The sequence below is a fragment of the Peribacillus sp. 05N428 genome (assembly GCF_056397085.1).
The window spans coordinates 1-57,671 of sequence record NZ_JBFTMS010000023.1 but is presented as its reverse complement, the minus strand read 5'-3'; the positions used below and the strand labels follow the sequence as shown (position 1 = coordinate 57,671).

Annotated in this window: 57 protein-coding genes and 2 riboswitches (1 of these 59 running past the window's edge); of the genes, 22 read left to right on the top strand and 35 right to left on the bottom strand. The window is 40.8% G+C overall.

Going from position 1 to position 57,671, the window contains the following annotated elements; genetic code table 11:
* The 3 genes from AC1DIV_RS19425 to AC1DIV_RS19415 all read right to left on the bottom strand — a co-directional run.
* Positions 1-966, bottom strand: partial view of an acyl-CoA dehydrogenase family protein gene (locus tag AC1DIV_RS19425; protein ID WP_063596382.1) — the 5' portion only. Its footprint begins 264 nt before the window's first position; the window shows 966 of its 1,230 coding nt (coding positions 1-966); its start codon is at positions 964-966; the stop codon falls past the left edge of the window.
* 105 nt (positions 967-1,071) lie between these two features.
* Entirely contained in the window at positions 1,072-2,394 is a 1,323-nt protein-coding gene (locus AC1DIV_RS19420; RefSeq protein WP_340875489.1) for an ATP-binding protein, read from the bottom strand.
* A gap of 190 nt (positions 2,395-2,584) precedes the next feature.
* Positions 2,585-3,994 carry a TrkH family potassium uptake protein gene (locus tag AC1DIV_RS19415; protein WP_286676049.1) on the bottom strand — a complete coding sequence of 470 codons (1,410 nt, stop codon included), beginning with the start codon at positions 3,992-3,994 and terminating at the stop codon, positions 2,585-2,587.
* A 175-nt stretch (positions 3,995-4,169) separates the two neighbouring features.
* Here AC1DIV_RS19415 and AC1DIV_RS19410 point away from each other — a divergent pair, with 175 nt between their 5' ends.
* A complete protein-coding gene (locus tag AC1DIV_RS19410; RefSeq protein ID WP_034314196.1) occupies positions 4,170-4,361 on the top strand; it encodes an alpha/beta-type small acid-soluble spore protein in 192 nt (63 codons plus the stop codon).
* 51 nt (positions 4,362-4,412) lie between these two features.
* Here the strand turns inward: AC1DIV_RS19410 and AC1DIV_RS19405 are convergent, their stop codons facing one another.
* The 4 genes from AC1DIV_RS19405 to AC1DIV_RS19390 form a co-directional block, all read right to left on the bottom strand.
* Complete coding sequence (locus AC1DIV_RS19405; RefSeq protein WP_340875488.1) at positions 4,413-5,711, bottom strand: anti-sigma-I factor RsgI family protein; 1,299 nt, start codon at positions 5,709-5,711, stop codon at positions 4,413-4,415.
* The gene (gene sigI, locus AC1DIV_RS19400) at positions 5,708-6,451 is read right to left on the bottom strand and encodes an RNA polymerase sigma factor SigI (RefSeq protein WP_323599411.1); all 744 of its coding nucleotides are present in this window, start codon (positions 6,449-6,451) and stop codon (positions 5,708-5,710) included. Before sigI ends, AC1DIV_RS19405 begins: the two co-directional genes overlap by 4 nt.
* 354 nt (positions 6,452-6,805) lie before the next feature.
* Entirely contained in the window at positions 6,806-7,588 is a 783-nt protein-coding gene (locus AC1DIV_RS19395; protein ID WP_053534247.1) for a TerC family protein, read from the bottom strand.
* A 259-nt stretch (positions 7,589-7,847) separates the two neighbouring features.
* Positions 7,848-9,407, bottom strand: a complete 1,560-nt coding sequence (locus AC1DIV_RS19390) for an aldehyde dehydrogenase family protein (RefSeq protein ID WP_340875483.1) — start codon at positions 9,405-9,407, stop codon at positions 7,848-7,850.
* Positions 9,408-10,183: 776 nt separating this feature from the next.
* On the opposite strand from AC1DIV_RS19390, the gene AC1DIV_RS19385 reads away from it, so the two are divergent.
* A complete protein-coding gene (locus tag AC1DIV_RS19385; protein WP_340875481.1) occupies positions 10,184-11,377 on the top strand; it encodes an FtsW/RodA/SpoVE family cell cycle protein in 1,194 nt (397 codons plus the stop codon).
* A 109-nt stretch (positions 11,378-11,486) separates the two neighbouring features.
* On the opposite strand, the gene nhaC is transcribed toward AC1DIV_RS19385, so the two are convergent.
* Positions 11,487-12,866, bottom strand: a complete 1,380-nt coding sequence (gene nhaC / locus AC1DIV_RS19380; protein WP_063596389.1) for a Na+/H+ antiporter NhaC — start codon at positions 12,864-12,866, stop codon at positions 11,487-11,489.
* A gap of 583 nt (positions 12,867-13,449) precedes the next feature.
* A complete protein-coding gene (locus tag AC1DIV_RS19375; protein ID WP_034314233.1) occupies positions 13,450-15,024 on the bottom strand; it encodes a peptide chain release factor 3 in 1,575 nt (524 codons plus the stop codon).
* Positions 15,025-15,921: 897 nt separating this feature from the next.
* Between AC1DIV_RS19375 and cspD the strand changes: the two genes are divergently transcribed.
* A complete protein-coding gene (gene cspD, locus AC1DIV_RS19370; RefSeq protein ID WP_034314240.1) occupies positions 15,922-16,125 on the top strand; it encodes a cold-shock protein CspD in 204 nt (67 codons plus the stop codon).
* 98 nt (positions 16,126-16,223) lie between these two features.
* On the opposite strand, the gene AC1DIV_RS19365 is transcribed toward cspD, so the two are convergent.
* The 3 genes from AC1DIV_RS19365 to AC1DIV_RS19355 are packed head-to-tail and all read right to left on the bottom strand — an operon-like array spanning position 16,224 to position 19,445.
* A complete protein-coding gene (locus AC1DIV_RS19365) occupies positions 16,224-18,191 on the bottom strand; it encodes a DUF6449 domain-containing protein (protein WP_477577193.1) in 1,968 nt (655 codons plus the stop codon).
* Entirely contained in the window at positions 18,166-19,065 is a 900-nt protein-coding gene (locus AC1DIV_RS19360) for an ABC transporter ATP-binding protein (RefSeq protein ID WP_251538795.1), read from the bottom strand. The genes AC1DIV_RS19365 and AC1DIV_RS19360 overlap by 26 nt, the downstream gene beginning before the upstream one ends.
* On the bottom strand, positions 19,062-19,445 hold the full coding sequence (locus tag AC1DIV_RS19355; protein WP_340875472.1) for a GntR family transcriptional regulator: 384 nt from the start codon (positions 19,443-19,445) through the stop codon (positions 19,062-19,064). The genes AC1DIV_RS19360 and AC1DIV_RS19355 overlap by 4 nt, the downstream gene beginning before the upstream one ends.
* A 179-nt stretch (positions 19,446-19,624) precedes the next feature.
* Between AC1DIV_RS19355 and AC1DIV_RS19350 the strand changes: the two genes are divergently transcribed.
* Positions 19,625-20,041, top strand: coding sequence for an organic hydroperoxide resistance protein (locus AC1DIV_RS19350; RefSeq protein WP_034314249.1), 417 nt, complete (start codon positions 19,625-19,627; stop codon positions 20,039-20,041).
* A 53-nt stretch (positions 20,042-20,094) separates the two neighbouring features.
* On the opposite strand, the gene AC1DIV_RS19345 is transcribed toward AC1DIV_RS19350, so the two are convergent.
* A complete protein-coding gene (locus AC1DIV_RS19345; RefSeq protein WP_340875467.1) occupies positions 20,095-21,411 on the bottom strand; it encodes an MFS transporter in 1,317 nt (438 codons plus the stop codon).
* A gap of 177 nt (positions 21,412-21,588) precedes the next feature.
* On the opposite strand from AC1DIV_RS19345, the gene AC1DIV_RS19340 reads away from it, so the two are divergent.
* Positions 21,589-22,410, top strand: a complete 822-nt coding sequence (locus AC1DIV_RS19340) for a glycerophosphodiester phosphodiesterase (protein WP_340875464.1) — start codon at positions 21,589-21,591, stop codon at positions 22,408-22,410.
* A 304-nt stretch (positions 22,411-22,714) separates the two neighbouring features.
* Here AC1DIV_RS19340 and AC1DIV_RS19335 read toward each other — a convergent pair whose 3' ends face one another.
* A complete protein-coding gene (locus tag AC1DIV_RS19335; protein ID WP_340875462.1) occupies positions 22,715-23,191 on the bottom strand; it encodes a hypothetical protein in 477 nt (158 codons plus the stop codon).
* 296 nt (positions 23,192-23,487) lie between these two features.
* Between AC1DIV_RS19335 and AC1DIV_RS19330 the strand changes: the two genes are divergently transcribed.
* Entirely contained in the window at positions 23,488-23,775 is a 288-nt protein-coding gene (locus AC1DIV_RS19330) for a hypothetical protein (protein WP_048687259.1), read from the top strand.
* Positions 23,776-23,803: 28 nt separating this feature from the next.
* A complete protein-coding gene (yidC, locus tag AC1DIV_RS19325; protein ID WP_340875459.1) occupies positions 23,804-24,589 on the top strand; it encodes a membrane protein insertase YidC in 786 nt (261 codons plus the stop codon).
* An 85-nt stretch (positions 24,590-24,674) separates the two neighbouring features.
* Here the strand turns inward: yidC and cphA are convergent, their stop codons facing one another.
* Both cphA and AC1DIV_RS19315 read right to left on the bottom strand, forming a co-directional pair.
* Positions 24,675-27,296: a cyanophycin synthetase gene (cphA, locus tag AC1DIV_RS19320; protein WP_340875457.1), complete on the bottom strand. Its 2,622-nt coding sequence runs from the start codon at positions 27,294-27,296 to the stop codon at positions 24,675-24,677.
* Entirely contained in the window at positions 27,293-28,105 is an 813-nt protein-coding gene (locus tag AC1DIV_RS19315; RefSeq protein ID WP_048687263.1) for a cyanophycinase, read from the bottom strand. The genes cphA and AC1DIV_RS19315 overlap by 4 nt, the downstream gene beginning before the upstream one ends.
* Before the next feature lie 184 nt (positions 28,106-28,289).
* Between AC1DIV_RS19315 and AC1DIV_RS19310 the strand changes: the two genes are divergently transcribed.
* Positions 28,290-28,712 (top strand): pyridoxamine 5'-phosphate oxidase family protein, encoded by a 423-nt coding sequence (locus AC1DIV_RS19310; RefSeq protein ID WP_063596399.1) that lies wholly within the window; start codon positions 28,290-28,292, stop codon positions 28,710-28,712.
* 145 nt (positions 28,713-28,857) lie between these two features.
* On the opposite strand, the gene AC1DIV_RS19305 is transcribed toward AC1DIV_RS19310, so the two are convergent.
* The 8 genes from AC1DIV_RS19305 to AC1DIV_RS19270 all read right to left on the bottom strand — a co-directional run bounded on the left by AC1DIV_RS19305 (position 28,858) and on the right by AC1DIV_RS19270 (position 36,083).
* The gene (locus AC1DIV_RS19305) at positions 28,858-29,910 is read right to left on the bottom strand and encodes a M42 family metallopeptidase (RefSeq protein ID WP_340875454.1); all 1,053 of its coding nucleotides are present in this window, start codon (positions 29,908-29,910) and stop codon (positions 28,858-28,860) included.
* A 92-nt stretch (positions 29,911-30,002) separates the two neighbouring features.
* Positions 30,003-30,140, bottom strand: a complete 138-nt coding sequence (locus AC1DIV_RS19300; protein ID WP_156319562.1) for a hypothetical protein — start codon at positions 30,138-30,140, stop codon at positions 30,003-30,005.
* Between the two features lie 31 nt (positions 30,141-30,171).
* Complete coding sequence (locus AC1DIV_RS19295) at positions 30,172-30,360, bottom strand: hypothetical protein (protein ID WP_054397060.1); 189 nt, start codon at positions 30,358-30,360, stop codon at positions 30,172-30,174.
* 107 nt (positions 30,361-30,467) lie between these two features.
* On the bottom strand, positions 30,468-32,231 hold the full coding sequence (opp4A, locus tag AC1DIV_RS19290) for an oligopeptide ABC transporter substrate-binding protein (RefSeq protein WP_340875452.1): 1,764 nt from the start codon (positions 32,229-32,231) through the stop codon (positions 30,468-30,470).
* Between the two features lie 19 nt (positions 32,232-32,250).
* Entirely contained in the window at positions 32,251-33,150 is a 900-nt protein-coding gene (locus AC1DIV_RS19285) for an ABC transporter permease (RefSeq protein ID WP_034315454.1), read from the bottom strand.
* A gap of 22 nt (positions 33,151-33,172) precedes the next feature.
* Positions 33,173-34,138: an oligopeptide ABC transporter permease gene (opp4B, locus tag AC1DIV_RS19280; RefSeq protein ID WP_340875449.1), complete on the bottom strand. Its 966-nt coding sequence runs from the start codon at positions 34,136-34,138 to the stop codon at positions 33,173-33,175.
* A gap of 15 nt (positions 34,139-34,153) precedes the next feature.
* Positions 34,154-35,080, bottom strand: coding sequence for an ABC transporter ATP-binding protein (locus AC1DIV_RS19275; RefSeq protein ID WP_053534228.1), 927 nt, complete (start codon positions 35,078-35,080; stop codon positions 34,154-34,156).
* A complete protein-coding gene (locus tag AC1DIV_RS19270) occupies positions 35,058-36,083 on the bottom strand; it encodes an ABC transporter ATP-binding protein (RefSeq protein WP_251538781.1) in 1,026 nt (341 codons plus the stop codon). The genes AC1DIV_RS19275 and AC1DIV_RS19270 overlap by 23 nt, the downstream gene beginning before the upstream one ends.
* A 494-nt stretch (positions 36,084-36,577) precedes the next feature.
* Here AC1DIV_RS19270 and AC1DIV_RS19265 point away from each other — a divergent pair, with 494 nt between their 5' ends.
* Positions 36,578-37,213, top strand: a complete 636-nt coding sequence (locus AC1DIV_RS19265; protein WP_034314277.1) for a Bax inhibitor-1/YccA family protein — start codon at positions 36,578-36,580, stop codon at positions 37,211-37,213.
* A 102-nt stretch (positions 37,214-37,315) separates the two neighbouring features.
* On the opposite strand, the gene AC1DIV_RS19260 is transcribed toward AC1DIV_RS19265, so the two are convergent.
* The 3 genes from AC1DIV_RS19260 to AC1DIV_RS19250 form a co-directional block, all read right to left on the bottom strand.
* Positions 37,316-37,858, bottom strand: coding sequence for an acyl-CoA thioesterase (locus AC1DIV_RS19260; protein ID WP_034314279.1), 543 nt, complete (start codon positions 37,856-37,858; stop codon positions 37,316-37,318).
* Positions 37,859-37,989: 131 nt separating this feature from the next.
* Positions 37,990-38,454 carry a M15 family metallopeptidase gene (locus AC1DIV_RS19255; protein WP_340878478.1) on the bottom strand — a complete coding sequence of 155 codons (465 nt, stop codon included), beginning with the start codon at positions 38,452-38,454 and terminating at the stop codon, positions 37,990-37,992.
* Between the two features lie 152 nt (positions 38,455-38,606).
* The gene (locus AC1DIV_RS19250) at positions 38,607-39,089 is read right to left on the bottom strand and encodes a DinB family protein (RefSeq protein ID WP_340875445.1); all 483 of its coding nucleotides are present in this window, start codon (positions 39,087-39,089) and stop codon (positions 38,607-38,609) included.
* A gap of 183 nt (positions 39,090-39,272) precedes the next feature.
* Here AC1DIV_RS19250 and AC1DIV_RS19245 point away from each other — a divergent pair, with 183 nt between their 5' ends.
* A complete protein-coding gene (locus AC1DIV_RS19245) occupies positions 39,273-40,505 on the top strand; it encodes an ABC transporter ATP-binding protein (protein WP_340875443.1) in 1,233 nt (410 codons plus the stop codon).
* A 22-nt stretch (positions 40,506-40,527) separates the two neighbouring features.
* Positions 40,528-41,097: an ABC transporter ATP-binding protein gene (locus tag AC1DIV_RS19240; RefSeq protein ID WP_340875441.1), complete on the top strand. Its 570-nt coding sequence runs from the start codon at positions 40,528-40,530 to the stop codon at positions 41,095-41,097.
* 42 nt (positions 41,098-41,139) lie between these two features.
* Here the strand turns inward: AC1DIV_RS19240 and AC1DIV_RS19235 are convergent, their stop codons facing one another.
* Positions 41,140-41,841 (bottom strand): DUF459 domain-containing protein, encoded by a 702-nt coding sequence (locus tag AC1DIV_RS19235; RefSeq protein WP_048687285.1) that lies wholly within the window; start codon positions 41,839-41,841, stop codon positions 41,140-41,142.
* 188 nt (positions 41,842-42,029) lie between these two features.
* On the opposite strand from AC1DIV_RS19235, the gene AC1DIV_RS19230 reads away from it, so the two are divergent.
* Complete coding sequence (locus AC1DIV_RS19230) at positions 42,030-42,536, top strand: GNAT family N-acetyltransferase (protein WP_034314287.1); 507 nt, start codon at positions 42,030-42,032, stop codon at positions 42,534-42,536.
* A gap of 69 nt (positions 42,537-42,605) precedes the next feature.
* On the opposite strand, the gene AC1DIV_RS19225 is transcribed toward AC1DIV_RS19230, so the two are convergent.
* Together AC1DIV_RS19225 and AC1DIV_RS19220 are read right to left on the bottom strand one after the other, a co-directional pair.
* On the bottom strand, positions 42,606-42,803 hold the full coding sequence (locus AC1DIV_RS19225; protein WP_340875436.1) for an aspartyl-phosphate phosphatase Spo0E family protein: 198 nt from the start codon (positions 42,801-42,803) through the stop codon (positions 42,606-42,608).
* A gap of 249 nt (positions 42,804-43,052) precedes the next feature.
* Positions 43,053-43,241: a Fur-regulated basic protein FbpA gene (locus AC1DIV_RS19220; protein WP_034314291.1), complete on the bottom strand. Its 189-nt coding sequence runs from the start codon at positions 43,239-43,241 to the stop codon at positions 43,053-43,055.
* A gap of 175 nt (positions 43,242-43,416) precedes the next feature.
* Positions 43,417-43,521, bottom strand: a riboswitch (SAM riboswitch).
* Between the two features lie 157 nt (positions 43,522-43,678).
* Positions 43,679-43,783: riboswitch (TPP riboswitch) on the top strand.
* Between the two features lie 91 nt (positions 43,784-43,874).
* Between AC1DIV_RS19220 and tenA the strand changes: the two genes are divergently transcribed.
* The 5 genes from tenA to thiE are packed head-to-tail and all read left to right on the top strand — an operon-like array spanning position 43,875 to position 47,301.
* Positions 43,875-44,564 carry a thiaminase II gene (gene tenA, locus AC1DIV_RS19215; RefSeq protein ID WP_340875433.1) on the top strand — a complete coding sequence of 230 codons (690 nt, stop codon included), beginning with the start codon at positions 43,875-43,877 and terminating at the stop codon, positions 44,562-44,564.
* 15 nt (positions 44,565-44,579) lie between these two features.
* On the top strand, positions 44,580-45,101 hold the full coding sequence (thiW, locus tag AC1DIV_RS19210) for an energy coupling factor transporter S component ThiW (protein ID WP_340878476.1): 522 nt from the start codon (positions 44,580-44,582) through the stop codon (positions 45,099-45,101).
* Positions 45,070-45,876: a bifunctional hydroxymethylpyrimidine kinase/phosphomethylpyrimidine kinase gene (thiD, locus tag AC1DIV_RS19205; protein ID WP_340875430.1), complete on the top strand. Its 807-nt coding sequence runs from the start codon at positions 45,070-45,072 to the stop codon at positions 45,874-45,876. Before thiW ends, thiD begins: the two co-directional genes overlap by 32 nt.
* A complete protein-coding gene (gene thiM, locus AC1DIV_RS19200; RefSeq protein WP_340875427.1) occupies positions 45,873-46,688 on the top strand; it encodes a hydroxyethylthiazole kinase in 816 nt (271 codons plus the stop codon). Before thiD ends, thiM begins: the two co-directional genes overlap by 4 nt.
* Positions 46,669-47,301 carry a thiamine phosphate synthase gene (gene thiE / locus AC1DIV_RS19195; RefSeq protein ID WP_063596409.1) on the top strand — a complete coding sequence of 211 codons (633 nt, stop codon included), beginning with the start codon at positions 46,669-46,671 and terminating at the stop codon, positions 47,299-47,301. The genes thiM and thiE overlap by 20 nt, the downstream gene beginning before the upstream one ends.
* 38 nt (positions 47,302-47,339) lie before the next feature.
* On the opposite strand, the gene AC1DIV_RS19190 is transcribed toward thiE, so the two are convergent.
* Positions 47,340-48,545, bottom strand: a complete 1,206-nt coding sequence (locus AC1DIV_RS19190) for an MFS transporter (RefSeq protein WP_323599117.1) — start codon at positions 48,543-48,545, stop codon at positions 47,340-47,342.
* Positions 48,546-48,815: 270 nt separating this feature from the next.
* Here AC1DIV_RS19190 and AC1DIV_RS19185 point away from each other — a divergent pair, with 270 nt between their 5' ends.
* The 3 genes from AC1DIV_RS19185 (at position 48,816) to AC1DIV_RS19175 (ending at position 52,365) form a co-directional block, all read left to right on the top strand.
* Positions 48,816-50,303 (top strand): aldehyde dehydrogenase family protein, encoded by a 1,488-nt coding sequence (locus AC1DIV_RS19185; protein WP_340875421.1) that lies wholly within the window; start codon positions 48,816-48,818, stop codon positions 50,301-50,303.
* A gap of 292 nt (positions 50,304-50,595) precedes the next feature.
* Positions 50,596-51,828 carry an aminopeptidase gene (locus AC1DIV_RS19180; protein ID WP_340875419.1) on the top strand — a complete coding sequence of 411 codons (1,233 nt, stop codon included), beginning with the start codon at positions 50,596-50,598 and terminating at the stop codon, positions 51,826-51,828.
* Positions 51,829-52,197: 369 nt separating this feature from the next.
* Positions 52,198-52,365 (top strand): hypothetical protein, encoded by a 168-nt coding sequence (locus tag AC1DIV_RS19175; protein WP_164855016.1) that lies wholly within the window; start codon positions 52,198-52,200, stop codon positions 52,363-52,365.
* A 125-nt stretch (positions 52,366-52,490) separates the two neighbouring features.
* Here AC1DIV_RS19175 and cspC read toward each other — a convergent pair whose 3' ends face one another.
* On the bottom strand, positions 52,491-52,691 hold the full coding sequence (cspC, locus tag AC1DIV_RS19170; protein WP_034314312.1) for a cold shock protein CspC: 201 nt from the start codon (positions 52,689-52,691) through the stop codon (positions 52,491-52,493).
* Positions 52,692-52,980: 289 nt separating this feature from the next.
* Here cspC and AC1DIV_RS19165 point away from each other — a divergent pair, with 289 nt between their 5' ends.
* On the top strand, positions 52,981-53,241 hold the full coding sequence (locus AC1DIV_RS19165; RefSeq protein ID WP_048687304.1) for a hypothetical protein: 261 nt from the start codon (positions 52,981-52,983) through the stop codon (positions 53,239-53,241).
* A gap of 32 nt (positions 53,242-53,273) precedes the next feature.
* Here AC1DIV_RS19165 and AC1DIV_RS19160 read toward each other — a convergent pair whose 3' ends face one another.
* From AC1DIV_RS19160 to AC1DIV_RS19150, 3 genes are all read right to left on the bottom strand, one after another.
* Positions 53,274-53,873 (bottom strand): YdcF family protein, encoded by a 600-nt coding sequence (locus tag AC1DIV_RS19160; protein WP_340878475.1) that lies wholly within the window; start codon positions 53,871-53,873, stop codon positions 53,274-53,276.
* 88 nt (positions 53,874-53,961) lie between these two features.
* Complete coding sequence (locus AC1DIV_RS19155) at positions 53,962-54,747, bottom strand: serine hydrolase (protein WP_340875414.1); 786 nt, start codon at positions 54,745-54,747, stop codon at positions 53,962-53,964.
* Between the two features lie 660 nt (positions 54,748-55,407).
* On the bottom strand, positions 55,408-55,575 hold the full coding sequence (locus AC1DIV_RS19150) for a YezD family protein (protein ID WP_251538764.1): 168 nt from the start codon (positions 55,573-55,575) through the stop codon (positions 55,408-55,410).
* A 523-nt stretch (positions 55,576-56,098) separates the two neighbouring features.
* Between AC1DIV_RS19150 and AC1DIV_RS19145 the strand changes: the two genes are divergently transcribed.
* A complete protein-coding gene (locus tag AC1DIV_RS19145; RefSeq protein ID WP_323599119.1) occupies positions 56,099-57,487 on the top strand; it encodes an amino acid permease in 1,389 nt (462 codons plus the stop codon).
* Positions 57,488-57,671: the final 184 nt, after the last annotated feature.

Below are 57,671 nucleotides of genomic sequence, written 5' to 3'. Positions count from 1 at the left end.
ATAGGCAGCTTTTAAGGTCAGAAGTCTTGCTTGTTCGATTTCAATCCGTGAATCAGCAACCCACTCCATGATTACACCTTGTCTCGCCAATGTTTTACCAAAAGCGACACGTTCTTGAATGCGCTTACATAACTCTTCAAGTGCTCTTTCAGCAGCGCCGATCAGCCTCATGCAATGATGTATCCTTCCCGGTCCAAGCCTTCCTTGGGCAATCGCAAATCCTTTTCCTTCACCCCATAGAATATTCGTAGCCGGGACCCTCACATTTTCAAACGTGATTTCGGCATGGCCATGCGGGGCATGATCATAACCAAACACAGGGAGCATTCTCTCGATTTTGACACCCGGTGTATCGAGCGGGACAAGAATCATTGACTGTTGTTCATGCTTGGCCGCCTCAGGATCTGTCTTACCCATGACGATGGCAATCTTGCATCGGGGATCGCCTGCTCCTGAAGACCACCATTTTCGGCCGTTGATGACATACTCATTACCCGTCCTTTCAATCCTGCATTCGATATTGGTCGCATCGGAAGACGCCACTTCCGGTTCCGTCATCGAGAAGCATGAACGGATTTCCCCAGCAAGCAAGGGCTTCAGCCAGCGTTCTTTATGTTCATCCGATCCATATCTCACCAACACTTCCATATTACCAGTGTCCGGCGCATTACAGTTGAAGATTTCAGGTCCTATCGTCGACCTACCCATGATCTCGCAAAGCGGGGCATATTCTAGATTTGTTAAACCCGCGCCATAACCGCTATCAGGTAAAAATAAATTCCATAATCCTTCTTCTTTTGCTTTTGCCGTCAATTCAGATAAAATCGGGGGAATTTCACTCCAGCGGCTTTCCTGTGCTTCGAGCTGCTTTTTGTATATTGATTCATTTGGGTAAACGTGCTTCTCCATGAATTCCGTTAACTTCTTTTCCAGATTTTTCACCTTTTCAGTATGTTCAAAGTTCAAATTGAATTCCTCCTTTTAAACTTACTAACCGGTTAGTATGTTATTACTTTTAAATTATATACACAAGATTCTGATTTTTTCAACAATTAAACCTTTGTTTTCTTGTCATTCAAGATCCCGTATCTTGACCTTTTCGTTCTCACTATATTGCTTTTGTTGGACGGTTGGAAATATACAAACGATTTTCGTACCTTTTTTCAGTTCACTTGTGATGAAAACTTTTCCTCCATGCTTTTCGATGATTCTAAAACAAACGGAAAGACCCAAACCCGTTCCTGATGTTTTTGTAGTGAAAAATGGTTCTCCTACTTTTTGAAGGGAGTTTTCCGGAATACCATCCCCTTCATCCAAAATGCTCAAAAAAACTTCCTCATTTTTTTCATTTATGCTCACAAAAATATTTCCGCCATTCGGCATCGATTCTATGGAATTTTTTATCATGTTTATTAGCACTTGCTTGATTTGGTTTTCATCAAAATACATAAAAATTGGTTCTGAATCATAATTTTTATGTATTTGAATATTGTTCAGTACGGCATTTGTCTCCAACAGCGTTACGGCATGGTTACAGCTTTCCTTTATATCCTTCTCAAGGAATACCGCTCCAGTGGGTTTCGATAGCAGCAAGAGTTCATTCAGCACTTTCTCGATTCGATTTATTTCCGAAAAAATAATATCGTAGTATTCCTGCTTTTCGGCACCGCCATCTTTAATCAGCTTCACGAATCCCATTATCGCCGTCATCGGATTCCTGACCTCATGTGCAATCCCAGCCGCAAGTTGGGCAGCCGTTGATAACTTGCTTGATGTGATTGCCAAATGTTCGTTTAGGCTCACAAGCTTTTCCTCTGCATGTTTACGTTCATTAATTTCGGATAATATGCCCGCTGTCCCGATGAATTTCCCAGTGTCATCGTAAATAAGTTTAACGAATGCCTCAACCCAGCTTGTTCCCTTTTTCGCATTTAGTTTAATGTCCGCACGAAAATATTTATCCCCTCGATGAAAGGAGTCCGCAAAGGCCTTTAATACGTCTTGATAAGAATTGTTATCCATATGTTTAGAAAAGTGAAGCCCCAGGGATTCATTTACGGATGCACCACTCATCGATTTCCATGCCGGGTTTAAGTACAACCATTTTCCTTTATCATCCGTTTGGAAAATAACCTCATTGAAGCTATTGACCAATTCTTTAGAGTAATTGGAGAAAATGCGATAACGCCCTTCGCTATCCTGCAATAAAGCTATCGTTTTCCGTTTATGATCATAGATGGCACCCAAACACCAGGCTATGGTTAAAATTACGATTAAATATATTCCTGCAAAGGCGGAAAACCTGCGTTCTTCATGACCAAGCCACCCTATATAGGGTAATATCAATACAAAAAAAAGAGCAGGGACAATGATCCTTCCAGTATATTTCTTCACATTCTCCACCTCCTTACCTAAATGGTTTATACTACATCCGATCGAATTCCAAGTAAGGGATCAATTTATGCATATTTGAAATGGTAGGACACTCACTTATAGGTAAATTTCAACATTTTATCCATGATTCCTGCAAACAACACAAAAAACCTTTCCACGAGTGGAAAGGTCACTGTTCAACTTAAATCATTTACCCAATGATGACGCGTTCTTTTGGATAATGGAAATTTTCCGTAACTTCTTTATGGCCTATGATATACAGGAGGGAGGTTATCCCAACACGGCCAATGAACATAATGATCATAATGACAATTTTACCGGTATTGCTGAGGTCAGGCGTGATTCCCATCGAAAGGCCGACTGAACCGAAAGCCGAACATACTTCAAAAATGATTTGCATCAAAGTGAAATTTTCGGTAATGGATAATATGAAGACCGCCATTATGCAAAGAAGCGATCCCATGATCATAACCGCTGTCGCTTTTCGGATATCATCGGGATGAATCTCCCGTTTGAAAACTTTTATGGAACGCCTTCCTCTCATGAAATTCCATAAAAATAGAATCATGATGGCCAGTGTAGTTGTCCGGATTCCTCCCCCGACTGAACTTGGGGAAGCTCCAATGAACATCAATATGCTCAACAATAAAAGGGTCGGTTCCGAAAAGTCACTCACATTCATGGTTGCCAACCCGCCGCTCCGCGTATTGGAGGACATAAACAATGAGTAAAAGAACGATTCATGCCAGTTCTTACCTTTAAAGAACCCATTAATTTCCAGAAGGTAAATCAGGATCGTTCCCCCAACGATAAGGGAAAAGAAAGTGACTGAGGTCAGCTTCGTGAACAAAGAAAAATGAAACTTATAAGTACGGGCCTTATTGGACAAAAACTCCTTCAGCTCAATCAAGACAGGAAACCCAATGGCTCCAAGGGTAAGCAGGATAATCGTAATGAACTGTACAAAATAATCGTCTTTAAATGGAATCATCGAAATACCGGTAATATCAAAACCAGCATTCGTGGTGGCACTTACGGCTAAAAATAAGCCATTTAAAAAGGCTTCTTTCCCGTCTGGAAAATAATTCAGAAAGTAAATGCCTAAAACGAGAGCCCCAATCATTTCAATTACGACAAATATCTGAATGATTTGGATCAATAATTTAACAAGACCGGAAAGATTCGATTGGTTTTGATCCGTCATGATCAATTGTCTTTCCTTCAAGCCGATTTTCTTGCCCACTATAAGCCAGAAAAAGGTTCCGAGTGTCATGATGCCAATACCGCCAAATTGGAGAACGAACATGAGAATGAAATAGCCTACCTCATTGTACACTTCGGGCAAACTTACAACTGTTAGACCTGTTACACTAACTGCACTTACGGCTGTGAATAAAGCATCCATGAATCCAAATTCCACGCCTGGCTTAAGAGCGACCGGCAGACTCAACAGTACGGTCGAGATGCTGACTGCCAAAACATAATAACCGACGATAAGCTGAGCTGGTGTTAACTTTGATAATATTTTTTTGATAGCAAACATAAAGAGTTTCCTTTCTTGCTCCTTTATAGTTATGCAAATCACATAACCATTAAAAATCTAGTTTACCCTTTTTTCATTCTTTTTTCCATTCTCTTTTAAAACTGACTTACTTACAACAAAAAGGCAGGTTTACCAATAAGTTTGATGCTGCTCGTATAAGTAAAACTCCACATTCTACTTATACTATCATTACAGCGGCAAAAGCCGTTGAAAAAGTAAAGGGGAGATTCAAATGGCTAACAGCAGTAACAATCTTCTTGTTCCAGGAATCGAACAAGCATTAGAACAAATCAAATATGAAATTGCATCTGAATTCGGTGTACAATTAGGTTCCGATACTTCAGCACGTGCCAATGGTTCAGTTGGCGGAGAAATCACGAAACGTCTTGTACAACAAGCACAATCTCAACTTAAAGGTCAATAATTCACAATTAAATATCCATGGCTAAGAGTCCAGCTGCATGCTGGACTCTTTTTAATGATTATGTCCATTTCCGTTTCCATTATTGCCTTTACCCCTTTTCGACTTATCCCAATCTTTCTTATCTTGTTTATATTGCTTATCTTGTTTATATTGCTTATCCTGTTTATCTTGTTTAACTTGTATTTTCTGCCTATCCTGTGTAACCTGTTTATCTTGTCTATCCTGTTTATTTTGCTTATTTTTATTGTCATGCTTTATAGAATCATCACTATTCTTTTTTTTGAGTGATGATTCTGTTTTTACATCGAACTTTTTCTCATTCTGTTCATTTTCCTGCTTGTCCTTTGATTGGTTGCTGTGATGGCTATCCGATTTTCCTTTTGACTCGTTGCTTCTTTCCTTATATCCATTTATCGCATTCCGTTTTCCACTTGTATCTTCCCGTTCGGTTTGTTCCTTAATTTTGGTAACTTCAATACCCGCGTTTTTCCGTTCAGTCGGTTTGGCTTCATTGGCCGGCTTTTGTTTTATTTCAATTTCATTATTCTCTTTTTTCTTTTCTCCATCCGATTTGTTTTCCGTATTTAGCATTACGCCCTTTTCTTTCGGAATAACAACGTTTTCCTCGACTTTTTTAACTGACGCCGGGGCAGGCTCCCTCTTATTGACCTTTATCTTATCTTTATCTTCATTCAACTTCTTTTCGAGATACTTACCCGTGGATATACCTTGTTCCCTAGCTTGCTTCCGATCGCTTTTTGTTGCCTGGATCACTTTCATCTTTGTTTTGGAAACATTATCCTGCTCAGATATTTCTTTTATCTCCTCTTTTAAATTCTTATTCAGTTCTTTATTTTTTTTCATTAACGTTGTGGAAACGACTATTTGTTTATTTCCTTTCAAATAACCAAGTCGCTTCGTCGTGTCAACGATTCGGTTTGTAACAACTTTTATATCCTTGCCTTTCCAGTCCTTCAGCTGACCGATCACAAGCTTTCCGTCTTCATTTAATCCGGTAAGCTTGAGAACTTCTAAATCATCATCAAGCTCCAATTCAATGCTTGGATTCACATCTATCGTCATATATGCCGACACAGGACCAGAGAAATAAGAAGGAAGAATTGAAAAGAGAATCAGGAAGGTGGAGGCAATGCTTAGCACGGCCGTTTTTTTGAAAGATGAATGAATATTGGAAAAGGCTAAAGTGAATTTTTGTTTTGCAGGTGAAAAAGTTATTTCCTCACCCACTTCATATTCCCTTTCCTGCCTTTTGGTTTTCAGAAATTCACCCTCGGGGGTCAATAGGGTTACAAATCGTTTATTAACTGAAAGAATAACTCCTTTTTTCATTCATCGATAGCCCCTTTTATATAATCATTCAAATACAAAAAATCTCCGTTTATTATGATTGCCACGGCAATGATGTATTTTCTGTTCCGTTCAATCGTTTTTCTGCTTACTTCCACTTTTCCCTCAAGCTGTTTTACGGGCAGCCGCTTTTTTGCAAACAGGACTTCCTTCAGTTCGTCATCTTCCATTAACAATTTAGCGATCATAATAGCTCCCTTCCTGGCATCTGCATGTTTGGGAGAGTTTTCAACTAAATCCTCAAATGACAGACCAAAATCCTCTAGATGGCTTATATAAAGCTGAATTTCTTCTTTTCTTCTTTCCGATTCCTTCTGCATTTCGTATTCATTGATGGAATTTTCATTATCGATATATATTTGGCTTTGATCATTATCATCATTCAGTGTTAAATCCAAAAGGATTTCTTTTTGTTTGGACTGGCTTCTTAAATAATCTATAACCCTTCGTTTAACGAGGGTTTCGGCAAATGCCAATAAAGAACGGCCTTTTTCCGGGGAGTATTTTTCAATTGCCTCGTTAAAAGCAATCATTCCAATACTGAATTCATCATCTGATTCGTATATGTACCGTTTGCAAACCGATGAGACTGTTTTTGCAATAAAAGGTTTGAATGACTCTATAGTATCATTACGAAGGCTATTATCGCCTTGTTGAATTTTCAATACGGTTTCTTCTAAAGAACGCTTTTTTTTGAATGCTGTAAACAACAAACCAAGCATTTGCTCACCTCGCTCCTGTTGAACATAAAATACGCATCAACATACTTATCTTAAGCGGAGGGAGTCTAAAAGACAGTACCAAAAGAACTATTTTTGCGATAAAAATGAAATCACACAATATATCAACATGATAAAATACTTAGTTTTTTCTCGTTTGTTACAGTGCAATTACAGTAAAATATCTTTTTCCTTTTTTTTGCCCAATACAATGGGACAATTGTCATTTTTATAACCGGAATTTAATATTCACATCTTTTAACATATCATTCGTAAACGTACCTGCGCTTTTGAGGGTCATCTCCATAAATACTTTAAGAAGCAAAAAAAATAGGCGTGACCGGCACGCCTGTTTTTTTATGCTTCCTGTATTTTTTTCTCTTCTTTCTCTTTTTTTTCTTTTTTGCTTGAAATGACCCATGCACCTGCTGCAATTCCAATCAATACAGTCCAGAAAATCGATTTCCAAAGCGTTGATTCAGGGAAATGATGATCAATGAAAGCAAGTGAAGGGTGTGCAAGTGTGTGTACCGCCAATTTCACGCCAACCCAACCCACAATCAAAAATGCTGCCGTTTCAAGTGAAGGACGCCGATGAAGCAGCTTAACGAATGCATTTGCTGCAAATCGCATAATGATCAACCCGATCATACCGCCGAGGAACATGACAGCGAATTGCCCTCCGTCAATACCGCCGACTTTCATCCAGCCTGTTGCAGGAAGTGTAACAGCCAGCGCGACGGCAGCCAACATGGAATCGATTGCGAAAGCGATATCAGCCGCTTCAACCTTTACCACGGTCATCCAGAAGCCTGATTGCTTTTTAGGCTTCGTGATTTCCTTCTCACCTTTACCAGCGTATTTTTTGTAAATGTGCTGAAAAGCGATGAAAAGTAGATAAATCGCACCGATTGCTTGAACTTGCCACACCTCGACAAGAAAGGAAATAAGGAATAGACTGGCAAAACGGAAAACAAAAGCTCCCATCAGACCATAAAACAAGGCTTTCCGCTGTTGTTCTTTTGGCAAATGCTTAACCATGACAGCCATGACGACTGCATTATCTGCAGCCAGTATCCCTTCTAATCCAACCAAGATAAGAAGGACCCAGCCATATTCCAATAACATTGATGCTTCCATCCATTCAACCTCCAATAGTAGTATTTCCTTCCTATTGGCATCGGCAAAATAAAAAGACCTCTGCCGTATAGGCAAAGGTCTTGCTGAACATGAAATCATGTCAACAAAGCCGATGAATGTTTAACATTCACGTAATGACGACTTTGTTTTAGGGCGAACCCTAACGCTACTCCCCTTTGAAAAGGAAAATCAGTTATTAAGTATATTAATAGTATACGCGCTCGTTATGAAAATAACAATCTTTTTTTATAAAGGGATCTCATTTTCTGTTCCTTTTGGATAATTTTATCAACGATAAATACTCTTTGCCGAAACGAATCCAGTTCGGTTTGGCAGAAAAATAGTTCTGAAACAGCGATAAAAAACTCGTGTATTTCCCTTCATATGGATACCATTGTATTTCTGTATCGTTTTTACCTTTATCGATCATGATCGCTTTTTCATGGCAGAAAATCTTCAATCCATGCTCGCCATGATAGCGGCCAACCCCACTTTGTTTGGCACCGCCAAATGGTAAATGATGATTAGCAACCGTAATCAGCACATCATTGATCGTCACCGCACCGGTTACTAACCGTGACGCAATCCGACTTGCTTTTTCCCTATCCATCGTCCAAACGCTGGAATTGAGTCCATATTCACTTTCATTTGCCAGGGCGATCACTTCTTCCTCCGTATCGAAAGGCACAACAGGCAACACGGGTCCGAACGTTTCTTCTTTCATGATTTTCATGGAATGATCGACATTGGAAAGAATCGTCGGCGGAATGAAATGGGTCTGCCCCGTTTTCCACTCTTTCGGAGGTGTTCCGGTTTCAAGTACGGCCCCTTTATTCAGTGCATCCTCCAGTTGGTCAGCCACAATATCGACTTGTTTAGGAAAAGTCATTGAACCGATATCATCCTGCGATTGCACCCCCTGTCTCATGGACTTCGTTTTTTCTTTAAGAAGCATTAGGAATTCCTTATAAACAGGACGTTCCACATAAACCCTTTCAACACTCATGCACACCTGCCCACTATTTGTGAAAGCCCCCCAAAGGGCTCCGTTCACAGCCCGTTCCAGGTTAGCATCACGAAGAACGATCATCGGATCCTTACCGCCAAGCTCCAAAGTCGTTGGGATCAGGTCTCTTGCTGCAACCTCACCAATCATTTTTCCGGTCCTTACAGACCCAGTAAAAAATATATAATCTGGTTTTTGCTCAGTTAATGCCGCACCCAATTCTTTCCCTCCATGGGCAAACTGTATAGTTCCTTCTGGGAAACCAGCCTCAAGAAACAGATTTTCGATGCACTCCCCAACTAAAGGAGTTACCTCTGATGGTTTGGCGATGACAGAATTTCCAGCCGCTAGGGCATTAAGAATGGGAACCATGGAAAGCTGCAGCGGATAATTCCATGGTGAAATGACGAGAATCGTTCCACGTGGCATATAATGGACATAAGATTTTTTACCAATTAACATGAGTGGAGTGGTGACCTTCCGTCCGGAAAGAGTTTTCACTGCATGTTTCTCGATATGCTTGATTGCATCGATCGTTGGCATGATGTCAGCAACCAGCGCTTCAATTTTCACTTTTCCCGCATCTTTTGAAATGACTTCTGCTATTTCATCCATCCTTTCAACCATCAATAAGCGGAGCCGTTTTAAATAGTTCAGCCGTTCCTTGATGGGAAGATTCGACCATGATTGGAACGCATGTCTTGATTTCATATATATATGAGGAATCGACTTCAATGGTGTTGGGACGATTTCCGCAATCTTCTCACCTGTTGCCGGAGAAAACACTTCCAACTTGTCATGTATTTCTTCCATAATTACTCCCCTTGCTTTATCTTATTTTATCGTTACTCCATATCATTTTTATGCTTTAATAAAGATCGACCGAGGGGGAACCCCTCCTCTGAAATGCAGCAAAACTTCTCGGCTGCACTGCTGTCAAAACCCCTTTTTAAGTGAAATTAGGTTGCCAGGAAGAATTGATAAGAGCGCCTGAGCACTTTTCTTGAACAGTTATATGTTCATATACTTCACTAAACGTACGAAAATTCTTCCCCTGAACCCTCTTTATATAATGCCAGAGACGCAGCAGCCTGTATAATATAATCGCTTGGAACCAACTTCACAACCGGTTCCCTCTCTTCATAAGGTTCCTGACCGATTCCCTGCCACTTAATCGGTGTATTCCCCTTAAGTTGAATTACACTAACTAATTCGTTTGCAGTTTACAGTATCCACTGCATCACATCACGTTTTACAACTCAATTGGTGAAGGTCCATGAAATCCATCCCCATCGCAAATACCCTTAACAAGTAATCTTCCAGTCATGATAGCACTTTAAAATGGAATATATAGTAAAAACTTTTTCGTTATTAAAAGGAATATTCACGTTTGTTATCGAAGGTAATGTATATAAGAATCGAAATTCTGATAATCCGGCAGACATGTTTATCGGTTTTAGTGTTTAATACTGGGTAATGGAGGATAAATTCATACTATCGAATAAAAATTATTATCTATATAACCGATTTTCCGTTACTATATAAGAAGGCGATTTTTTCGCGCATACATATTTGAGGTGAGCGCACAAGTGAAAAGAATAATTAAAGCATACGACTTCCCTATTTTCATCGCTGTCGTATTACTCTGTTTGTTTGGTTTAGTCATGATTTACAGTTCGAGCATGATCACTGCTGTCGCTCGATTCGGCTGGCCCATGGATTACTTCTTTGAGAAACAAAAAACGGCCTTTCTCATTTCATTCGCGGCAATGATCGTCACGATGATTCTTCCTTATAAGATGTACAAAAACAAAATGTTCTTGATGTCTATGATGTTTGGAATGGCCGGTATCCTTTTGCTGCTCTTTATCTTCGGCCATACAGCAGGAAATGCCACAAGCTGGTTCAAGTTAGGGACAGCATCAATACAACCTGCGGAATTTTCCAAGTTAGCCATAATCATTTATCTGGCAGCCATTTACGGAAAAAGGCAGGATCGAATCAATAGTATTGATAAAGCCGTCATCCCGCCGATTTTCTTTCTGGTATTCATCTGCTTTTTAATCGGAATACAACCTGACTATGGAACGGCAGCGGTCATTTTCCTGATTTCAAGTACCATGATCATTTCATCCGGTATGTCTTTTAAGAGTATATTCAAACTCTCTTTGATCACTGCGATATTCGTTGCCATATTTGCATTGGGGGTACTCGTGACAGGAAATTTCTCAGCCGTTCTTACTGAAAATAAGCTGTCTCGTTTTACCGGGTTTGCAGACCCTTTCGGAAAGGCAGGAGAAAGCGGGTATCAACTCGTGAATTCCTTATTCGCCATAGGTTCCGGCGGCCTTACTGGAGTGGGACTTGGTGACAGTGTACAAAAATACGGGTATCTGCCTGAATCACATACTGATTTCATCATGGCCGTCATTGCAGAAGAGCTCGGGATATTCGGAGTGGGATTCGTTTTATTGACACTAGGTTTTATCGTCCTGAGGGGATTTGTACTTTCAGCCAAATGCAAGGATCCATTTGGAAGTCTTTTATTGATCGGCATCTCATCCATGATTGGCATTCAAGTCGCTATCAACGTCGGCGGAGTGACCGGACTTATCCCAATTACAGGGATCACCCTTCCATTCATCAGTTATGGAGGATCTTCCTTACTGCTGCTCATGCTTTCAATGGGCATATTCCAAAATGTCGTCATGCGAATGAATTTACTTGAACAGAAAGAAAAAGTCGTATCCATCCCACAAGATGAGATTGCGTCTTCAAAATAAACGATCAAATACCCCTGGCATTTCTGTTCATGTCAGGGGTTCCCCTTCTCTGTAAGGTTATGGAAGTTCTCATGAAAAAACAGGCAGTCGAATCCGACCGCCTGTTTTTTCATTTATAATGGATACCGATTTTAGTAAAGCCAGAAATCAGGCTAAGCAAAGGACAAAGTAGGCAGAAAAATGCAAATGGAGCATATTCCAGGGTTGAAACACCCAATACCTGTGTCAGGAATACACCGCAGACACCCCATGGAACCAGAGGATTCACAACTGTTCCCGCATCTTCAAGCACCCTCGCAAGCGTTTTGGGCTGCAGGCCTAAATCTTCATATTTCTGCTGAAAGGCTTTCCCAGGCAGTATAACTGACAAATACTGTTCACCCACTAGGAAATTCACGCTGATTCCTGCAAATACAGTAGCGGAAATCACTTTCGCTACACTCGTCAATGAATCCTGGATTGCATTTAAAATAGAAGGAATGACTCCCAATTCAAACAATAGTCCGCCCATCGCCAATGCCAACAACACCATCGAAACGGAGAACATCATACTTTCAATTCCGCCCCGCGATAGGATTGAGTCAAGTTGTTCCATTCCACTCTTCAGTACAAAACCGCCGTATAAGATATCCGCTAGTTTTGCAACCGTCAAACTTGGGGTTTGTATGAAAGCAATGACAGCCGCCGAAATGATTCCTGCTGACAATGTCGGAATCGCTGACACCTTTTTCAAAGCCATGATTAGAACAATGACAAACGGAATCAAACTCCATATGCTTATATTCGTTTCCATTTCCAGGGCTTTGGTCATGGCTTCGATTTCCTCAACGCGAGCAACTTTGACATTCGGTGAAAGGAAGAAAAAGATGATAAGCGATATGAAAAAACCTGGAATCGTAGTCCAAAGCATATTATTAATATGTTCAAATAATGGTGCTCCAACCGTTCCCGATGCAAGATTGGTAGAGTCGGATAATGGAGACATTTTATCTCCAAGAAATGCACCGGAAATGATTGCACCGGCTGTAATCGCCAACGATAAATCCATCGCCGCCGCCATCCCTATCAAAGCAACGCCGATTGTGGCTGATGTTGTAAGTGAACTCCCGATACAGAGCCCAATTAGCGAACACACCAGAAATGTGATTGCATAGAAATATTCACCAGAAATCCAGTCAAACCCATAGAACATGATGGTAGGGATAGTCCCGCTTGCCATCCAGATCGAAATTAACATTCCAATGAAAAAGAATATATAGATGGCTCCCATACCAGTGCCTGCGCCTTTGACGATAGCCGCCTCCATAATCGAAAATGGCAGCTTCTTGAACTTTCCATAAACAAATAGAAAAAGGAGAGCCGCTATAATTGGAATATGGGGGGCAAGTCCATAATGAATGATACCAGTTGCAATAATTAAGAAAAGAATGGCCAAAACCCCAATTGCTTCAGGTAAGGAGAGTTTTAGCTTTGCATCTTCAAGACGCATGATGTATTTCCCCGCTTTCAATGTTGTATATTCTCTGAGGTAAGGATCGGACCTTTTCACTCCTCACAATTACTGAAACGCTTTTAAGCACTAAAGTACTAGCTAAATATAAAGGAGTTTCAGGAGATTGTCAAAGGAATAATTTTTTCCGCGGGGCGGGCGGTGAGCCTCCTCGGCGTAAACGCCTGTGGGGTCTCACCTGTCCCGCTGCTCCCGCAGGAGTCTCGCACTTCCGCTCCAATCAACCTTAAATAGTTTCGTTTTAAAAACAACAATCTTTACGAAAAGAGCCTTCGGAAAAAACGCAGGGACTCTTCTTTGACTGAAGAAATTACCCACATTCCCACGAGAAAAGTTCACTCATGCAGACGATACTTACTTTCGCTGCCATGAATTTAAAAAAGATGGCCAAATATACTTGGAGAAGGGCAGAAATGGCTAAATGATGACCTTAAAGCTGTACAACCATTCTCAATAACTGCATCAAATCCAATAAAATCAAAAGGGTTTCGGAATGTAACCATTCCGAAACCCTTTTTGACTATAAACTAAAAGCCCGTGTATATAACACGGGCTTTCTTCATTATTTTAAATCCATTGGATTATATAATTCCACGTCAGGATTTTTATCTTGGAACCAGCGAAGTGCAAACTCATTTTCAAATAAGAATGCATATTTATCAAACCGGTCCTTAACAAGGATGCTTCTTGAGCTATGAAGATTTTCATCAAGCTTTTCATCCTCAGCCCAGCGTGTAATCTTGCTGCCCATTCGCTCCATCACGACTTCAACATTGTACTCGTTCCTCATTCGATGCTCGAATACTTCAAATTGAAGCTGCCCAACCGCACCAAGCAGATATTCTTCCATCCTAACCGTTTTGAAGAGCTGAATTGCCCCTTCTTGTACAAGTTGGTTAATACCTTTATGGAAATGTTTCTGTTTCATGACGTTTTTAGCTGTTACCCTCATGAATAGTTCCGGCGTAAACTGAGGCAGCCTTTCAAACTGAAACATGTCTTTGCTTGTGGTAATCGTATCGCCAATTTGGTAATTACCAGTATCATATAAACCGATGATATCTCCGCTTACCGCTTCATTTACGGTGTTTCGATCATCAGCCATGAATTGAGTAGAGGAAGAAAGGTTGATCGGTTTCCCTGTCCTGCTCAAGTTGACGCTCATTCCACGCTCGAATTTACCGGAGCAAATGCGAAGGAAAGCGATTCGGTCACGGTGTTTTGGGTTCATGTTCGCCTGGATCTTGAAAATGAAACCGGAAAAATCATTGCTGACAGGATCCATTTCACCTGACGTTGTCATCCGTGCTTGTGGAGCTGGTGCAAACTTCAGATAAGCATCCAAAAACGTCTGAACACCGAATGTCGTTAAAGCACTTCCGAAAAATACAGGACTAAGTTTACCATTCGCGATATTTTCTTCAGAGAATTGGTTACCCGCTTCCGTCAACAGCATGATTTCTTCCAAAGTTTGCTCATATAACTGGGAATCCTTAAGTTTATGATCCACTTCGAGTTCACCATCTTCATTCAACGGAAGGAAACGCTCTTCCCCTTCAGTTTTGAACTGTTCAATCCGATTGTTGAACCTGTCGTAAATGCCCACGAAGTCTTTTCCCATCCCGATCGGCCAGTTCATTGGATATGTTTCTATTCCTAATACCTCTTCAAGTTCGGCAAGCAATTCTAGCGGTGTTTTACCTTGTCGGTCCATTTTATTGATAAAAGTGAAAATCGGTATACCCCTCATCCGGCATACTTTGAATAATTTAACCGTTTGATCCTCGATACCTTTTGCCGAGTCGATGATCATCACGGCGCTATCAACAGCCATCAGTGTACGATATGTGTCTTCACTGAAATCTTGGTGGCCCGGTGTATCGAGAATATTGACACGGAAGTCATCATAATCGAATTGCATGACTGAAGATGTAACGGAAATTCCCCGTTGCTTTTCAATTTCCATCCAGTCACTGGTTGCATACTTCCCTGTTTTTCTAGCTTTAACTGTTCCGGCATCGCGGATCGCGCCGCCAAACAGCAATAATTTTTCTGTCAAAGTCGTTTTCCCGGCATCCGGGTGAGAGATGATTGCGAAGGTCCGTCGGGATTGAACCTCGTCTTTTAAATTAGTCATAATATGTTCCTTTCATTATTGGAGTCATCAATAAAAAATATTTATAGGAGGTTTATTGTATTTTTTACATTGGAATGGCAACCTTTCTTTGTATGCAAAAATCCTGATCATACACAATATATGTAAGAAAAAATATATCATAAGGCTTAAGCATTGGCTACTCAGCATTCATTTCAATCAACCTTTCTATTTTAACACGATATGAAGGAAAGATGTAGAGGTGAATGAAACACCCATTAGGGGATTTGTTCAGATGGCAAAACAAAAGACGCTTAATCAGCGCCCCTTATCTTGATCCATATGATAACCGTTCATTTATTCATGGTTTATTTATTTACCTTGCAGTTTTAAACGATTTTTGATTCCGCTTGTTCTTCCAGCGTTTTTTTACTTCCTTGAATATGATTGGAGCAGCAAAAATGAGAGCCCTTTTTAATAATTTCTTCATTTTTCATCAGTCCTTTCTTTCTTATCCTATACCCGATTATTTTCGCAGAAAACTTTAATGCCAAATTGTTTTCCTGATTTCAACCATAAAGGCATTTCATATTGGACATGGAATCCCCCGTCAAATTTCAATCAAGGAAAGTCCCGTGCGACAATACCGTTATATTTCCCCGTCTAAAACCTGTCTAATATTATTTTCCCCAAATGGGAATGTATAAATTACTTCCATTTGTTTTATCCTTTATAAAGGTGGGTATATACTAAAAAACTGGAAATTGCTCCAGAGGTTATTGTGGTAATTTTTCCTGTAGGCTTTCACATATTATCAAGCATCGTCGTATGATAATTTTAACTTGAATGAGGGTGCTGGATAATGTGTGAAATTGATTTTTCCCTCTAGGTAAAATCATCACCATTAATATTTTTTAACTTTTTAGGAGGATTCATCGAATGACAGTAACAGGTAAAGTGAAATGGTTCAATAGTGACAAAGGATTTGGTTTCATCGAAGTACCAAACGGAGATGATGTTTTCGTACATTTTTCCGCCATTCAAGGAGAAGGTTTCAAAAGCCTTGATGAAGGTCAAGAGGTTGAATTTGAGATCGAAGAAGGAAACCGCGGACCTCAAGCTAAAAACGTCGTAAAACTCTAAAGCATAGATACACAAACATAATTGATAGGCAATGCAAAAGGATGCCGCCCATATCGGGCGGCATCCTTTCCTTTATGTGTACATGCAAAATATTCACGTTATTTTTCATTAAAATGATCCAAAATGAAATCGGGAACATGTTCGCCAGAAAAACTCTTGATGTCCACATCTCTGCTTTCTTTATAATAAAAGGCAGCTGAATACTCCCCGCTCCAATCAATTTGGGCATTATCAATCGCTGTCTCGATTTCAGAAGCGGTCTTAATTTTCAAGCGATTTGGCTGTTGTTCAATCTGCTGTGCAAGTTCACTTTCAGAATTCGTGTGATAAATTTTCGAATCGGACTTCGCAACCAGGATATAAGAAATATCATCAGCCATTAACCGCGCTTGTTCCGATTGTCCGGTACTTACCATCCATTCTGAAAACTGAGGATATGAAGAGTCCCAATTCATATAAATGGTTTTGTTATTATTCAAAAGAATCTCTATGGAGGCGTAATCACCAAAAGAAGAAGTCATTTGTGCGAACGATTGATTATTCAGGTCCTCCGACAATGCCTTCACTGCAGCTTCCAGCTGTTGACGGTCCGTGATCGTTATGGATTTGTCAACTTGGCCGCTCGCCGTTATCTTGATTTTAGAAACGTCTTGAGCGGAAACATTCAATACCTGATTAACCATTTTTTTATATTCATTAGACTCATATATTTTCGCCAATAATGGCATGTATGAGTCGTAATTCTGCAAATGATACTCTCTTGCTAACCGTTTCCCATTCTTGAGTTCATACATCAGAAATACGGATTGACTATCATTCCATTCACCAATGGAAACCTTTTTACCCTTATCGATGATTTCCTGATGCAATAACCTTATCACTTCAATATTTTCCTTCTCTTTAAGATAATTGGAAGCATTATTCGACGTGTCATCGCCTTCAAAAAATATAGGAGAATCACCAATATAAATTTGGCTAATCATCTTTTCATCAGGAATCTTGGTCTTATACTGAAGGGGATCTATTTTTATAATGAGTGCCAGCACAATGACAGCCGCTATAAACGCTACATAACCTTTCAGGTTGATCCGTATTCGCCAAGTCTTTTGCAGGACGATTTCCCCTAAATAATATCCAAGCAAAGAACCAACGGTATATCCGAAAAAAATCCACCCAGGTTCGCCTGTCGTTTCGCTAAAATAAAGCCCTGTAAACAGCATCATGCATAATGTCAGGCCGAATTTAAACACTGGCTTAATCTTCGGGTAAACAAATGCCTGCGACACATGCTCCAGCTTTCTCCTCTCATAGAGAAAAAGAGAGCTGATCAGAAAAAGAAAGGTTAATATACTATAAATTAATGTATTAATAGAGAAGAAAGTGATTTTTTCCATCTCCGTTGCTGCTAATAATGGGGAGATGCCATTCATATTGGCACTTAGATAATAATCTGCAGAAAATCCTGCTATCAAAAATTTCACATTAGCTGCAAACAAAACAAAAAGCCCCACCGGCAAAGTAAGAAAAATATAGGTCAGCACTCCTTGAAAGGCTGATAATCCCGTAACCATTCCAAGTAAAACGGCAACAGAAAAGATCAAAGCTTCCAAAATAAATGTAGTCCCCATCCAAGACCATATATCCGTCATGGTATATAGCCGTTCTATATCAATTGCCGAGTGAAATAATATCAATATTGAACCTGTAAGTAAAATCGGCAAACCCATGAAGCCAATTCCCGTTCCAATCATATGAGCGTAGATGCTGCGTCTCGTAATCGGTAAACTATGAATGAAGTCTGAGGCTTGTTTCATTTGTAAAAACCGAAAAAGGAAGATGGCAAGTAATACTGGAATAACGATGACCAAGACAAACTGTATCATCTGCTGACAGGAAAAAAGGTTTTCGAATTCCACATATTCATTGTTCCCATTCAAGATAATCGCTAACATTTCCAGAGGCAGCGCAAATATGAGGCCTACAAGATATAGGAAACCAATCCAGCCAGTGCTTCTGAAAATATAGATAATCAGTTCCCTATTAAACCAGGTTATTCTGGATGACATAACCGATATCCCCCATTTCATAAATGAATATCTCCTCAAGAGTAAGGGGGAGAATATCTAATATTTCTGGCTGAAACTGGTTAAAATGCGATTTAATCATGGCTTCACTACCTTTAACGATACAAACGATCACGCTGCCGCGTCTTTCCTTGTTAAGGATTTGAATTCCACGGTATAAACCATGGGGAATTTTATGCTTAAAGGCAATTTGCACTTTATGTACATCAGCTTTCAAGTCATTCAAAACCTTTTGGATAACAAGCTCACCCTTATGCAAAATCCCTACATGATCGGCTAAATCTTCAATTTCCAGGAGATTATGGGACGATAGTAAAATCGTCATATCCCTTTCCGAAACATCCTGAATCAACAACTGTCTCACATTTTTTCGCATGACCGGATCTAATCCATCAAACGGTTCATCCAATATTAGAACTTCCGGCATCGTCGAGAGTGCTAGCCAAAAAGCAACCTGTCTCTGCATCCCCTTCGATAGTTTATGTATTTTATTTTGGACGGGTATCGGGAATACTTCCTGTAATTGATAGAAACGTTCTTGATTCCACTCGCTATAAATATGGCTATAAAAACCTGCCATTTGCGTGATCGTATAGTTAGCCAGGAAATAAGGCGTATCAGGAAGGAAGAAACAACGATTTTTCACTTCACGGTTTTCAAACACATATGATCCATCAATAAGAACTTCACCTGCATCCTGTATCAGGTTGCCTGAAAGCATTTTTAATAGAGTCGTTTTCCCCGCCCCATTTGAACCTAATAACCCGAATATGGAGCCTTTTGGTATAACCAAGGTGACGTTTTTGATTGCTTCTTTTCCTTCATATAATTTACTCACCTGTTTTATTTCAATCATGAATCCCCCCCCTTTGCCAATGGACTGATTTCCTTTATTATTCTATAAATTTCATGTTTATCGATTCCGATATACAGAGCTTCAGCGAGTACCTTTGAAAGCTCGTTTCTGATTTCTTCTTCTTTCAATGAATTTTTGAAGGATTTAGGAGGTGCCACGAAATTCCCTTTGCCTGGTAAGGTATATATAAACCCGTCAGACTCAAGCTGCTTGTACGCTTTCTGGATCGTATTTGGATTGATGGTCAACTCCTGAGCCAATATTCGTATGGATGGGAGCTGATTATGCTCCTGTAAAACTTCATTGATCATTAGTTCCTTTAACTTATCCATCAATTGCTCATATACCGGCTTTCCACTTTGAAAATCCAACTCAATCATCATAAACCCTCCTTGCAATGGGTGTATTACATCTCCTAATACAGTACATTATAAAACAATATCTTCCAATTTAAAACCAATTTAATACCATTTTCAAACAATACTCGCTTTCATTTTGTTTAACAAGACTTACAGCAGGGAAGTAATGATAGTAAGAATGAATAAAGGAGTTGTTTTCATTGAAACCATTATATACAGCTACAGTTACCGTACACGGTGGTCGTGAAGGACATATTAAATCAGAGGACGGGATTCTGGATTTCGATGTGAGGTCACCGAAGGAATTAGGTGGTTCCGGTGAGCGCGCCACAAACCCTGAACAGTTATTCGCAGCCGGTTACGCGGCATGTTTTGACAGTGCCTTGAATCTTGTACTGCAAAAAGAAAAGAAAAAGGTCGATACGTCCGTGACGGCAAATGTAACGATCGGTAAAGATGAGGAAGACGGCGGTTTTAAATTGGCTGTAAGGTTGGATGTTTCGATTCCCGACCTAAGCAGGGAAGAAGCCGAAGACTTCGCCAAAAAAGCACACATGACCTGCCCTTATTCAAAAGCAACACGCGGAAACGTCGATGTAACCTTGATTTTGGTATAACGTTTAAGCAAGGGACTGGATACGGCATTAAGGCCGGCTCCAGTCCCTTTTTCTTATTTCACTTCTTCCAATCCCTTCAGTTTCAAAAGAAAGCCAAGACCTATTATCGCCATGATGATCAATGACCCTAATGCCATCCGGCTCGCCAATGTACCGAGGTCATGGAATATCAACGTTATCGTTCCATATAATAACGGACCGATTATTGAAGAGACTTTTCCAGAGAATGCAAATAGTCCAAAAAATTGCCCCCTCTTCTCATCTGGAGTCAATTCAATGATATACGTCCGTGATGTCACCCACATCGAACCTAGCGAAATGCCGAACATACTCCCTGCAACCCAGAACCAAAGGGCGGTTTGTGCGAAGACCGCTATAAATAATGCGACCAAGAGCAGAACTCCCACATATGTCACAGCCAGCCGCGGTCCCTTCGACTGCGTGACGTATCCAAACAGAAACGATCCGGCAATGCTCGATACTGTCGATACCAAGTAAAGCAAAATGAATCCGCTGGAGGAAAATCCAACAACAGTCTTGGCATAAACGGCCATCATGCCGATAGTGGTCGCAATTGCATCATTTAAAAAGAAATAAGCAATCATGAATGTAAAAACCGATCGATAGGATCGCATCTCTTTAAATGTTGATTTAATTTCCTTATAACCAGATAAAAAAGGTTCTTTCGCTTTTTGCTGTTTTGGAGACTCTTTTAAAAAAAAGAATAAGGGAAGGGAAAAAACCAGAAATAAAATGGCCGTGGGAATGAAGGCTTCATGTGAACTCCCTTTACTAATGAATGGATAGATTGACAGTCCCACCAACGTTCCAAGGTAGCCTACCGCCACGCCAAACCCTGATATAAGCGGCAATTGCTGTTTCGTGCCTAAATCACTCATCATCGTATCATAGAAGACAAGACTCGAATGATAGAAAAACTTTGCTATCACAAATAAAAGAATGACGATCGCCAAGGAAACGGGAATCCCCAGAATCTTTCCATCCAACGGCATCCCTCCGAATGCCCCCATTAAAAATGTACATACAACGGAAATAAGTGTGAAAATCATAATGTATTTTTTCATTTTTCCCGTTCGATCGATCATGACACCGAACAGCGGGGAAAACAAAACAAGAAACAAACTGGCAATCGCATTAGCGTAGGAGATGAAGGTACTCGCAATCTGATCAAGAACGGCATTTTCCCCAATCTGTTCCTGGAGGAAGAATGGAAAGAAAATCGTATTGATATTAGAAGAAAAAATCGTATTGGCAAAATCGTAAAACGCCCAAGAGAGAATGGGTAGGGAAAAATATAAACCAAAATTCCCTTTCCATTTTTTAGACTTCGGTTTCACCTGCAATTCCATCTGCTTTCCCTCCTTAATGATACTTAAATTATATGTATTCCATACCTTTCCAATAAATCCTTTAAGTAGGATTATAACATTGTGTAAAACATGATTTTTTCCTGCCTAACATGTAATATTATGAAATGAGACTGTCCTGCTTACTTTTAATCATTGTGCCTGATAGGAGTGTGAAAGATGACCGCATTTTTTCTTATTATCGTGATAACCATGCTTGTCCTGTTCGCTCTCTACGCTAAAAGATCAAAAAGTGATTTCCCTAAAAGCTTAATAATGCAGCATTCCCCCATTAAAATTGGACATCGAGGTGCATCTGGATACTGCCCCGAGAATACAATGGCATCTTATAAAAAAGCAATTGAATTGGGAGCTGATTTCCTGGAAGTGGATATCCACCTCAGTAAAGATGATGTCCTTGTGGTTCATCATGATCCCACCTTGGATCGAACCACAAACGGCAAAGGGAACCTCCGTGATTACACGGCAGCCGAATTAAAGGAACTGGATGCAGGAAGCTGGTATCATTCTCGCTATAAAAACGAAAGGATTCCTTTACTAAGGGAGGTATTGGAGAATTTCGGGTCTGAAGTCGGCATTTTAATCGAATTGAAACATCCCTCTGCTTATCCCGGCATAGAAGAGAAACTTGCAGAAGAATTAGGTGAATTCCAAGAATGTTCAACGAGTAAAAATAAGATAATGGTTCATTCGTTCGATATGGAATCCATGAAAAGGTTTCATCAATTAATGCCGGACATACAAGTGGGCGTTTTGATAAAACGGCGAATCAATGACCAAAAATTAAGAGAGATTGCCGAGTTTGCATCATTTTTGAATCCAAAACAAACGATTTTGAGTACGAAGCTGCAAATGCGAATCCAAAAGCACGGGATGAAAGTATTTACATGGACCGTCAACAATAAAAAACAAATACACATGTTCAAAATGATGCAGGTAGATGGTATCATTTCCGATTTTCCGGATTTTTTTTTGGATTGAAACTTTGAATGATAAGTGAAAAAATGAAGATAACTAGTTCATTACACAATTCAGGGTGAGACCATTCCGAATCCCTTTTAAAATTCCCTATGAAATTTCGATTAAAGGTTAAGAACAAAAGATTGTAGGCAAAAACATAGTTGATTGGAGCGGGTGTGCGAGACTCCTGCGGGAATAGCGAATCCAAGGGAGACCCCACGGGCGCAAGTGCGCCAAGGGCGGACCGCCCGCAGAAAGCGAGTGCCCTACATTCCAATCAACTTCCAAATTTGCACAAGCAAAAAAATGTAGACAAACTCGATTTTCATCGAGTTTGTCTACATTCTGAACAATGAAAGAACTGTATTTCATGCGCGTCCGTTCCATAATAAGCCCATCGCTGTTGACTTCGTCTCCATCGATAACCTGCCACTGAATTATATCCGACATATGTTGGGTAAAACCAAAATGAACGGCCATTCTTAAGCCAAATATACGTATGTTTGTATAAGCACCCTTTCATTGACCCAGTGTCCATTGCCTTATACATTCCTTCATGAAGTTGTGGAGTGAATAATGGCGGAGCTATATGAGGCGGTCCTCCTCCGTGCGGCGGCCGTGGCGGCGGCTGGCCCCCTCCATAGGACGGACCAGGCGGGCCAGGAGGAGTCCTTACATCCATCATCTGATTTTCTAATGGATAGGGCGCTGCCAAGAAATCTATGCCCATATTTCGGAGATATGCATTTTGATCATTACCGTTATGGTCGTTCTGTTGATTCAATGAATCGTATGGTTTCATACCTTTTCACCTCATAATTGAACTTCCTTTTATCCGTATGTAGTCGAATGACCATTTGTGCATTCTTTGCTCTGAACAGTCTCGAAATTGGTTTCTATTTGATCTATTCCTGAAAATGATTCATCAGAAAATATTCCCTGTTTATTTTTTGAATAAATCCCTATATTTTTTAGCTTTCTTGCCCTAGAATTGATATAGTGTTGTTAATGATTTAAACTCAATATGGTCAAAAGTCATTTAGGCCCTAAATCATTTTTGGACAAATTTAATTATCTTGGAAAAAACGAGGGATTCCTATGTGGGAATTATTATTAGAATTCGATTATCAAACCGTTCGCCATGCGGTATGGGCAGGTTACTTATTTACCTTTGTCTTTCCACTGGCCGCGTTTTACTTCTTAAATAAAAAGCAATCACTCTTGAATGACAAATATCAAGCTTCCGTTCATACAGATAAAAGTAAATCCCCTGTTCATGCAGGCAGCATTTTCGACTGGCGCGGTGCACAGCGCTTTTTCACCTTTATCCGGCAAAAGGATTCACCAGATGATTCCGATGAGCCAAGCCTCCTTCTAGTTGTTTAAACATTAACAATTCGAGGAGGAAATAATATTGAAGAAGAAAAATACGTTTTTAATTGCCGTACTATTTTTGGCAACGACCCTTTTGACTGGTTGCTCAGCAGCAACGAGCGGTCCATTTCATACAGCATTGGTTAACCCCATGACAAAAATGCTAGAATTCAATGCTAATTTATTTAATGGCAACTATGGTTTAAGCATCATCTTGATGACATTTTTGATTCGCCTTGTTTTGCTTCCACTGACTGCCAAGCAATATAAAACACAGCTTAGCATGAAGACGAAGATGAATGGGCTGAAACCGGAAATGACAGCAATCCAGCAGAAAATCAAAGAGACGAAAGATCCAGCTAAACAAAAGGCCCTCCAGCAGGAAATGATGCAGCTTTACCAAAAACATGGAGTCAATCCTTTAAACATGGGCTGTCTGCCGCTCTTGATTCAAATGCCGATCCTAATGGGCTTTTATTACGCGATTCAAGGTTCCCATGAAATTGCAACCCATAGTTTCCTTTGGTACAGCCTAGGCCAGCCGAATATTGCCATGGCGATTATCGCTGGTGTCATTTATTATTTCCAATCGGTCATTTCCGTGAGACAAATGCCGGAAGAACAGCAGAAACAAATGAAGATGATGAGCTTGCTCTCACCAGCAATGATTTTATTCATTTCTTTCTCCGCTCCTGCTGCATTGCCACTATACTGGTCAATCGGGGGTATATTCATGATTGTTCAGTCAATCGTGCTTCAGCGAATATATAAAAAAGACCATGCCGCAGTCCCGGCTGCAAATGAAACGGTCTTGAAAAAAAGCTAATCCACTTGGATTAGCTTTTTTCATACTTTCATTTTCCACTTGCGCTGAAAATTGATGGGATTTCCAGGGGTGAGATCACTTTGTTTTATTTCTTCGGCAATGGATTTGTTGAAACTTTTTCGAAAAATCTCTCTACATATTCAAAATCCGTGTAAAAGAACAATAATAGGTCACCCGGTTGTGATTTCTCCCAGGCTTTTATGAATGCGTCCAATTCATTAGGTTCGATGAATGTCCGATCTTTTTGTAACCCAGCTTCTATCGCAGCATCCTGAAGCAGCCCGGCTACTTCTAACGGCTCCCTTCCCCGCAAATCATCGTCTTCTTTAATGATGAACAGATCGGAATTAATGGCCGCTACTTTGGAGAGTCTGATAAGTTCTTCATCAATACGGTCCCCCGGCCCTGCCAAAACAGTGATAAGATGATTTTTGTTATAGGCACTGACCGTTTCGAATATGGCCTTCAATCCCGCTTCATTATGGGCATAGTCAATGATGATCGTGCGCTCTTTCAACTTTTTCAAATTGAACCGTCCTTTGGACAAATTCGTATCAGGCATAAATGTGGCAGCCTTCCTTCTTAGTTCTTCCATGGAAATGCCTTGTGTTTCGGCTGCGGCTAACGCCTGAAGTAAATTGGCGATATTATGACGTGCCATGCCGGAAATCGTTATTGGAACCATGGTGCAATCCATAAATGGATGGATGACTCCATCAGCTGAATGACAAATGACGCCTTTTTCATTGACGTACCAAACTTTACATCCCTTATCTATCGCAGCTTTCACGTGAGGCTGGGTGGCATCTGTAGAGGTGTAAATGACCTCCCCATCTGTATAAGCGTTCATGGCAGCTACATTCGGATCATCTGCATTCAGTACACAATAGCCTGTTTTCCTTACGACTTCGGCTACCAGCCTCTTTAATTTAATGAGATCATCCAATGTATCGATTCCATCACGGCCGAGGTGATCCTCACTTACATTGGTGATGATCCCCACATCACATTTACGAAAAGCCAGACCTTCACGCAGAATCCCGCCCCGGGCCGTTTCCAATACGGCAATATCGACTTCAGGATGGGCCAATACCATTCTTGCACTGACAGGGCCACTGCAGTCACCGTGATCCAATACCTCATCGCCGATATATACTCCATCAGAATTTGTCATACCAACTTTTGTTTTTTCATTAGTAAGAAAATAATGAATCAATCGGGTTGTTGTCGTCTTTCCATTTGTTCCGGTCACTGCGATGATCGGTATAGCCGCCTCTTCCCTGGTCGGAAATAAATAATCGACAATGGCTTTGCCTACATCCCTTTTTTTTCCTTCACTTGGATAATGATGCATTCGAATTCCCGGTGCAGCATTCACTTCAATAATTGCAGTCCTTGAATATTCCATCGGTTTTGATATATCCTCACAAATAAAATCTATTCCGGCGATATCCAAACCGATCGCTTTCGCAGCAGCAACAGCCATATTATTAATGGTCGAATGAACCTGGTCCGTTACATCGATTGCCTTTCCGCCAGTCGAAAGATTTGCATTGCCGACAACTTGAACCAATTCCCCTTGATTCGGAATCGTATCGAGCGTCCGATTCGACTTTTCCAAATAACACGTCACGGTATGTGTAAGTGGGATTTTTGACATCGGCTTTTCATGACCATCTCCCCGCAAATCATTACCATTTTCCTTTTCTATTAAACTGCGTATCGTTTCCTTGCCATTTCCAATAACATAGGGAGGAAGCCTCAAACTGGCGGCGATAAGTTCTCCATTAACTATCAGTAACCTATAATCATGTCCTTCAATATGCCGTTCGACAATGTACTTCTCCACATGCAACTCCAAACAATTGATTACATTGAATAGCTCATCCTTATTTTTGATATGGGTGATGACACCCTGACCCTGTCTCCCATTATACGGTTTTATGACCAGTGGAAAACCCAGCCTGTCCGCCGAGGCAAAGATATCTTCAATGGAATGGGCAACTTCCCCTTCAGGTACAGGGAGGCCACAACCTCTTAAAATGGATTTGGTCAATGCTTTGTCACATGAATTCTCAACCGCAATATTCGAAGTCTGGCTAGAGATTGTCGCCTGGACATACTTCTGCCTTGCACCTGTTCCTAAACGCAGTAAGCTTTCATCACCCATTCGCTCGACAGGGATATCTTTTGCTTGTGCTGCCTTAAAAATGGCTTCGGTACTTGGCCCCAGTTTATTTTTATAATATAACTGCTCTATTTGTTTTACATAAGATTGTACATTTATAAGTTTTTCACCATTCAGGATGGCTTCCGCGATATCTTTCGCTGCTAAAAAAGCTTGAAGACCTGAGTGAGGCTCCTGATAGTCAAAGGTAACATAATAAAAACCCTTCTTTTCCATCATTATCGTTTTTCCGCGAATGGCTTCGATTCCGGCCAAGTTTTGAAGCTCAATCGTCATATGCTCCAATATATGTCCCATCCATGTTCCTTTTCTCAGCCTTTCGGCGAAACCGCCTCGATACCCTTTTGAACATGTATGGCTTCCCAAGTTCGGGAGCGCCTTTAACAATTTTTCATTGAATCCAGGGATTGAATCAGATGGTTTCTGTTCCAGTTCCCCTATATCCAATTCAATGCAAATCGTAGGTGTATAAGCAAAATAATTAGGTCCTTTTAAATAACGGACTCGATTGATCTTCATTGTTGGATCCCCTTTTTCATCAACAATTTCCTGGTAAGCAGGTCAAAACGGTATCCCCTGGTTAGTGCATGAAGGTTAAATCCCGAAAGAGTCAACTCTTCACTGCCATTATCAGAAGATGTGATATTGATATAATCACTGGTACTGCCATCAAGAACCAATACTTGATGTTGGCCGACTACTTCAAAATGACCGTCTTTAACTAAAATTGCTGTATTTTCATCAATCCCAATACCCATAATTTCTTTTTTCCCTGCTATTGCACTTAACAGACGGTCAAATCGGCCACGCTGGGAAAAATGTTGATCGATTATCAGTCCGTCCAGGAAGCCGAAACCTAAGCCAATTTCAACCTTTAACTTATTGTCATTCAGCATCGTGTCAGCTGCAACGATCATATACTTACCTAAAATCGAAGCACCAGCACTTGTCCCTGCTATCACCATTCCTTCATGCCATGCTTTAGAAAGGGCATCGTGGAACTTTGTTTTTCCAATCAGTTCAGACAATCGGCTTTGGTTTCCCCCTGAAATGAAGATGGCGGAAAAGGATGCAAGCTGTTCACAAATTGCCGGATCGTCTGCATCCTGCCTTGAATCCAGCTTGATCACTTCCACCCTGTCCACACCTAAATCCCTGAAAATCTTAATATACTCTGTACTCACTTCCTCAGGAATTTCACTCGCTGTAGGCAATATTCCTATTCCGCCTTCGCTATGGGTTGCAAGCTCGACAAATTTATTTAATACTTCACCTTCAAGGCACTTATCCTCTGCCCCGCCAATGATAAGTAATTCACCACAATTCATTCATCATACTCACCTTTACAAATGGATTCACATCATGAAATTGCTCTAAACAGAACACATAATGACTAGTATGGCAACTTCTTTCAGTATTCATTCATAAAAATGGCAAACTGCATAATTTTGTTTAACTTAATGAAAAAAGAGGAAAAGTAATAGAGTAAAAAATAAAAGGAGTGTGTAAAAAATGAGCCAAAACCAAATAAAAGAAAAAGTATTGAACATCATCCGTGATCATAAAATAGGGGTTTTATCTTCTGTTGAAAACAACAAACCACATTCACGCTATATGACATTTTTTAACGATGATTTAACTTTATACACACCAACGAGCGGAAAGACGGAAAAAATCGATGAAATTGAAAAGAACCCTAATGTTCATATCCTGATCGGCTATGATAATGAAGGATTGGGCGACTCTTACCTGGAAATCTCAGGTACCTCGAAAATAAACGATTCACAGGAACTGAAAGATAAATTATGGAATGAATCATTTGAACAGTGGTTCGAAGGTCCGAAAGATCCGAATTATTTAATTCTGCAAATTAAGCCGGAAAGCATACGGTTGATGAACAACAATGGTGAACCTCCACAAGAATTATCATTATAATTTGTCATTCACGAGTATTTGAGCGAAATTCACGAGTAAAACACCGAAACTCACGAGTATTGCGCACAAACTCACGACTTTAATGAAAATATCGCCAAAAAACAAGTAAAAGCCCGCACTACTATGATAGGAGTGCGGGCTTTTCTCACGATTTTACCAACTCAGATTGGATATAATGCAAAATCAGATTGGCTGTATGCTTTAATGAAGAGACATGTGTCCGCTCGAAGGCATGTGATGCATCGATTCCCGGTCCGATCAGGCCATGGACGACATCATATCCTGCCCGGATGGCAGCGGAAGCGTCCGATCCGTAATATGGATAAATATCGACGCGATAATCGACAGCATTTGCTTGGGCAAGTGAGACCAGATGCTGACGCAGTTTATAATGATAAGGACCCGAGGAGTCTTTTGCGCAAATGGAAACGCTGAATTCATCCGTCGTTTGTCCATCACCGATCGCGCCCATATCGACAGCTAGATATTCGACTGTTTTCTCAGGGATATTGGAATTTCCGCCATAGCCGATTTCTTCATTGTTGGAAATCAGGAAATGGGTCGTATATGCCAATTTTATCTTTCCTGCGGAAATGAGGTCAATGATATGAAGGAGGATGCCCACGCTAGCTTTATCATCCAAATGCCTTGATTTCAAAAAGCCTGTATCCGTCACTTCCACTCTCGGTTCAAAGGAGACAAAATCTCCAACAGAAATGCCAATGGCCTCGGTTTCCGCTTTGGTTTTCACGACAGCATCTATCCGGACCTCTATTGTCTCATCATCACGCTTCGCATCGCCGGCATTTTTATATACGTGGACAGAGGTCTGATTGATTAAAATGGTCCCGGTGATGATGGCTCCGTCAGCTGTATGGATTTTACAATACTCCCCTTCCACTGAGTTCCAGCGGAAACCGCCGATCATCGTCAATTTAAGGCGGCCATTCGCCTTGATTTCCTTTACCATGGCTCCCAGGGTATCGACATGGGCAGTCAGCAAGCGTTGTTTGTTATCATCTTCGCCTTTTAATGTAGCAAGCAATGCCCCTTTATTCGTGATGTTATAAGAAACCTTCCTCTGCTCCATGAAATCGGCCGCGTATTTAATGGCTTGTTCAGTATAGCCGGAGGGGCTGGGTATGGACACCAATTCTTTTATGTAAGATACGATTTCTTTTTCTTCAATCACGCTCATGCATATCTCTCCTTTCCTCTTTGTTCATTATATCTTCCCATGGCAACTTTTAACATATTAAAAGACCGCCAAAAGGCGGCCCTTTAATAGATTTAACTCATAAAAGCCATGACAGGCAAGATGGCCATAGCTAATGTTGCAATTCCATATAACGCTAAATTCTCCATATTCACTCTTCTTTTCCACTTATCGCGCCATACCTTGTATCTGTCCATATCTTCGTTCCTCATAAAAAAACCTCCTTCATGATGAAAGTTCAACTTACTTCAATTGTCTTTGTTTGTTGGACATTTCCTTCATATATTCCAAGAAGGCAATTCTCTTTTCCTCTGGATAGGCTACAATGTCTGCGATGATTTCCTCTTCGAGAGGTTTCAGTAAACGGCCAACCGATTCAGTAAACAATATTTCTAACTCTCTCTTTGTTTCATTAGGATTTCTCACTTCCATCAATATCACCCTTCCAATTACTTACTATTATCTATATAACCTTTATCCACTTCATTGAAACGCAAAAAAAATCGACCGCCATAAAGGCAGCCGATAGTCTTCTTAAATTATTTCGTTACCCCGACATTATGCCATTGATATTGACGGCCTGCGAGATAATCGTAACCTGTAACGCGTTCATTCACTCCAGCCAATTGATAACGGAATAATGTCGGAATGACCGGAACCTCTTCATGAATCAATTCTTGCCACTCATTATACGTATCGATTCGATATTGATCATCGAAGGCTTCCTCTGAAATCCCTTTAGCAAGAAGCTCATCATTTTTTTCACTCACCCAGCGGGTATAGTTAAATTCAGCAGACCTGGACCATATTCCTGATGGATCCGGATCGGAAGCGACGCCCCATGCTGCTGAATAAACATCAACTTCGTCATTATCCTTTTTCAGCAGGTCGTAGAATGAATTGAACTCATGCAGCCTTCCGTCCTGCAATTCGACGTCCAACCCTACTTGTTCCCATTGCTGGATATAATATCTTGCCAGTGGCTCAGAAACATCGGAACCGCTCATGGAAGCAAAGTTGATTTTGAACTCTTTTCCATCAGCATCCTCACGAATGCCATCGTTATTCGTATCTACAAACCCTGCTTCATCCAAAAGTTCCTTAGCCTTTTCAGGATTATATTCATATGCTTTTAAATCTTTATTGTTATATTTAAAGTTCGGGGTAATGACAGAGTTGGCAGGGAAGCGAAGGCCCTTGTACATTTTTTCGCCCACTTCTTCATTATTGATGGCATATGCCATCGCCTGACGAAGGCGTTTGTCTCCGAATTTCGGATTCTCATCCATAATATTTTCTTCTTTTTCTTTATCATAGTAGCCAAAATTGAAACCAATATAGGAATAAGCCAATTCAACTTTCCCCAATAATTCGACATTATCCAATTCCTTGGCTTGCTCATATTGCTCCGCCAGGACCTCTGCTACATCGAGGTCACCATTTTCAAGTGACTTGACGACAACAGACGGATTCACGACTTTCAATGTGACACTGTCCAATTTAGGTTCACCGCGGTAATAATCTTTATTCGCTTCGAATTCGACCGCTTCCCCTTGAACGATTTTCTTCACTTTGAATGGTCCAAACCCAATCGGATTTTTACGGATTTTATCAGAAGATTCCAAATCCGCAATCGGAACATCTTTTAAGTATTCTTTATGAAGCGGGTATGTCCATAATCCGGTCGTGACGGACGGGTTCGCTTTTTTGAAAGTGAAAGTGATTTTCTTGTCATCGACTTTAATGCCTGAAATCTTATCCGCTTTCCCTTCATGATACTCTTCCATACCCTCGATTAAAGCCATTTGCTCATCATAGCGGACACCTTTGTAATCTTTGCTTCCCATGACAAGATATGCATATTCCAAATCGGCGCCTGTCACAGGCTTTCCATCATGCCAATTTACATTATCCTTAATCGTCAGCGTGACCGTTTTATGATCGTCCGATATCTCATAGGAAGCGGCACCTTCATTCGTGAAAACATAGTTTTCGTCTGTATCCAATAAATCCTCATCAAAGAATGTGATAACTTGGTTATCGGGTTCACCTTGATAGAAAACCTTGTTTAATATCCCTTCAAATGGGGTATCTGATACCAAACCATATGTCAAATGGCCGCCTTCAATCGGCTCTCCTTGATTTGTCGTCTTTGTCGGGAATTTAGAGGTATCGACCTGTTCGACATCTTTCCCTTTTTTCTCTTTCGTTGACGATTTCTCCGTATCATTCGAACATGCAGCAAGCAGTAGAGACGAAATGGCCAATGCACTTAATACCTTACTGTAGCTTTTGATTTTCATATCATACACTCCCCTTTTATTATCCTCTTCTTTGTCTTGCATCGGCTGCGCGTTTTAACGCTTGACCAACGAAATTTATACTCAGCATCAACACTAAAATCATGAGTGATGCGGGTACCCATATCCACCACTTGTTTTCCAGAACATCTGGATTTCGAGCATAACTGATGAGCGTCCCTAAACTCGGGGTGCTCTCCGGAAGGCCGAACCCTAAGAAAGTCAAACTGGATTCTAAGCCAATATTGCCAGCAAGGTTCAAAATGAAGTTAACGATGATCAATGAACTGACATTGGGCAGAAGCTGAAACAGGATGATTTTCCAATGTGGCGTCCCGAGAGTCTGTGAGGCATGAATATAATCCAGCTCACGCTCAGACAAAGCCTTTGAACGAATCAGCCGTGCCTTTCCTGTCCATAAAAACATCGTCATGATTAAAATGAAAACATATACATTGAAGATCGGTACAATCGTGACCACAACGATGATGAACATCAATTGCGGCAGGGCAATCACGAAATCGATAACACGCATGATCACATTATCGGTTGCCCCGCCAAAGTAACCGGCAAGAAGTCCTAAAGATAAACCGATGATAGCCGTGAATAATGTAATGAATAAACTGATCGTGAATGAATTTCTGGTACCTATTATCAGTTGTCCGAATACATCCCGGCCGCCATAATCGGTTCCAAGCCAATAGTCTGAGGATGGTTCCATATAAATGGAGAGAAAATCGACTTTGGCTATTTCCTTGGCATCCATGAAGAACGACGCACCGTAAACAAAAAGCAATATGGCTGCTAATATAATCAATGAGCCCATGGCAAGTTTATCTTTTTTGATTTCCTGCCAGATGATTTTCATTCCTGAAGGGCTCACATCGTTAACTTGTATGTTCTTTCCGGTTTCTACTTTCATTTCCATACGACTCACCCCGCTCCTATTCTATCCGTATACGCGGATCGACCGCACTAAGTATGATGTCCGAAAGAAGAGTGCCAAGCAGAGTGGCAAATCCCGTCATCATGACGATGGCTGTGACAACACTGAAATCCCGCAGACTTACTGAACTAAGGAAAAGCTGCCCCAGTCCCGGATAACTGAAAATGGTCTCGATTATGACCGCGCCGCCGACCAATCCAGTAATTTCATAACCTAAGAATGCTGCTATCGGTAAAAAGGAATTTCTTAGGATATGCCGTGAATACACTTTTGATTCGGGCACTCCCTTCGAACGCGCTGTCCTTACGAAATCCTTGATTTTATTATCGATGATTTCATTTCGCAAATATTGGATCGTACTGGTGGTTGCAATTAAAGCTGTACTTAAAGCTGGTAAAATCAAATGATTGATCTTGCTTACAACATAGGCGAATGTTCCTTCATCCACCTTTGAATCGACACTGCCTCCAGACGGGAACCAATCCAGGGCAAATCCGAAAACGAATAACATGATTAAAGCAAAAATGAAAATCGGGGTGCCAAACCCTACATAGCTATAACCCGTAACGGTTTTATCCACCCAGGTATCGTTATACCTTCCGCTAAGTATGCCTAATGGTATCGCAAGCATATATGTAAAGATCAGCGTGACCAACGCCAGGAACACCGTATTCCAAAGCCTGTCTTCGATCACATCCATAACGGGCGTCTTATGTGTATAGGAAACACCGAAATCCCCCTGTACTGCATTGGATGCCCACCTTATATATTGTTGGTACCAAGGGTCATTCAAACCCAGTTCTTCCCTGATCCTATCAAGCTCTGCCGGATTGGCCCTAGGGTTTATTTCCTGGCCGGACAGGGCATCCCCTGGCATTGCCTTTGCCATCATGAAAACGATGATGCTCAATAAAAAGAGCTGCGGGATCATAACTAATAATCGTCTTAGGATAAATTTCCACATATTCCTTCCACCTCCTTATTGTAATGCGACTCTATGTGTCGATGAGATCGGCTTCAAATCGTAAGCACGTCCATTCTCATCGAAATATTTTGAGTAGGTAGACTCATATTCCGAGGTGAGTTTTTTTCTAAGCTGCACTTTATCTTCACGAACTTCCGGCTCTAAATCAGGAATGGCGGCAATCAGGCGCTTCGTGTATATATGTTGGGGATTTTCATAGATTTCCTCGCTTTTTCCTTCCTCTACCAATCTACCACGATACATAACACCCATCCGGTCACACATATGCCGGATTACACCTAAATCATGCCCGACAAATAAATAAGTCAAATTGAACTCCTGTTGGAGATCCTGAAGAAAATTCAACACTTGTGCCTGAACGGAAACATCCAGTGCTGACACCGGTTCATCCGCAATGATCAGTTTAGGCTTCAATGTCAATGATCGGGCAATCCCGATTCGCTGGCGCTGCCCTCCAGAAAATTCATGAGGATACTTGTGGATCGATTCCGGACTCAGTCCGACTTTGTCCAAGAAGTCCTGTACGATTTTCTTTTCCTCTGAAGGGGATAACCGTTCGAAGTTCCTCAGCGGTTCGGCAATTATGTCAAGTACCCTCTTCTTGGGATTCAATGATGAATACGGGTCTTGGAAAATCATTTGGATATCTTTTCTGAACGGTTTAATTTCTCTTCTACTTAAAGATGCCAAATCCCTGCCTTCAAACAGGATTTGTCCGGATGTCACCTCATTCAGTTTGACCACTGCCTTGCCTGTCGTGGACTTGCCGCTTCCGGATTCCCCGACCAAACCATATGTTTCCCCTTGCTGCAACTCAAAGGAAACACCGTCCACGGCCTTTACATGATCGACCACCCTTCGAAAAAAACCGCCCCTTATTGGAAAATGCACTTTTAAATTATCTAATTTTAGTAATGTCATGAGCCGATGCATCTCCTTCTACTTGAAAATAGAATGCTTTATAGCAGGTACAGCGGACAAAATGACCGTTGCCCACTTCGTGAAGCCGGGGTGTCTCTTCATGCGCATGTTTTGGTATCCAAGGAATCCTATCTTGGAAGCGGCATCCGATCCGATCCATTTTGGCTATCGATGGAACGATTCCCTCGATGACATGCAAACGGTTTTTCTCGTTTGCGGCCGAAGGAATCGAATTCAATAACGACCTTGTATATGGATGCAGCGGATTGTTGAATATCTCTTTAACACTTCCCGTTTCCACTACCTGACCTGCATACATGACAACGATCCTGTCAGCGACCTCTGCTACTACGCTCAGATCATGTGTAATTAAGATGATCCCCATTTTTGTCCTGCTTTGGATATCCTTCAGCAGATCAAGTATTTGCGCTTGGATCGTAACATCCAATGCCGTCGTGGGTTCATCGGCGATGACCAGTGCAGGGTTGCAAGCAATGGCAATCGAGATCATTGCCCTTTGCCGCATTCCGCCCGAGAGCTCATGCGGATATTGCTTGTACGTCCGTTCAGGGTATGGAATTCCCACTTGTGTCAAAAGTTCGATCGTCCTGTTCTTTTTTTCAGCACTGGAGAGTTCTGTATGGTAATCAAGATTCTCCTCGATCTGTTTTCCAATGGTCATGAGCGGGTTCAAAGCCGTTAAAGGTTCCTGGAATATCATACCCAATTCCTTACCACGGACTTTATTCATTTGCACATCATTCAACTTTAGAAGATTTTGGCCTTTATAATTGATGTTTCCTTCGGATTTCGTTCTCTGCTTATTATGTAATTGCATGATGGATAAGGCCAATGCACTCTTTCCACATCCTGATTCTCCAACAACTGCTACAATTTCATTTTCATTCACCGTAAACGAAACATCATCCACCGCTGCATGATATTTGTTACCGATTCGAAATGAGGTAGTTAGGTTTTCTATTTGCAAAATAGCTTTCTTCATCCTTGCTCCCCCTAAACTATTTTATCGGGAAAATAATTAATCTTCTGATAATTATTTAAAATTTTAATCATTTTTTTACAATTATACAATAGTTTTTATAGAAAATAATCACATTTTTTTCATATTTTATAACTTCAGGAATAATTTTCTGCAACATAAAAACGTTTCCTTTATAACTGTTATACAGTAAAGTTTTGAAGTCCGATTAAATATATAGAATCAATAATTTCGAATTTATTATTTCGAGATAGCTTTTTTTGAAGTTTATGCCTATTTATTGAGCTTATCGTTTTACTTACCGCGGAATGGTTCCGTTTAAAGTATTTTAATATTTCAGAAAAATTAGTATATTTGTAAGAATATCATAGAAAAGGTAATTACTTCATATATATTTCAATACTTTTAAAAAAACACCAAATTTTCATTGTATGCAATGAAACCTTTTTAAAACAGATTCGTAGAAAACGGTAGAAAATAAATGATGGGGTGATTGAATGTATTCACAAACTGTACAAACATATATGCCGTCCGTCATGCGGACGTTCGCTTTATCTCTTGCCGTTTCCGTTTTAGGTATGGCTCTCGGCACTCTTGTTCCGCCATCCTTGTTTCTTCCCTTGGCGATACTTGAGATCGCCATGTTGATTGGAGCATTCATATTGCGAAGGAAAAAAGCCATCGGTTACACATTTTTGTATATTTTCACGTTGATTTCTGGAATTACAACCTATCCGATCATTGCCCACTACCTAGCCGCTGCCGGGGCAAATGTGGTGATCTTGGCAGGTGTTACGACAACAGTCGTATTTGGAGGACTGGCGGTTTATGCCACAACCACCAAAAGGGACCTTTCATTCTTGGGGGGAATGTTATTTGCGGCCTTGCTAGCTTTAGTCGTCATTAGCATTTTCAACATTTTCTTTCCATTAAGCTCTACAGCCATGCTGGTCTTTTCATTTATAGGGATTTTAGTTTTCAGCGGTTATATTTTATATGATTTCAATCGAATGAAGCATTACGGGGTAACAGCCGAAGAAGTACCGCTCATGGCTTTGAATCTATATCTTGATTTCATTAACCTATTCATTAACATCTTGCGCTTCTTTGGTATTTTAGCAAGCGATGACTAAAAGACCTAACAAGGTACCATAAAAAAGACGCTTGGATTTATCCAAGCGTCTTTTCACTTAATGTCTCGATCATCAATAAGAACGGCTGAAGGGATGCCTATCTTATTTATATAATCCTGGATTTGATTGATCGGTCCAAGGCAGTTTCACACCGAAAGTACTTGCAATGAACTGTGTATCTTCCCTTCTTTTTTTCCTTATTTGGGCCCGTTGTTTTGCTGATTCATTTAAATTCATTTCCATCTCCGTTTCCGGAACCAAACGCGGAACAGGAATTGGTTTACCTTCTTCATTAATGGCAACAAATGTCAGGAAGGAAATGACGCATAAATTTCGGGCTCCTGTAACTAAATCCTCTGCAATCACCTTTACGATGATTTCCATTGATGTTCTGCCCGTATAAGTCACGAAGCTTTCAAGGCAAACTGCATTTCCTTCGTGAATAGGGTGCAGGAAATCTACGGAATCAGTTGATGCCGTAACGACGTTGCTTCGCGCATGACGCATGGCTGATATAGCCGCTACATCATCAATGTATGCCATTAATTTGCCTCCGAACATCGTACCAATATTATTTGTATCCGGCGGGAGGACAAGGCTTGTTTTTATGACCAAAGAGTCCCGGCAATTTTTTGTTTCTTCCATGGTGACTGCACTCCTTTATGTCTGATTTCTCACTAGTTCACTTTATCGAATTCTTACCTGTAAAGCAATTCACATGCTTATTTTCCTGCTATTAGTCAAAATTATGCGGCTTATAATGAAGCCAACCACTTTCACTGCCCTTTTGGCTGCTTGCCTTGCTGCAGCTCATGCAGACTTAAGCCAAATGTCATTTGTAAATGCGGATAATCCTTGAACCCTGCCCAATCCCCTCCCCAATCGAAACCTAACCCTTTAGCGATTGTAACGACTTCCATCCAATCCGACTTTCCATTATCGTTACCGTCATAACTCATATCCCAAATGGCCTCGCCTTCTTTGTTAAGGAGGGCAAAATCTATCGCCAAACCGAAATTATGCAGCGACTCGCCACCTCTTGCATTCGTTACGATGTTGCCCGGGTCTGATCGGCCCTTTTCATAGAGTTCATTTTGCTCGGCTAAAGACCGGAATCCGGCCGTAATGATTACCGGGATGCCTTTGTCCTTAGCCAGTTGAATGAGCTCGTCTTTTTTTTCGGCGACGATCGGATTCAGCTCGTCAGTCAGTTCGATTTCGTCTAGATCAGGCGGAAGCATATACTTGAACAAGAGCCACAGCAGCAATCCGAAAAAGCCCAATACCAAACATGTCCTTACCCAAGTGGCTTTCACTTAAAAAATCCTTCCCTTTACGAAAATATCTGTCTAAAATGAAAAACTCAACCAAAGACGGATGAGTTTTTCTTCTATTATAACTTTGCTTTTAATTCTTCAATTTGCAATAAATGCCGTTTTTCATGCAGTCCCACGAACGGAATCCATTGCTTCAGGCTTAAATCTTTGAACAAAGGATGCGGAAAAGACTTTTGTTCGAGATCAATTTCCTTTGCATGGTCAACGACATGTACAAAAGCTTTTCGGGATTCGGACAACTTCTCCTTAACTTCACTCAAAGTTTGGTATGATTCCGACGGAGTGACAAATGGCGGGGCCTCGACCTTCACTTCACGATTTAACGTAAGTTCTATCGGTTTATCCACAGCAGCAATGCTTTCATCGCTCTTCAATTTATCGGAAATGCTCTTTGTTATGGCGCTCTCCATTAAATATAAATGATCCAAAACCTGGATGATGCTCCATCTTCCTGTTTCAGGTTGGGCGTTCAGCTGTTCATCCGATAGTCCGTTGACCGCATTTAAAAGTTCTTCCCTGATTTTTTCATTTTCATTCATTTTAGCACCTCCTCTTATCAGCCTCGCTAATCTCCTTTAATTATTCCATGTCCTATAGGAAAGTGTAAAATAATAATACTTTTTGACAGAACGAACCGATTAAAAGTTGTCTATTTTTCGAAAAGCTCTATGATAGTCATAAAGGCAAAAATCATCTAGGACAGTAAAATAGGAGTGATCGTTATGAGTGGAGGACATATTCCATTCAGCCACAAAGGGCGCAGTGCAATACATGCAATACCCTCAAAAGGAAGCATATGGTTGATGCTTAAACAAATGTTCAACCGGGTCCCATCGAAATGGAAGTTTTGCTCTTTGGTTTTATGTATCATGCTTTTCATTTCATTGCTTGAGTTCTCCATCCCCCAATTGACACAGTTTACGATTGATAAAATCATTCCCGAAAAAAGATATGACTCGTTGATCTGGATTGGTGCAGGAATTCTTTGTGCTGCAATCTTATTGGCTATACTGAACTACTTTAACAGCTATATCGTTTCCAAGGTCGGTCAAAAGGCCATCATGGATATACGTAATAGCATGTATGAACATATTCAAACACTGGATATGAAATTCTTTGATAAAAACCGGACTGGTGACTTAATGTCGCGGTTGACCAATGATGTCAATTTACTGCAGCAGCTCATCTCTTCGAGCATGCTTCAAGTGTTGACTGACACGGTGACCTTCATTGCCGTAGCGGTATATATGCTTTTCATTAACTGGAAGCTTACCATTGTCCTTCTAATTACATTCCCTTTCATGTTCTATATCACAAGGGTATTCGGGAAACGCATCAGGATGTCATTTATGTCTGTGCAAAGTTCCGCAGGAGATGTCAGCAACCAGTTACAGGATTCGATTTCAGGAATGCGGCTCATTCAATCTTTTACAAATGAAGAATTCGAATCAAGACGGTTTGCGGAGCGTAATCAGGAAAATATGACTGCAAACCTTAAGTCCGTTCGGCTGCGTTCCATGTTCGGGCCGATTATTGATTTATTGAACAATATCGGTCTTGTAGCAGTCATTGTGTTCGGTGCTTGGCAAGTGATGGAAGGTGAATTCACAATAGGATTAATCGTGGCCTTTCTAGCCTATTTGAGGTTGCTGCAGAGTCCCGTTCGCAATTTTAGCCGGGTAATCAGCATTGTCCAGCAATCAGCCGCCGCCTTTGAGCGGATAACTGAAATATTGGAAACCCAACCTGAAATAAGTGACAAGGGAAATGCCATAGAACTCCCTGCCATAAAAAAGAAAATTGAGTTTAAAAGTGTTGATTTTGCTTATGATGAGACTGTTCCTGTTCTCGGCAATCTAAATCTGACCATGAAAGCTGGTCAAGTAACCGCTTTGGTCGGCTCCTCCGGCGCAAAGAAAATCGACCATCACGAGCCTACTGATCCGATTTTATGATCCGCAAAATGGAACGATTAAAATGGATGGACATAATATCAAAGATGTGTCACTGAAATCATTACGGGGACAAATGGGAATTGTTTCTCAGGATATCATTCTATTCAATGGTTCTATCCGTGATAACATCGTATATGGCAAACTTAATGCTACAGATGATGAAATCATCGAATCCGCCAAAGCTGCAAATGCGCATGACTTTATCAGTGCCTTTCCTGATGGTTATGATTCTCAGATCGGGGAGCGCGGAGTCAAGCTTTCAGGCGGACAAAAACAGCGCATTGCCATTGCCAGGGCACTTTTGAAAAATCCGCAAATCATCATTCTCGATGAAGCAACGGCGGCCTTGGATACAGAATCTGAACATTTGATCCAGCAAGCCTTGTCACGTTTAATGAAAAAACGGACTTCAATAGTCATTGCACATCGTTTATCGACCATTCATGACGCCGATCAAATCATCGTTATGGAAAAAGGGCAGGTTCTTGAAAAAGGAACACATGACCAGTTAATGCAAAACAACGGCCGATACAAGCAGCTCCATGACTTACAGTTCCCTCAACTAAGCGATATCAACTACCTAGCAACTTAGCAGGCAAACATGCACAGAAAGCCTTTCTGTGCATGTTTGGTTTCATTTGAAGTCATAACTTTCCAAAACCCGATTCGCAATGAGCTGATACCCTTTTTCATTCGGATGTAACTTATCACTGAAATACTTTGTTTTCTTTTCATCTTCAAAAAGATCATTTGTAGGAATGAATAACATCCGTTCACCTTTATCGGCTAATCCCTTTATTGACTCGTTATAATCGCGAATGTGCTTTTCAAGTTTTTGATTGTCTTTAATTGGGTTATATAGTCCTACTACCAGAATATCCGCTTTATCGTTTGCCTCTATCAGTGTTGATGTAATTTTTTTCAGATGGTTGATATATTCCCGTTTACCCTCATTGATTTTTCGGTCACTTATTTTCTCCAAGTTCCCGCCATTACTATTGATCAAGTCATTCGTTCCAATAAAAACAATGAAAGTATCGGCTTCATCAAGTTTCGTTTTAATGCGGTAATCATCTAGCTGTTTCATCACCCCATCCGTTTCCTGGCCTTTAATACCGTAATTCCAAAAACTCACTTTTTGCTCCGATTGCGGATTATTCAATTCATCCTCAAGGCCATCTATATATCCTTCCCCGTCCTTATCCCCTTTTCCATAGGTTAATGAATCTCCAAAAGCCATGACCCTTTGCACATCTTCCGACTCCGAGGCCTGAAATTCATATGCAGCAAAACATATAACCAGTACGATAATCAATATACCTGCCAATTTTTTCATTTGGTTCTCCTCTTGTCTTTTTACTAGAAGTATTTAATCTTTTTCATACCCAAAAAATCTGCAGTACTAACATAAAAAAGAATTGTCAGATAAAGAATAAAGAGTGTATGATAATATAAAACTTTCAATGGAAACGGGATTACCCTTCATTCTGGAGATTGAATAAATGATAGTTAGGAGTTTAAATCATGGAAGAACACATAGAGTTTAGAGAGGCAGAACTATCTGATCTACCCAGAATTGTTGAAATATATAATTCGACAATTGCTTCAAGAATGGTCACGGCAGATACGGAACCTGTATCCGTCCAATCGAGGGTTAAATGGTTTGAGGAACATCATTCAGAAAGTAGACCGCTATATATCATTACTATAGAAGGGAAAACCGCTGGATGGATGAGCTTTCAATCCTTTTATGGCCGACCGGCATATAATTCCACTGCCGAAATCAGTATTTACATTGATGATTATTTCCGGGGAAAAGGAATTGGACAAATTTCGATTCGAAAGGCAATTGAATTGAGTCCAAAATTAGGCGTTAAGACTTTATTGGGTTTCATTTTCGCCCATAATACACCAAGCCTTAAGCTTTTTTCCAAATTCGGGTTTGAAGAATGGGCACATTTACCTCAAGTTGCCGAGATGGATGGCATTGAGCGGGATTTGATCATTCTAGGTAAACGTGTCGATATTTAATATATAATTCTTTAGAGCTATTGCCTTGAGCAGTAGCTTTTTCAGATTAATACAGGTCGAATTGCTAATTTAAAAATACCTATATGCTTCTTGAAGGGAAAAATATTCAGAATCTCTTTTACTTGCTAACGTATTCAATAGCGTATCCAATTCTTGACTGGCTTGTACAGTCAGCAGACTTGTTAAGCCGTAAATCGCTCCCAACTTTATCATTTCCTGTCTCTTCTCTTCTACTTTTTCTATAGTTACCTTACGGCAAGGCATCATAGTCACCTCCCATTTATTCAATATTTTTACACTTTCATCATAATGAAACCACTAGTTAAAATCAACTATTTTTCAGAAATTAAATGTGTTATTTTATAGGTCAAATGTGACAAAACACCTATTTTGTTATTTAATTATGTATAATTTGTGTCGTTTTCTAATAAACGCAAAAAAAGCATCCACTAGTGTAGACTGCGAATGCTTACATCATATCCCTTATCCAAAAATCCAAATATTGTATTCCGTTTACTATGTCATCCATTCAGAAGGTGACTCGTTATTAGGTCTATTTATAACAATCTTATATTCATCTTCAAGTACTTTTAATGGGGCATCATAAAGGTGCCTTTCATCAGAGGTTTTGTATACTCCATTGGCCAATAGCTCTTCAATGAGTTTTGCCTTCCTCTGTTCAATCCTCTTAAATAATTCTGCCATGTAAATGGCTCCTTTCCCAGTCGTCCTAGTGCCTGCTTCTAGTTAGCTAAACTTTATCAACTTGTTTGATTTCACCAAATTATATATACCTTTTCTAGTATGTCACTAAACGTTATTTCCCAAAAATAAAAGCCCCTTCTAATTTAAGAAGAGGCTGACAGTGTCCGTACGGCTCTTCTTATCTTCCAAGCATATGCTTGTTGGATTTAGCACAGTTCCCTAAACGGGTCCGCTGCCGAGGTTTCTTAGGGCCAAGTCCCTCCACCTCTCTGGATAAGAATTCGATATATAATGATGTAGAAATGATTCTAACCTAATAATCTTCAAAAGTCAATTACCTGGTTCTCCCTTTTTTCCTGGACATAAAGTGATTCCTCTTTCAAATACGGGTTGCATTTTCTTGTCTTTCTGATATGATGTCAGTAATTACATACAATTCACACCACTAGGGGAGTCTTTTTTAAGACTGAGATGGAATTAGTTCCGGACCCTTTGAACCTGAACCGGCTCATACCGGCGGAGGGAAGTGGATGATATCGTCCATTTTACAGACTATATCCATCTACCCCGTTCCGTATTCAGGAACGGGGTTTTTTATTCAACAAAAGGAGCCATTCTATAGGAGGATGAACAATGGAGAATACAAAATTAGAAACATTCAGTGATAGACTGCATGCACGGGCAAAAGAGATTTGGAAAAGGAACCATTCACATCCCTTTGTCCAGGCAATTGGAAACGGTACACTTCCTGAAAAGAAATTTGCCTATTACCTGAAGCAGGACTATGTCTATCTCATGGATTATTCCAAGCTCTTTGCTTTAGGTGTCATCAAAGCCCATAACATCGAAACCATGGCAAAATTTGCGAGCATTTTAAATGAAACCCTTCAAGTGGAAATGGATATTCATCGGCATTATGCTTCCGAATTCGGGATCAGCTCCAAGGAATTGGAAAGTACAGAACCTACTCCAACCACTCTAGCCTATACAGGTTACATGCTAAATGCAGCTCAGCATGGGACTTTGGCAGACTTGATCGCCTGTCTCCTGCCCTGCGCTTGGGATTATTATGAAATCGGTTTGCTATTAAAAGAACAAAATGGAGCAGCACTGGAAAACAATCGCTACGCAGATTGGATAAGGTCCTATTCATCTCCTGAATTCGGGGAAGCACACAAGTGGCTGATCACTTTGTTGGAAGAATTGACGGAAGGCATGCCTGAAAAGGAACTTCTTAGATTAGAAAAGCACTTTTTGGTTACTTCCCGATATGAATATTTATTCTGGGACATGGTTCAAAATGAGCAGGATTGGCCTCTGTAGGTGGTTGACATGAGGATGAATCCTATCAAGAAACTGACATTGACAGCCATGATCACGGCTTTAACGACGCTGACCAGTTCATTTATTTTCATCCCTGCAGGATTTGCAAAAATCTTTCCTATTCAACATCTGGCAAATGTCCTGACGGCGGTTCTATTGGGGCCTACATATGCTGTGACACAAGCTTTTTTAGTTTCCATCATTAGAAACATGTCTGGTACCGGTTCAATTTTCGCCTTTCCCGGCAGCATGATTGGTGCACTTTTGGCCGCCATCCTTTATCGAAAAACACAAAGCTTAAAATTCGCCTGTTTAGGGGAAGTGATCGGGACCGGCATTCTCGGTTCCCTGGCCTGTTATCCGCTTGCAACCCTCCTATTGGGAGAAAAAGCTGCTCTTTTTGGTTTTTTACCGGCTTTTATGTTCAGTTCATTCGCAGGGGCGATTTTAGCTTTCATATTACTTAAAATACTGCTAAAAAATAATTATATGAAGGGGTTTTTTTATGAAAACAGCATTAACGATCGCAGGCTCTGATTCAGGGGGCGGTGCTGGAATACAAGCGGATTTAAAAACATTTTCTGCACATGGTGTATTTGGAATGTCTGCCATCACAGCCGTAACCGCCCAAAACACAATGGAAGTCCGTTCTGTACAGCCCATTGAAACAGCTATCATATCGGATCAAATTGCAGCTATCTTTGAAGATATTCCTGTCGATGCAGTAAAAATAGGCATGCTTGGATCTAAAGAAATCGTGGAAACGGTCGCTGCGTCCCTTAAAACCTTCATGCCTGCCATCGTTATCCTTGACCCTGTCATGATTTCCAAAAGCGGCCACCATTTGCTCGACGAAAAGGCCGTCTCTGCCTTAAAAACGGAATTGCTTCCGCTTGCAACTCTTGTAACACCCAATGTACCAGAAGCGGAAGTACTTACTGGCTTCCCGATTCGGACGAAACAAGATTTCTACAGGGCATGCATTTCGATACAAGAAATGGGTCCCAAAGCCGTTTTACTTAAAGGCGGCCATGCAGCAGGAAATCCAAATGATCTTTTTTATGATGGTACTGACTTCCACTGGATCAAGGGAGAGCGCATTCATACCAAAAACACTCATGGTACGGGCTGCACCCTATCATCCGCCATTACATCTAACCTGGCAAATGGACTGCCATTGCAAGTCTCGATCGAACAAGCCAAGACCTATATTTCCGAAGCGATAAGCAATAGCTTTTCAATCGGTAAAGGTCATGGACCTGTCCATCATTTTCATTCATATTCAAAAAAAGAACGGAGTGACTTGTTATGAAGATTTCTTCAGCCGATTTATTTATGAAGGTAAGAGAAAGGAAACCACTCGTTCACCAAATCACAAACTTTGTTACGGTCAATGACTGTGCAAATGCCACCCTTGCCATCGGAGGTTCACCAGTAATGACATCGAGCCCAAGAGAAGTGGCGGATATGGTCAAATTAGCAAATGCATTGGTCCTGAATTTCGGTACGATCGATGATAAAGCCTTGGAAGCAATGGAGATTGCCGGTAAAACGGCAAATGCCCTGGACATCCCGGTCATTTTGGACCCGGTGGGAGTTGGTGCCACCTCCTATCGTACAGAGCAAGTCAAAGAGCTCCTAAGTAAGGTTACTTTCCAAATCATTCGCGGAAATGCGAGTGAAATCCTGTCAATGATGGGTGGGGATACCGTTACACGCGGAGTGGATTCGGGGGAACTTGCGATTAGCAATGCCGAGCTGGCTGCACAAGCGGCAAATGAATTGAATAGCATCATCGTGGTCAGCGGAGCTAAGGATGCGGTCAGCGATGGAAAACATACGTCCATCATCGATAACGGGAACCTCCTTTTAACTAATGTTACAGGTACCGGATGCATGTCCACTGCTCTTATCGGAACTTTTTCCGGAGTCACCGATGATTTCTATTCTGCCGCAATTGCCGGTATATCAACAATGAGCATATCAGGGGAACTGGCAGCCTCAACCCTTCAAAAGGATGAAGGAACAGGTACTTTCCGTGTGCGATTAATCGATGCCATATCAAGAATGGATAAGGAAATCTGGATGCATGAGGTGAAACTAAGTGAAGAAGTCGCAAATTGATTTAAGCCTGTATTTAGTTACGGAAGAGTCCATAGCAATAGAAGAATTGACCAAAATCATTGCAGAATCGGTTTCAGGAGGAGTCTCGATCGTACAACTTAGAGAGAAAAACAATTCCTCCCTCTCCTTTTATAAAAAAGCATCTGCATTAAAACAGTTATTGAATGAGCTTTCCATTCCCCTTATCATCAATGACCGGGTGGATATAGCACTTGCGGTTGGAGCGGACGGAATTCATATTGGACAAGATGACCTCCCACTGCCTGTCGTCAAAAAAATGGTTCCTGAAGATATGATTGTCGGTGTATCTGTCTCCACTCTTGAAGAAGCTCTCGAAGCCGAACGAAATGGAGCCGATTATATCGGAGTAGGTTCCGTTTTCCCCACCAAGACCAAACAAGATGCAACCCTAATGGCACTTGAGGATCTGGGGGGAATTTGCCGCGGCGTATCCATTCCCGCAGTAGCCATCGGGGGTATCACTGCCGATAACATTTCCGCTCTTTCTGATAGCGGACTATCAGGTACCGCAGTCGTATCGGCCATCATGAATGCAAATAATCCGAAGACTGCCTCCGAATCCCTTTTAAAAATAATAAAAGACTTTAAATAACAAAAGGATGGAGACTGCATGCAGTCCCCATCCTTTGTTTATGTCAAAACGGTATTCTTTGTTTCCTTCCCAAAAGCCACGGCAACTGCCCCCACTAAAATAGCAATTGTAAAAATGGTGAAAATCGATGAAATCGGTGTGTCTGCGGCAACTAGATACCCTACAAGCAAAGGTCCCAGAACACCGCCAATTCTCCCGATCCCTGCAGCTAACCCAGCCCCTGTACCGCGAACGGATGTTGGATACTGCTCAGGTGTATACGCATAAAGTGCACCCCATGCCCCTAGGTTGAAGAAAGAGAGGAACATTCCGGAAACTATCAGCAGTGCCAGCCCCTCTGCCGATCCAAAGAAAAAGGCACTGACGGCCGTTCCAATTAAGTATGTGATCAAAACGAATTTACGTCCCATCTTCTCTATCAGCCATGCAGCTGAAAAATAGCCCGGAAGCTGTGCAAGCGTCATGATCAAAACATATTCAAAGCTTTGAATCATGCTGAAGCCTTTAAGGACCATAACACTTGGCAGCCATAAAAACATCCCATAATAGGAAAAGACCACGCAAAACCATAGAATCCACAATACAAGTGTCTGACGGGAGTATTCCTTTTTCCAGACACTTTTCATATTGCTTAATACAGATGGTCTTTGCTTTTTTTCAAGTTCCGTATACTTTGGTGAATCCGGCAGTTTCAAGCGCAGATACAGCGCATATAAAGCTGGAACTGCGCTCAATAATAATGCAACCCGCCAACCATAAGCCGGTATGATGAAATAGGATATGAGTGCTGCCAAAATCCAGCCAACCGCCCAAAAGCTTTCAAGAAGGACGACGACCCTTCCCCTTTTACTCGCTTCAACACTTTCAGAGACCAATGTCGAGGCAACCGGGAGTTCTCCCCCAAGTCCCATTCCAATCAAAAAACGCAATATCAAGAACAGGCTGAGTGTACTGACTGCTGCAGACAGGCCGCTTGCGATCGAAAACAATAATAATGTAATGATAAAGACATTCTTTCGTCCGACCCTGTCGGCCATCGCACCAAAGAATACCGCGCCAACAGCCATTCCTATGGAGTTTATGCTCCCAATCCAGCCAACCTGCTCACTGGTTAAGTTCCAATCCTGCTTTAATGCAACAATGATGAAAGAAAGCATACCGACATCAAGTGCATCGAACATCCAACCAAGACCCGCAACACCAAGTAACTTACGCTGCGATATCATTTTCGTATTATTTCCCATATATTCCTCCTGAAGAACTTTAGACCTTCTTGTTATTTTATCCTTTTTCATTTTAACTATTAACTTTCATTTTTGCTATAGTAATTACACATGTCATGACAAAATAATACTACATTTTTTTAATAGATGAAGAAATCTTGGATATTCTGTCGAATGTTATAGATTGAATATTCCCTTTTTTTCATTTATCATAAAAATTGGCAATCATAGCGTTAACAATAAGTCATCATGTTTTGCCCAAGATAAACATTTTATTCAGGAGGGTAATTAATGACAAATCTAACGTTAGAAGTAAGTGGAAAGCTGCAAAAATTTTTAACAGGACCAAAAAAGCTTTATATTAATGGTCAGTTTGTAGAAAGTGCTTCAAAAAAAACCTTCTCCACTCCTAATCCTGCTACAGGACAAAAACTTGCCGATGTTTATGAAGCTGATAAAGAAGATATCGACTTAGCCGTCAAAGCTGCACGCAAAGCATTCGATGAAGGTCCTTGGTCAAGAATGAGCGCAGCTGCACGCAGTAGACTGATGTATAAACTAGCAGATTTAATGGAAGAAAATAAAACTGAACTTGCTCAATTGGAAACGTTGGATAATGGGAAACCAATCAGTGAAACTACAAATGCCGACATTCCTTTAGCAATTGAACATATGAGATATTTTGCTGGCTGGTCCACCAAGATTGTTGGACAGACCATCCCGGTAAGCGGAAATTACTTTAACTACACAAAACACGAGGCTGTTGGTGTTGTCGGCCAAATCATCCCTTGGAACTTTCCGCTTCTTATGGCGATGTGGAAACTGGGAGCGGCACTTGCTACAGGTTGTACGGTCATATTAAAGCCCGCTGAGCAAACACCGCTTTCCGCTCTTTACCTGGCTGAATTATTGGCTGAAGCCGGTTTCCCTGATGGGGTCGTCAATATCGTTCCCGGTTTTGGTGAAACCGCTGGACAAGCGCTTGTCGACCATCCGCAAGTAAATAAAATTGCATTTACCGGTTCGACCGAAGTTGGAAAATTGATCATGCGTTCCGCTTCATATTCATTGAAACGGGTCACATTGGAACTTGGAGGGAAATCGCCAAACATCATCCTGCCTGATGCGGATTTCTCAAAAGCCATTCCTGGAGCTTTGAATGGGGTCATGTTTAACCAAGGCCAGGTATGCTGTGCCGGTTCAAGGGTTTATATCCAAAAGAAACATTATGATAATGTTGTTGCCGATATGGCCAGCCATGCAAAAAACATCAAACAAGGGATAGGCCTAGATCCAAGTACACAAATTGGACCGCTTGTTTCCGAAGAGCAGCAAAATCGGGTAATGGGCTATATTGAAAAAGGGAAAAACGAGGGTGCGGAAGTTCTTGTCGGCGGAAATAAACCGGGTGAACAAGGCTACTTTGTTTCTCCTACTATATTCGCTGGTGTTGAAGAGGATATGACGATTGCTAAAGAAGAGATTTTCGGACCGGTCATAGCGGCAATGCCATTCGAAGATTTAGATGATGTCATTCACCGTGCAAATGCCAGTGAATATGGTTTGGCTGCCGGCTTATGGACAAGCGATATAGCCAATGCCCATTATGTTGCAGGAAAACTCCGTGCCGGTACCGTATGGGTGAACTGTTATAACGCGTTCGACGCAGCTTCTCCGTTCGGCGGCTACAAACAATCCGGAATCGGACGTGAAATGGGATCTTATGCACTGGACAACTATTCTGAAGTGAAAAGTGTCTGGATTAATTTGGGTAAATGATTTACTGACTATTAAGAAAGAGGGTCTCAAAGAGGCCCTCTTTCTTTCAGTCCATTGATTCACTGCACCAAATCATCAAATTATTCAACTATTCAAACCTTTTCAATAGTCTTTCCTTCTTTAGTTTTGGTAAAATGCAAGATAGACAAAATAGCTGCTGAAGCAGCTCCCTGCCGGTTATAATGAACTCCTTCGTATTCGAGTAGTTTTCACAAACGATGTAAAAAGTTTCTTTTTTATATGACAAAAAGTACAATTGAAAACGTAGAAAATGGAAAAGGAGTTTTAAATGATGAGTGATTTTCAAACGAATTTAGAAAAATATGCAGAACTTGCCGTAAAAGTCGGCGTAAACATCCAACAAGATCAAACCTTGGTCGTAAACACAACATTAGAGGGTGCTGACCTTGTGCGTCTAATTGTAAAAAAGGCATATGAAAACGGTGCGCGCAATGTCATCGTTAATTGGAATGACGATATCGTTTCACGTACCAAATATGAATTGGCTCCGGATGAGGTGTTCCACGAATATCCAAAGTGGCGCGCAGAGGAAACGATTGAACTCGCAGAAAACGGAGCTGCTTATCTATCCGTCATCTCCTCCAGCCCTGACTTACTAAAAGGTGTAAAGCCTGAAAGGATTGCCAACTACCAAAAAGCATCCGGGACAGCACTGAAGAAGTGGCGTCAGTATATGCAATCCGATAAAGTGAGCTGGTCCATAGTTGCCGTCCCTTCAAAGGCTTGGGCTGATAAAGTATTCCCTGAAGAAGCAGAAGGAAAACGTGTTGATCTGCTATGGGAAGCCATTTTCAAAGCAGTTCGTGTTGATGTGAAATATCCTGTGGAAGCCTGGAAAAAACACGATGATACCCTGCATGAAAAGGTTGATTATTTAAATGATAAGCATTACCAAAAATTGCACTATACGGCTCCTGGAACCGATCTGACAATCGAATTACCCGACAAACATCTTTGGGTCGGGGCAGGAAGCGTTAACGTACAGGGGCATGAATTCATGGCTAATATGCCAACCGAAGAAGTGTTTACAGTTCCATTGAAAACAGGCGTTAACGGTACCGTTTCCAGTACAAAACCCCTTAGTTACGGCGGAAACATCATCAATAATTTTTCCGTGACGTTTAAGGAAGGACGGATCATTGAAGTAAAAGCAGAAGAAGGGGAAGAAATCCTAAAGCAATTGGTTGAAACGGATGAAGGTTCACACTACCTTGGTGAAGTCGCGCTTGTTCCATTCAACTCACCGATTTCCCAATCGAATGTTTTATTCTTCAACACATTATTTGATGAAAATGCATCAAACCATCTCGCTATCGGCAGCTCCTATGCTTTCTGTATTGAAGGCGGAAAAAACATGAGTCCAGAAGAACTTGCAGAAAATGGACTGAATGAAAGCCTTACACATGTCGATTTCATGATTGGATCGGAGAAAATGAACATCGACGGCATCAAACAGGACGGCACTTCAGAACCTGTCTTCCGTAATGGCGATTGGGCGTTTTAATTAACCGGCCTTAAGACCCGTCCATCACTTGAAAATCTTCAGCCACGTGATTTCTGCTGTACCTGGGAACATGTGGCTGTTTTTTCATGCCCAAAAAGGGAGACAAGCCCGTAGTAATATCGACTCCTTGCTTTCGAGTAAGTTCATTCACTATAACTTGGCCTGCCCCCGCTTAATCCCATATTGTGACATCCACTCCTTGTTCATCCTAAAACATGACCCATTAACTTTCTCTATACAACACTCAATATAATTAGGCTCATTGCCATATGCATAGTCTGTTTTTTATACGCAATATATCATTGGAATATGTTGAACACATCTTTCATTGCCAAATATGTTATACTATTATTAAAGAGGGTGGCTAAATTGAAAAGCAATAAGTATAATACTGGTGAAACAGTAACCATTCAGGATACTAATGAATCAGTAACCATTAATAAATGGGCATATGTAAAAAACATGAAGAGATATTCTTATACTGTTAAAGAACATCCGACTACTTTTTTCTTTGAAGAAGAATTAAAAAAAGCTTAATGACAAGTCACTAAAAACCTACTCAGTCAGAGTGGGATTTTTTTTTGCTTTCATTTTATAGCACAATAAAAAACAGACTCCCATCGAGGAAGTCTGTTCATATAGGTTACGATTTAATTTTAAAATTAAGCTTTTTGAACGTTAGCAGCTTGAGCTCCACGTGCACCTTGCTCAACTTCGAAAGTTACTTTTTGACCTTCGTCTAAAGATTTGAAGCCTTCGCTTTGGATAGCTGAGAAATGTACGAATACATCGTCTCCGTTTTCGCGTTCGATAAATCCAAAACCTTTTTCTGCATTAAACCATTTAACTGTACCTTGTTCCATTGTTGTTGCCTCCTAGTGCATAACACACATTGTATTACTATTTTTAATCATTTGGAAAATAACGAGTATCCTCTTCCACAACCAAAAACAATTCTTTATTAGATTAACATGAATTGATGCAGATAGCAAATTTTCCAGTGATTATTTAAAGATGGTCCACATTCTTTTTGCCTTCTTATTTTCTTTATTTATCCAATTTAATGATTCAGATAGTAATTAATGGGTATATCAGAGTAATAAGAAACAGTACGATTTTCACTTAAAGAATTATCAACAAGGAGGTCACTCAATGAAATATTACAAAGTTTCTAATAGCGGATTTGACAGTAAGGTTATTGTAGCCTATAGCGGGTATGAGGCACTCGGGTATTATTTAATGGAAATTGATGATCAACTTGGTTTTGTTGATGATATAGATGTAGAAGAAGTGGATGCTGATGATCGAGTCGAGATTTCCTATACCGGTTATCCCGTTTATAAGACACTTAAGGAGCTATATCAAGAGAAAGATTTTTGGCAAGTTCCTAATGTTGTCGTGGAAGTCGAATAATGAAAGCACCCCACCTTTTAGAGAATTCGAAGTTACCTCCCAATCAACCCGGTCAAATAGTATTTGGTAATTGCCAGATATTCACGGGTATATGATTTCAACAGTGACACTTTTGGTGTCTTTGCCGGCAATCCCTTCATATCCAAGCCTTCTTTTTTTGCTATTTCGACTGCCCGGTAGATATGAAAGTCATTGCTAACGATTAACCCTGAAGTTGCTGTATCAGGAATGAGTTCTTTTGAGAAAACAATATTTTCGTGAGTTGTTGTAGATTTGTCTTCCATCATGATGCGTGCTTCTTCAATTCCTTGGGCGATTAGCCCCTGTTGCATTGCTTTTGCTTCCGATATATCTTCACCCGGTCCTTTGCCGCTAGATACAATGACCACTGTATGTTTATTCGCCGATAAATATTCTGCAGCTTTATCAATCCTGTATTGTAAGGATAATGATGGAACCGAACCTTTGACCCTTGCTCCAAGAATCATGAGGTAATCGGCATTCTCCGGAATTTGCTGGCGAATGCTTTCCTGAATTTTCATGTGCAAAAATCCAAAATACCCCAGTACCGCAATGACACTTATTACACAAAAAAGTTTCATCGTCCTTTTCAAAATTTTTCCCCGCTTCATATTCTTATCCAATTCCACTAACTCCTATATAACTAAGATCGAAGAGAGGGAAATCATGAAAGACTTCCCTCTCTTCTCAATCGACAGTTTATTCTGCGACCATATCATCATATATCATTTTCCCAATTTTACTGATTACTTGACGGCTTTCTTCCTCTGATTTCATATCTTCAGTAAGAACTGCAGCATAAACAGTTTGTGTTTCTGAACGAATGATTGCACAATCATGGGCAACTCCCCGAATTCCGCCCGTTTTGCTTGCGACCTTGACTCCTCTGCCCATCAGCGATGGAAGTTTATCCCTTAATTGTTGGTTGTCAAATACATGCAATATTTTTTCCCGGCTTTCTTTCGTTAAAAAGTTGCCTGTATGTATGGCTTTTAAGCAGGTAATCGTATCTTCTGCCGATATGGTATTGTCGCGCCCTTCTTTTAATGCCTTAAAATCCTGCATTTTTCGTTCAAGGACAGTATTTTTCAAACCAAGTTCCTTGATGCATTGATTGATTTCTTCAAAGCCCAACAGGTTCATCATCATATTCGTGGATGTATTGTCGGAAACAGTTATCATCAATGTCAATAAATCCTCTACGGTCAAAAATACCTTATTCGATAAGACATGCAGGACCCCAGATCCCCCAGTCACTTCACTAGGCGGGATGGTCACTGGTTGGTTCAAATAGATTTTCTTTTGTTCACTTTGACGATAACCTTCGATGATCATTGGTATTTTGATCAAACTCGCTGATTGAAAGGATTCATTCTCGTGATATCCAATCGTGTCACCAAGACCATTTTCAATTTTATATGCGATTCTCCCATTAAATGTTTCAACTAATGCCAAGATATCATGTTCTATAGTTTGTATGGTCATCTATTCCCTGTTCCTCCCTTAGATATCATTTAAACCCCTATAAAAAACTCCCTTATACCCTAACTTATTCTACCATGTTAAAAGCAGTACAATCTTATTAGAAATTCCAAATTGAATAAATTTTTGTATAAAAAAAGAGCCTTCATACCGAAAGCTCCGAGTTTGTAGACAAAAGGGTTCCCAATCTGAATTTTTAAACAAAGTTGATTGGAACGGAGGGTACGAGACTCCTGCGGGAAAAGCACGTCCAAGGGAAACCCCACAGGCGCCACGAGCGCCGAGGAGGCTCCCGGACCGCCCGTGGAAAACGAGTGCCTGTAGTGGAAATCAACGTTCATATTTTACACTCCCTCAAAAAATTGTAGGCAATCTTAATTAATATTGAGTTTGTAGACAAAAGGGGGGCCCCATCTGAATTTTTAAACAAAGTTGATTGGAACGGAGGGTACGAGACTCCTGCGGGAAAAGCGCGTCCAAGGGAGACCCCGCAGGCGCGACGAGCGCCGAGGAGGCTCCCGGACCGCCCGCGGAAAGCGAGTGCCTGTAGTGGAAATCAACGTTCAAATTGTACAAGCCATAAAAATAGACAAACTCGATTTTAATCGAGTTTGTCTACAATCTGAGAGCCTTCATATTGAAGGCTCCTTTAATGCCTGTCATTCATCTAACTTTAACGGCACGGCCCTTCACTAATGGGAATCGTTTCTTCTCCGTGGTATCGACCTGTGTGATTTCACCATCATGTACGGTTATTAAAACCGATCCATATTGCAGATCTTCCAACCTTGAAATGATATGCCTGATTTTCAATTCTTCTTTCTTTTCCATAATATCTCCCCTTCACTACTGGTAATAAAGCTTCGTTTCATGCCTAATGTTAAAAAGGTTCGCACGACAAGCACATGTGCACTTCCCACTTTCAATGTGTTCTTGGGAACTTGGTTTACCTATCATATCCTCATCACTTAACTTTCCGTATAAGAATAACCAGTTAATAGGAACTCCATATTCCCTCCCTTCCCTATAAAAAATAAAAGGCACCCGCCATCTAACAGATTAGATGTAAGGGTGCCTTTAGTTGACTAATCGGCAATATTCAGGAATGGCAAATGTTATAGAAAAATACGATTTAATGTGTCAAACCGTATTATTCTTACCAACTAACTTGGTATTTACTAATATAATCCAATTTTATCCTTTTGTCAATCCTGTGTTTAAATTTTCTGATTAGTCCGCCTTTTACATTTTACTTATTTACCACTTTACCAAACTAAACTATTTGAGATATACTATTTTAGTATAAGTTGTCGGTATTAACACACACTTTGTATTTAAGAAAGGTTCGATATAAATGGTAAATAAAAAATGGGGTTTATTGATTTTGACCACTTTCGTAATTGGAAATATGGTCGGCGGCGGAATTTTCATGCTCCCTGCTCAATTAGCACAGGTATCCAGTCCGTTAGGGGCCACATTTGCATGGATCGTTACTGGACTTGGAGTTTTTCTAATTGCTTTGGTGTTTGGTAACCTGGCAGTCCGGAAACCTGATTTGAAGGCTGGACCGCAAAGTTATGCCCAATCATTATTTAAATCTCCTGTTAAAGGAAGAGTTTCAGGGTATAGCATGGCTTGGGGGTATTGGGCTGCGAATTGGGCTGCGACAGCTTCTGTCATCATTTCATTTGCTGGTTATCTATCAACGTTTTTCCCTGTGATGCATAGTCCAAAAGTGATTTATACAGCGGGTTCGTTTCAACTTGAACTAGGTAAAGCATTAACGTTTGCGGTATGTTCCGCTGCCCTTTGGGGGATTCAAGCAATCTTGGTAAGAAGTTTTAACAGTGCTGGGAAAATGAATCTTTTTGCTACAGTTACCAAAGTGCTTGGATTCTTATTTTTCATCATTATCACGATATTCATCTTCGATACTTCCAATCTAGGAAACGGAGCTGAATTTTATGATAAGGCGGGAACTGCAATCTCTTTAGGAGATCAAGTGAACGCTGCTGCCATTTCAACATTATGGGCCTTCATCGGTATCGAAGCTGCCGTCATGCTTTCAAACCGTGCCAAGTCACAAAATGATGTAAAGAAAGCGACGATTCTTGGTTTACTTATCGCTGTTGCCATTTATATCGGCATTACTTTATTGACGATGGGTGCCATATCACAAGACGAGTTGAAAATATCACAAAAACCGCTTGTTGACGCACTACAAGCAGTAGTTGGTTCAAGCGGCACGTATATAATGGCTGCTCTTGCCGTCATTTCCTTATTGGGATCGACGATCGGATGGATTGTCGTTGCCTCGGAAGTTCCTTACCAGGCAGCGAAATCGGACTTGTTCCCGGCCTATTTTGCGAAAGCAAACAAAAATGGCACACCTGTCCGTTCTATGACTATAACAAATATCATGACACAGATATTCTTATTCTCCACTATTTCAGGTACGATTTTGGAGGCTTATAAATTTTCGATGATCGTCGCTACACTTGCTTACTTGATCCCGTACCTTGCATCCGTTCTGTATCAATTGAAACTGGTGATGACCGGGGAAACCTATGACATCATGAAAGGCTCAAGGATACGTGATGGCATTATTACAATCTTGGCGTTAATCTACTCGATCTGGGTCATCAAGACAGGTACAGCCGATATGAATACATTCATACTTGGCATTGCCTTATATGTATTCGGAATCATCCTATACCCACTCTGGATGAGAAAAAAAGCATAACCTTAAACACCTAGGCATTTTTAAATGCCTAGGTGTTTCAGACTGTAGACAAACTCGATGAAAATCGAGTTTGTCTATTTTTTATGAGTTGTACAATTTGGCCGTTGATTTTCCACTCCAGGCACTCGCTTTCCGCGGGCGGTCGGGGAGCCTCCTCGGCTTTCGCCTGCGGGGTCTCCCCTAG

Excerpts from the sequence above, each read along its gene's own strand:
- AC1DIV_RS19410 (WP_034314196.1), top strand. The coding sequence starts at position 4,170 with ATGGCTAACAGCAGTAACAATCTTCTTGTTCCAGGAATCGAACAAGCA.
- AC1DIV_RS19405 (WP_340875488.1), bottom strand. The coding sequence starts at position 5,711 with ATGAAAAAAGGAGTTATTCTTTCAGTTAATAAACGATTTGTAACCCTA.
- sigI (WP_323599411.1), bottom strand. The coding sequence starts at position 6,451 with ATGCTTGGTTTGTTGTTTACAGCATTCAAAAAAAAGCGTTCTTTAGAA.
- AC1DIV_RS19395 (WP_053534247.1), bottom strand. The coding sequence starts at position 7,588 with ATGGAAGCATCAATGTTATTGGAATATGGCTGGGTCCTTCTTATCTTG.
- AC1DIV_RS19390 (WP_340875483.1), bottom strand. The coding sequence starts at position 9,407 with ATGGAAGAAATACATGACAAGTTGGAAGTGTTTTCTCCGGCAACAGGT.
- nhaC (WP_063596389.1), bottom strand. The coding sequence starts at position 12,866 with ATGCGTCTTGAAGATGCAAAGCTAAAACTCTCCTTACCTGAAGCAATT.
- AC1DIV_RS19375 (WP_034314233.1), bottom strand. The coding sequence starts at position 15,024 with ATGACTAATTTAAAAGACGAGGTTCAATCCCGACGGACCTTCGCAATC.
- cspD (WP_034314240.1), top strand. The coding sequence starts at position 15,922 with ATGACAGTAACAGGTAAAGTGAAATGGTTCAATAGTGACAAAGGATTT.
- AC1DIV_RS19365 (WP_477577193.1), bottom strand. The coding sequence starts at position 18,191 with ATGTCATCCAGAATAACCTGGTTTAATAGGGAACTGATTATCTATATT.
- AC1DIV_RS19360 (WP_251538795.1), bottom strand. The coding sequence starts at position 19,065 with ATGATTGAAATAAAACAGGTGAGTAAATTATATGAAGGAAAAGAAGCA.
- AC1DIV_RS19355 (WP_340875472.1), bottom strand. The coding sequence starts at position 19,445 with ATGATTGAGTTGGATTTTCAAAGTGGAAAGCCGGTATATGAGCAATTG.
- AC1DIV_RS19345 (WP_340875467.1), bottom strand. The coding sequence starts at position 21,411 with ATGGAATTGCAGGTGAAACCGAAGTCTAAAAAATGGAAAGGGAATTTT.
- AC1DIV_RS19340 (WP_340875464.1), top strand. The coding sequence starts at position 21,589 with ATGACCGCATTTTTTCTTATTATCGTGATAACCATGCTTGTCCTGTTC.
- AC1DIV_RS19335 (WP_340875462.1), bottom strand. The coding sequence starts at position 23,191 with ATGAAACCATACGATTCATTGAATCAACAGAACGACCATAACGGTAAT.
- AC1DIV_RS19330 (WP_048687259.1), top strand. The coding sequence starts at position 23,488 with ATGTGGGAATTATTATTAGAATTCGATTATCAAACCGTTCGCCATGCG.
- cphA (WP_340875457.1), bottom strand. The coding sequence starts at position 27,296 with ATGAAGATCAATCGAGTCCGTTATTTAAAAGGACCTAATTATTTTGCT.
- AC1DIV_RS19315 (WP_048687263.1), bottom strand. The coding sequence starts at position 28,105 with ATGAATTGTGGTGAATTACTTATCATTGGCGGGGCAGAGGATAAGTGC.
- AC1DIV_RS19310 (WP_063596399.1), top strand. The coding sequence starts at position 28,290 with ATGAGCCAAAACCAAATAAAAGAAAAAGTATTGAACATCATCCGTGAT.
- AC1DIV_RS19305 (WP_340875454.1), bottom strand. The coding sequence starts at position 29,910 with ATGAGCGTGATTGAAGAAAAAGAAATCGTATCTTACATAAAAGAATTG.
- AC1DIV_RS19300 (WP_156319562.1), bottom strand. The coding sequence starts at position 30,140 with ATGAGGAACGAAGATATGGACAGATACAAGGTATGGCGCGATAAGTGG.
- AC1DIV_RS19295 (WP_054397060.1), bottom strand. The coding sequence starts at position 30,360 with ATGGAAGTGAGAAATCCTAATGAAACAAAGAGAGAGTTAGAAATATTG.
- opp4A (WP_340875452.1), bottom strand. The coding sequence starts at position 32,231 with ATGAAAATCAAAAGCTACAGTAAGGTATTAAGTGCATTGGCCATTTCG.
- AC1DIV_RS19285 (WP_034315454.1), bottom strand. The coding sequence starts at position 33,150 with ATGAAAGTAGAAACCGGAAAGAACATACAAGTTAACGATGTGAGCCCT.
- opp4B (WP_340875449.1), bottom strand. The coding sequence starts at position 34,138 with ATGTGGAAATTTATCCTAAGACGATTATTAGTTATGATCCCGCAGCTC.
- AC1DIV_RS19275 (WP_053534228.1), bottom strand. The coding sequence starts at position 35,080 with ATGACATTACTAAAATTAGATAATTTAAAAGTGCATTTTCCAATAAGG.
- AC1DIV_RS19270 (WP_251538781.1), bottom strand. The coding sequence starts at position 36,083 with ATGAAGAAAGCTATTTTGCAAATAGAAAACCTAACTACCTCATTTCGA.
- AC1DIV_RS19265 (WP_034314277.1), top strand. The coding sequence starts at position 36,578 with ATGTATTCACAAACTGTACAAACATATATGCCGTCCGTCATGCGGACG.
- AC1DIV_RS19260 (WP_034314279.1), bottom strand. The coding sequence starts at position 37,858 with ATGGAAGAAACAAAAAATTGCCGGGACTCTTTGGTCATAAAAACAAGC.
- AC1DIV_RS19255 (WP_340878478.1), bottom strand. The coding sequence starts at position 38,454 with ATGCTTCCGCCTGATCTAGACGAAATCGAACTGACTGACGAGCTGAAT.
- AC1DIV_RS19250 (WP_340875445.1), bottom strand. The coding sequence starts at position 39,089 with ATGAATGAAAATGAAAAAATCAGGGAAGAACTTTTAAATGCGGTCAAC.
- AC1DIV_RS19245 (WP_340875443.1), top strand. The coding sequence starts at position 39,273 with ATGAGTGGAGGACATATTCCATTCAGCCACAAAGGGCGCAGTGCAATA.
- AC1DIV_RS19240 (WP_340875441.1), top strand. The coding sequence starts at position 40,528 with ATGGATGGACATAATATCAAAGATGTGTCACTGAAATCATTACGGGGA.
- AC1DIV_RS19235 (WP_048687285.1), bottom strand. The coding sequence starts at position 41,841 with ATGAAAAAATTGGCAGGTATATTGATTATCGTACTGGTTATATGTTTT.
- AC1DIV_RS19230 (WP_034314287.1), top strand. The coding sequence starts at position 42,030 with ATGGAAGAACACATAGAGTTTAGAGAGGCAGAACTATCTGATCTACCC.
- AC1DIV_RS19225 (WP_340875436.1), bottom strand. The coding sequence starts at position 42,803 with ATGATGCCTTGCCGTAAGGTAACTATAGAAAAAGTAGAAGAGAAGAGA.
- AC1DIV_RS19220 (WP_034314291.1), bottom strand. The coding sequence starts at position 43,241 with ATGGCAGAATTATTTAAGAGGATTGAACAGAGGAAGGCAAAACTCATT.
- tenA (WP_340875433.1), top strand. The coding sequence starts at position 43,875 with ATGGAGAATACAAAATTAGAAACATTCAGTGATAGACTGCATGCACGG.
- thiW (WP_340878476.1), top strand. The coding sequence starts at position 44,580 with ATGAATCCTATCAAGAAACTGACATTGACAGCCATGATCACGGCTTTA.
- thiD (WP_340875430.1), top strand. The coding sequence starts at position 45,070 with ATGAAAACAGCATTAACGATCGCAGGCTCTGATTCAGGGGGCGGTGCT.
- thiM (WP_340875427.1), top strand. The coding sequence starts at position 45,873 with ATGAAGATTTCTTCAGCCGATTTATTTATGAAGGTAAGAGAAAGGAAA.
- AC1DIV_RS19190 (WP_323599117.1), bottom strand. The coding sequence starts at position 48,545 with ATGGGAAATAATACGAAAATGATATCGCAGCGTAAGTTACTTGGTGTT.
- AC1DIV_RS19185 (WP_340875421.1), top strand. The coding sequence starts at position 48,816 with ATGACAAATCTAACGTTAGAAGTAAGTGGAAAGCTGCAAAAATTTTTA.
- AC1DIV_RS19180 (WP_340875419.1), top strand. The coding sequence starts at position 50,596 with ATGAGTGATTTTCAAACGAATTTAGAAAAATATGCAGAACTTGCCGTA.
- cspC (WP_034314312.1), bottom strand. The coding sequence starts at position 52,691 with ATGGAACAAGGTACAGTTAAATGGTTTAATGCAGAAAAAGGTTTTGGA.
- AC1DIV_RS19165 (WP_048687304.1), top strand. The coding sequence starts at position 52,981 with ATGAAATATTACAAAGTTTCTAATAGCGGATTTGACAGTAAGGTTATT.
- AC1DIV_RS19160 (WP_340878475.1), bottom strand. The coding sequence starts at position 53,873 with ATGAAGCGGGGAAAAATTTTGAAAAGGACGATGAAACTTTTTTGTGTA.
- AC1DIV_RS19155 (WP_340875414.1), bottom strand. The coding sequence starts at position 54,747 with ATGACCATACAAACTATAGAACATGATATCTTGGCATTAGTTGAAACA.
- AC1DIV_RS19150 (WP_251538764.1), bottom strand. The coding sequence starts at position 55,575 with ATGGAAAAGAAAGAAGAATTGAAAATCAGGCATATCATTTCAAGGTTG.
- AC1DIV_RS19145 (WP_323599119.1), top strand. The coding sequence starts at position 56,099 with ATGGTAAATAAAAAATGGGGTTTATTGATTTTGACCACTTTCGTAATT.